Here is a 57671-nt window from a genome sequence, read left to right as displayed (position 1 = left end):
AAAGCCGTCACAAGTGGCGCAGGCTGAGACGCCACGTCCTTGATATGCTTTTTCTGACTCAAGTCCCAGATAGCGTGCAGAAGCACCTGTGGCAATAATCAGTGCATCGCAGGTATAGGTTTCACTATCGCCTTGCAATACAAAAGGGCGCGTTTGTAAATCAGCTTTGATGATATGATCAAAAATGATTTGCGTCTCGAAACGTTCCGCATGTTTTTGCATGCGTTCCATTAATGCAGGGCCTTGTAGCCCTTCAATATCACCTGGCCAATTATCCACCTCTGTGGTGGTGGTCAGCTGGCCTCCGGGTTGCATGCCGGTTATCAGAACGGGGCTTAAGTTTGCACGGGCAGCATAGACTGCGGCTGTATATCCTGCGGGGCCTGAACCAAGAATTATCAGGCGATGGTGATTGCTTTCGCTTATCATCTCTGCCTTCCTCATTTATTATGTTAAGATGGCAGATATTATGACATAATAATAGACATTGAAATAGTTATGGGAAAACAGCAATCATCTAGCCAAAGCAGCAATCGCAAGCAAGCCATGCCCCATTTTTTAACAAGACGTCTTAATGAGGGTAGTTGTATCTTTGTCTTAGCCCTTGCTTTATTTGTACTTCTTTCCCTAATCACTTATGACCCGGCTGATCCAGGTTGGCTGCAAGTGAGCAAGCGCAATGTAGATGTAGTTAATGCGGGTGGACAGGTAGGTGCCTATATAGCTGATGTGCTTTATTTTATCTTTGGCTATTTTTCCTTTCTGATCCCTTTATCGTTTACCTACATTGCCTGGTTTATTCTAAAAGATTATCGCATTTTTCAAAGTATTAATAAGCCAGCTACGTTATTGCGTGGCAGTGGCTTTATTTTCACCATGATTGGTGGCTGCTCTTTACTGAGTCTTCAATTACCTGACGGTCTTGATGCCAGGCATGGCGCAGGGGGGATTCTCGGGAGTTTCGTTGCGGATGGTTTCGACTATGCCCTTAATATGCAAGGGGCAATCTTGTTGTTGTTTGCTGTTTTGCTTGTTGGGATAACCTTGTTGACTGGACTTTCCTGGATTAGATTAATAGAGCTAATCGGTTACTATATTTCCTGGTCTGCAAGCAGGGTTTTTCCTGCCTTCCTTATCGGTTTGCGCATGGTGAGAGCAAAAATAAGACAATTTAAAGAAAAAAGAGAACGTGAGCCTGTCGTTAAGCCCCCTAAAAATAGATTACTTGCCAGAAAAAAAGAAGAGTCTGCACCAGTTCTAACGCCTTCTTTAGGAACTGTTAAAGTAACATCTGATTTAAATTCTGTAACTGTTATCCCGGCACTCAATACTGACCAACCGTCAATCCCTGCAGAAAAACCTGTACCTGTAAAAGAAGTGCCTCGAGTCCCCAAAGCCTCTGTTGGGGTTACTGGCAGTTTGCCTGCCCTTAGCCTGTTAGATAAAGCCCAGCAAGGTAAAACTATGGGCGGTCATACTCATCAGGCATTGGAAGCTTTATCGCGTGAAGTTGAGCAACATTTATTAGATTTTGGTATTCAGGCTGATGTAGTGGCAGTTCATCCTGGGCCTGTGATTACCCGTTTTGAATTGCAGCTGGCTGCCGGTATTAAAGTCAGTAAACTTTCATCTTTAGCTAAAGACTTAGCTCGCTCATTATCTGTAACCAGTGTGCGAGTGGTTGAGGTTATTCCTGGTAAAACGGTTGTCGGGCTTGAGTTACCTAATCAGTATCGTGATATGGTACGTTTGTCGGAAGTATTATCGGCTGATGTTTATCAACAAGCGCATTCTCCATTAACCCTGGCTCTGGGGGTGGATATCGCAGGTCATCCAATGGTGGTGGACTTGGCTAAAATGCCTCACTTACTGGTTGCTGGAACGACAGGCTCAGGAAAATCAGTGGGCATTAATGCCATGATTCTAAGCCTTCTTTTTAAATCAACTCCCGAACAGGTGCGTTTAATTATGGTTGATCCCAAGATGCTTGAGCTATCTGTTTACGATGGCATACCGCATCTGTTAACACCTGTGGTTACCGATATGAAGGAAGCTGCCAGCGCCTTGCGATGGTGTGTGGGAGAGATGGAAAGACGTTATCGTTTAATGGCTGCGCTGGGCGTTCGCAACCTTGCAGGTTTTAATGCGAAATTAATTGAGGCACAAGCCAAAGGCGAACCTTTAACTGACCCTTTATGGAAACCAGTCAATTCAATGGATGAGACTGCACCTATATTACAACCCTTACCTTATGTTGTGGTGATTATTGATGAGTTGGCGGATATGATGATGGTGGTGGGCAAGAAGGTTGAACAGTTAATTGCCCGTATTGCCCAAAAAGCCCGTGCAGCAGGAATACACTTGATTCTGGCGACTCAAAGGCCTTCTGTTGATGTTCTAACCGGATTAATAAAATCAAATATTCCCACAAGAATTTCCTTTCAGGTTTCTTCAAAAATTGATTCACGCACAATCCTTGATCAGCAAGGTGCCGATCAATTGCTGGGTCATGGGGATATGCTTTATTTGGCTCCGGGAAGTGGTGCCCCCTTGCGCGTTCATGGGGCTTTTGTTGATGATAAAGAGGTACACCGAATAGCGGATGATTGGCGTGCTCGAGGAGAACCGGAGTACATAGATGCTATCACCCAGACAGGCGACAGTCTGGAAGGTGGTTTTGGAGAAGAAGGACAAGAGACTGAGGAGGCTGATCCGTTGTATGATCAGGCCGTTGAGTTTGTTATCCAAACACGAAAAGCGAGTATATCCTCAGTACAACGACGCCTCAAAATCGGATATAACCGTGCTGCACGCTTAGTGGAAGAAATGGAACGCACAGGAATTGTTGGTCCTCTTGAGGGAGGATTCAGGGATGTGCTGGTCTCTACTGTAACTGAGGATTAAGATGAAAAAAATAGTGTTTCTGCTAATATTAATATTATTTGGTACAACTGCATTTTCCGAATCAGCTGGTGAGGTTTTACAGGCCAAGTTAAATGGCATCCGCAGTTTAACTGCCAATTTTACCCAAACGGTAAAGGCTAAGGCGAGAGAGTTGTCTCGTTCTTCGGGTACTATGGCACTTGAGCGTCCAGGCCGTTTTCGCTGGCAAACTAAAGATCCAATGGAGCAACTGGTTGTCGCTGATGGCGACCAATTATGGGTTTACGATGTGGATTTAGAACAGGTAACCGTGAAAAGGCAGGAAAAAGGGGTAGGTGGTACGGCAGCCTTATTTTTGAGTGGCTATGATGATACAGTGACCCGTGATTTTGATGTAACAGCAACAACAAAAGGAAAGATGCAAATTTATGATTTGCAATCGAAATCAAAAAAGGCAAATTTCCAGCGCGTTAAATTAATTTTTGCTGGCGCCACCCTCAACGGTATGGAGATGTTTGATCAACTGGGCCAACATACAATTGTCAGTTTAAAGAATGTAAAAACCAATCCCAGGTTATCTGCTGTATTATTTAAGTTCAAACCACCCAAAGGGGTAGATGTAGTCAAACAATGAGTTATTACGATGCAACCAAAAATCCCACTTGCTGAATTATTAAGACCAAAACATTGGGATGAGGTAATTGGTCAGGATCACTTGCTAGGGCCAGGTAAACCATTAAGGTTAGCTTTTGAGACCGGCGTGCCCCATTCAATGATTTTGTGGGGTCCCCCGGGTGTAGGAAAAACAACCCTGGCAAGGTTAAGTGCAAATGCTTTCGACTGCGAATGGATAGCACTTTCTGCGGTTTTTTCGGGCGTTAAGGACATTCGTGCGGCAGTTGATCAGGCCAGACACTATTTAGAGCAAGATCGACAGACCTTGTTATTTATTGATGAAATTCATCGATTTAATAAGTCGCAGCAAGATGCGTTGTTACCATTTACCGAGTCAGGACTTGTTACTATTATCGGAGCAACGACTGAAAATCCTTCTTTTGAGGTAAATTCAGCATTACTTTCAAGAGCACAAGTCTATGTTTTAAACCCCCTGGGTGAATCTGATCTTAAACAGTTGTTTCAACGTGTGCAGCAAAAAATATTCTCTGGTCTGCAATTTGATGGTCAGGTTGTAAGCCATTTGGTCGCTTATGCTGATGGGGATGCTCGACGTTTGCTTAACCTGTTAGAGCAGATCAAGACAGCAGTCGAAGCTCAAAACGTGACAGAAGTTACAGTAGATTTAATCCAAAATGCTTTAAGTCCCGCTAATCGACGCTTTGATAAAGGGGGTGAAAATTTTTATGATCAAATTTCTGCTTTGCATAAGTCAGTTCGAGGGTCGCATCCTGATGCGGCACTTTATTGGTTATGCCGTATGCTGGATGGTGGTGTGGAGCCTCTTTATTTAGCTCGTCGCATCATAAGGATGGCTTGGGAAGATATAGGTTTGGCTGATCCGCGGGCGATGCAGTTAGCTAATGATGCTGCTGCCAGCTATGAACGTTTGGGTTCTCCTGAGGGAGAGTTAGCATTGGCTCAAGCGGTAATATATATGGCAGCTGCCCCTAAGAGTAACGCCGGGTATAAGGCTTATAACCAGGCAATGGCTTTTGTTAAGCAGGATAAATCAAGAGAAGTCCCGCTACATCTTCGTAATGCGCCTACCCGGTTAATGAAGCAATTGGGTTACGGGCATGAGTACCGTTATGCACACAATGAGTCACATGCTTATGCGGCGGGTGAGCGTTATTTGCCCGAAGGGATGGGGGAGCCGGGGTGGTATAAACCGGTTTCAAGGGGATTGGAAATAAAAATTGCTGACAAGCTGGCTTTTCTAAAAAAACTTGATATGGAAGCAGGAAAAAAGCAGGGATGAAGATTTAACACACGCCTGGTTATTTTTTTTGAATCGGTTAATTTTTTTCATGAACCTGTGCGATTGCCTGTCTTGCGGTGAAGGAAAGCAAGGAAGGGAGGTAAAATGGAAAGAATAATGATCCCGTAAATAACAAAGGCAAAATTGTCTTTGATTATTGGAAGAGAGCCAAAGAAGTACCCCAGAAAGAGAAGGCTTCCTATCCAAAGAAAAGCACTGGCTACATTATAAAGAAAAAAATGAGAGCGGTTCATATAACCAACACCAGCAATAAACGGTGCAAAAGTACGGATTATGGGAATAAACCGAGCCAAAATAATAGTTTTCCCTCCGTGCTTCTCATAAAAAGCATGGGTCTCGTCCAAATATTTTCTATTTAGTAATCTGGAACTCTCATTAGAGAATACCTGGGGGCCTAACATTCTCCCAATAAAATAATTAAGTTGGTTGCCGACAATGGAGGCGATGAGGAGTAACAGAAACAAACTGATGATATTTAAAGGGGTGCCTGGCTGTGCAGCGATGCTGCCACTGGCAAAAAGCAGAGAATCACCCGGAAGAAAAGGGGTTATGACAAAGCCTGTTTCACAGAAAATCACTGCAAATAATGCTAAATAGGTCCAGGTGCCATAGCTGGAAACAAAGGAAAAGAGGTAGGTATCGATATGCAGAATGTAATGAATTAGATGCTGTAAATGTTCCATTCTTCTTGGCTCAAATGTTAATAGGGGCAGGGTACCGACTATTTAAATGTAAAACTCCAAATTTCGCGGTTTACTTTGAACTCTGTGGTTTCCTCACATCCGCTACCTGCGGGAAGCTTTGTTCAAATTAAATTATATGCTAACAGATTTTTCGATACCAGGCATTTCCGATTATGCTCACCATTAATAAAAAATCCATACAACTAGCCTATTCTCTTGGCAACAAAGCGTAATTGTATGATTTTTTTATGTTTTTATTTTTATTTAAATTTGTTAAAGTTTTACTAGGTCGATAATAATCAGTAGTCAACATGCAAGATAAAGAAGAGCAGTTATTATGTGAAACTCAGGCATGCCCTGCTTTGCCTGAGCAAGATATTCTGGCTTGCCTGCCCTGTGGTCTTCTAGTGCTTAATACTAAAGGGTATATTGTCTGGCTAAACAATGCTGCTGAAGATTTATTGGGAGCCAACATACAAGGATCTGCCTGGCGAGACGTGATCCAACAGGTTTTTGCACCGCGTGAGGATGATGGGCATGAGGTTTCTCTGGTCGATGGCCGCAGGGTACGTGTAGCAATTTCTTCCCTGGACAGTTTGCCTGGCCAGCTGGTTACTCTAATCGACCTCACTGCGACAAGGGATTATGAACAAGCAAAGGCAAACCAGCATCGTTTAATAGCGATTGGCAGGATGACTGCTCAATTGGCACATCAGATAAGAACACCTCTGTCGTCAGCCATTCTTTATACAGAGCATCTGGCAGCACAATCTTTTGATGATAATCGCTGTCTGCAGTGGATCACACGTTTGCAGGAGTGTCATGCCAGTATCGAACAGCAAATTCAGGATTTGCTGCTGTTTACCAGAGGTGAAAGCATTGAGCCTGGATTAATTAACATGGACGACTGGTGCAAACAATTGATAGAAAGGGCACAACCTTTAATTCAAGCGCAATCTGTAGAGTTCGTGGTCTCCAATTCTTTAGAGGACAGTGAAGTTTCGCTGCATGCTGAATCCTTAATGGGTGCAATATTAAATTTAATTATCAATGCATTACAAGCCAGAGCAAGCCATATTAACTTATCAATTCAGAGAATTGATAAGAACAACCTGCGATTTAAGGTTACTGATAATGGTACAGGCATGACAGAAGAGGTTAAATCACAGGCTTTCGCCCCTTTTTTTACTACAAAAGCACAAGGAACAGGATTAGGGCTTCCGGTTGTCAATGCGGTTGTCAAGGCGCATGGTGGGGAGGTGAAAATAGATTCTTTATTAGGACAGGGTAGTTGTGTAACGATTAATATTCCAAGATGATTTTTAGGAAAATGAGATACATCTTATAGCTTGCTGTTTTATTTTCCATGATAATGGTGCTTTAACAAGGATTTTACTTATGAGTGATGTTTTAATTGTTGAAGATGATCCCGTTTTACGTGAGGCGCTGACAGAAACAATGCATTTGGCTGGCCATTCTTATTTGGCAGCAAAAGATGGCCGGGAGGCACTGGCGATGCTTGATCGCCATAATCCGGCCATTGTTTTAAGTGATATTCGTATGGATAAATTAGATGGTCAGCAATTGCTCGCAGAAATTCAGCGCCGTAATCCTGGTGTCCCCGTTATCTTGATGACAGCCTATGGTTCTGTAGAAGATGCAGTCACTGCGATGCGAAACGGCGCTGTTGATTACTTGCAAAAGCCATTTAGCGCCCATGCCTTAACTGAGAAGATTAACCGCTATATCAAGCCTCTTTTTGAAGAGGATAGTCAGCCGGTGGCCCAAGACCCTAAAAGCCAGGCTTTATTGTCAATGGCGCTAAGGGTTGCCCAGTCAGACGTTGGGGTAATGATTAGCGGTGAGAGTGGCACGGGAAAGGAAGTACTGGCCCATTTTATTCATGATCATTCGCCCCGCAAGCAACACCCTTTTATAGCAATTAATTGTGCTGCTATTCCTGAACAAATGCTGGAAGCTACTTTATTTGGTTATGAAAAAGGGGCTTTTACCGGAGCTTATAAATCAACACCTGGAAAATTTGAGCAGGCTCAGGGAGGTACTTTGCTTCTTGATGAAGTCAGTGAAATGAGTCTGGCTCTTCAGGCTAAGTTACTACGTGTCTTACAAGAGAAAGAAGTAGAGCGGATTGGCGCAAATAAATTGATTCAACTTGATGTAAGGGTATTGGCGACAAGCAATAGAAAACTGTTGGATGAAGTAAGTGCCGGACGATTTCGTGAAGATTTGTACTACCGGCTTAATGTTTTTCCGCTTCACTGGTTGCCCTTGCGGGAAAGAATTTGCGATATTATTCCGTTAGCGAATTATTTAATTCGACGGCATTGCCAAAATAATCCTGTAATACCTGTATTAAGTGAAGAAGCCAAACAAGTGCTTTTGGAGTATAGTTGGCCTGGTAATGCGCGGGAATTGGATAATGTTGTTCAACGTGCTTTGGTGTTGCAGACTCAGGGAATGATAGAGTCCTCTCACCTGCAGTTAACAAACACAATGGATGAAAGGATTGCTGAAGGCAAGCCAGAAGGAAAAAGCTTGCAAAATCATGAATTTGAACTAATACAGCAAACCTTAAAAGAACATGATGGTAATCGTCAGCAGGTTGCCGCTGTTTTAGGGGTAAGTGAACGTACCTTGCGCTATAAATTAGCAAAAATGCGTGAAGAAGGGTATGCGGTTTAGTGGGGGTAAATTTCTGGAACCCGGCTATCAATGAAAGAGAAATTCGATAGTAAATTATTTTCGATAGTAAATTATTATGGAGAGAGAAGGATGAGTGAGATTAATACAGTCTCGTTACTAAATCAGCTACGGATACTTGCCTCTAAAGCTGAAGGAGGAAGTGGTGTTGAGGCAAGCATGACCCAGGCTCCCTTTGGTGATGTCTTACAGAAGGCATTAGGAGATGTCAATCAGCTCCAGCAAACATCAGATAACCTTAAGAGCCGTTATGAAATGGGGGATAGCAAGGTAGGTGTTGGTGAGGTAATGGTCGCTGCTCAAAAATCAAATTTGGCTTTTGAAGCAACATTACGCGTCAGGAATAAAGTAGTTCAAGCCTATCAAGACATTATGAATATGCCAATTTGATAGTCAGGTAAAGCAGATCCACCTTTTGTTAGAGAGGAGTACATCATGGCATTGGCCGACAATGCTTCAACTGCGGCTGCAAGGTTTGCAAGCTTGTCTATTCCCAGGCAGCTGGGGTTGCTGTTTGGATTGGCAGCTAGCGTTGCTATTGGTGTAGGTGTGGTTTTATGGTCACGTGAACCAAGTTATATGCCTGTATATAATGAAGTAAGCACACGGGATGCAGCAGATATTGTCGATTTATTACAGCGCAATGGGATACCGTTTAAAGTAGAACAGAATAAAGGCACCATATTAGTGGCCACAGATGAAGTGCAGAATGCCCGCTTGAAACTGGCTGCTGAGGGATTGCCTCGTGGGAGCGGTTCAGGCTATGAGTTATTTGCTGACAAAGGGGCATTGAATAGTAGCCAGTTTATGGAAAGCGCCCGCTATAAACAAGCTCTTGAAACAGAGTTAGCGCGTACTATCAGTCAATTTCATGATGTGAAATCAGCACGTGTCCATTTGGCTATCCCCAGGGAATCAGCTTTTGTAAGAGACAATCGCCAACCAAGCGCCTCAGTTTTTATTGATATTTATCCCGGTGTGGAAGTAAAGAAACAAACCATTGCTTCTATTATTAATCTGGTGGCTTCAAGTATCCCCAGTCTCTCCGCCAGCCGAGTTACGGTAGTTGATCAAAATGGTCAATTATTAAGTGAGGGCGCCGGACAAAACCTGTTTAGCGAGACAGAACGTTTTATGGAATATCGCCAGACGCTGGAACAGCAATATGTCCAGCGAATTCAGGATATATTGACGCCTTTTTTAGGGTTTGGGCGGGTAAAAGCCAAGGTTTCAGCTGATATGGATTTTACTTCCTTTGAACAAACACAGGAGTTATTTGATCCTAACTCTTCTGTATTGCGCAGTGAGCAAACGATGGAAGAAAAGCGCAAGCTGAATAATACTGCCAGTGGAGTGCCGGGTGCTCTGTCTAATGCGCCGCCTGCGAATGCAGGATTACAGCAAAACAGGAATAACAATGATAATTCAACAACCAATGAAGAGGATACCCAGGCAAGTGATTTTAAAGCCCAAAGCACCAAGAATTTTGAACTGGACAAGACTATCAGCCATACCAGGAATCAGCCAGGAGCGATTAAACGATTAACTGTTGCTGTATTAGTGGATGATAAACCTGTCCTGGATGAAAAAACTAATAAAATGGAAATGAAACCATTGACGGAGGCGGAAATAGACCAAATCAAAGTATTGGTTGCTGATGCGATAGGACTCAATGCCAAGCGTGGTGATAGTCTGAATGTAGTCAATAGCCATTTTGTCAAGCCAGATCCTATTCCTGAGCTACCTGAACCTCATTTTTGGCAAAAAGACGCATTTTGGTCAATAATAAAACAGGCGGGTGCTGCGTTGTTTATCCTGTCATTGGTTTTTGGTCTTTTCAGGCCTTTGTTCAAGGCGTTGGCGGGTGTAAATAAGGACGAGCTGGCAGAGGCTGAGCTGCCTGAGTTGGCTCCTCCTGAGCAACAAGAGTTATTGCCGCATGCAAATGATTATGAGTCGCAATTGGCTTTACTGCGTCAGGTAGTAGATAAAGAGCCAAAGCGTGTAGCACAAGTGGTAAAAACCTGGGTTGAGCGGGGATAAGAATGGATGGAATTGAGCGGGCAGCTATCTTACTATTAGGCATGGGTGAAGAAAATGCCGCTGAAGTGCTTAAACACCTTGAACCAAGACAGGTTCAGAAAGTTGGTATGGCTATTTCAACCATGAGTAGTGTGAGTAAGGCGAAGATGCAAGGTGTGTTGGGTGAGTTTTTAAACGCCATTGAAGATCAAACCAGTCTGACAGTCGATGCGGAAAACTATCTTCGCACAATACTGATAAATGCATTGGGGGAGGAAAACGCGATCCCGTTTATTGACCGGATACTGGTTTCAGACAAGGATAGCGGACTTAACCGACTTAAATGGCTGGATGCCCGTTTAATTGCTGATGTTATCCGAAATGAGCATCCCCAGATTATTGCGACTATATTAATTCATCTGGATAGTGAGCAGTCTGCGGAAGTGGTTGGTTATTTTCCTTCTGAAAAAAGAGCAGAGGTCTTGTTGCGGATGTGTACTATTGATACGGTTAAACCAGAAGCGATTTCTGAGCTTGGCCATGTGATAGAGAGGCAACTCAGCGGTCAGAAAGGGGGTAAGGCTGCTTCTGCAGGTGGTATTAAAAGTGTCGCTGATGTTATTAACTTTTTGGAAGGCTCAGTCGAGAATGATGTCCTTGAGAAAATAGAGCAGTGGGATACTGAGCTTTGTGAAAAAATTAAAGACAAGATGTTTGTGTTTGAAAATTTGGTGGATATGGATAATCGGAGTGTGCAGACCTTACTGAGGGATGTTACTACAGAACAGCTGATGCTGGCGTTAAAAGGGACTACAGAACCTGTGAAGGAAAAGATTTTTGGTAACATGTCTAAACGGGCTGCCGATCTGTTAAGGGATGATTTAGAGATGCAGGGACCTGTGAAAGTGAGTGAGGTAGAAAAAGCGCAGCGCGAAATTTTAGCAATTGCCAGAAGCCTTGCTGAAGAGGGTAAAATTGCCCTTGGTACCAAAGGTGGTGATGAAATGATCTAGGTTCTGTGCACTTATCTACTATCTTGGCCAAGAAGCCTTGATTTTCTGCGCTCCGATGCTCACATACTTCTATGTATGCTCCGCTTCGGTGCTCGCCAATCAAGGCTTTTTGACTAAAGCTAGCGATAAGTGCACAGAACCTAGCAGTAAATTTATTAAGGATGCAGTATGGATGATAGTTTTCAGCCCTGGTATGAAGAAAAAGATCAACAGGCTTTTAACCTATGGGAATTTAAAGTACCAGAGACGGAGTCCATTATTGAAGAAGTTGATCCCCAGGAAGAATTTGCCAGGGAATGCGACAGGCTAAGGGAAGAGGCAGAAAAGGCAGGTTATCAGGAAGGGATGAAGCAAGCTGCTGAAGAACTGCAATTGAAGCGGCAGGAATTAGCCAATTGGCTTAATTTAATAAGGCAACCGGTAGCGTTGTTGGATAAGAATTTAAGCCATGAATTAGTGCAGACCATTGCTTGGGTCTGTCAGGCTTGTATCGGCATAGAGCTTTCGATCCATCCTGACAAATTATCTTTATTTATCGAAGAAATCAAAAAAGAACTCCCTTCATTACAAGGCGATAAGCAACTTGTTATGAATCCAAGCGATATAGAGTGGTTAAACAATGAACTTGAAGAGCAGCAATTAACTGAGCTGCGTAGCCTTTTCGTGACGGATGAAACGTTAGAACGGGGTGATTTTTATCTAAGAAGCGAGCATAATGAATTAGATGGGCGATTGAAAACCCGCTTGCAGAAAATACTCCAGATCCATTTTTTTCAGGACGAAGAAATCGATAAACCAGATATGCTGAATCAAGATGATTTATGAATCGCGGTTAACTCAATTTTTGAAGCAGCTAAGAGCAAAACCTGAGTCAGGATTAGTTCATTGTGGCCGCATTAGCCGTGCAATAGGATTAACACTTCAGGCGCGTGGTTTTCAACAACCCGTTGGTGCGCGATGTTGGGTCACAATTAGTAAGACAGAGCGTGTTGAAGCTGAAGTAGTCGGTTTTGATAATAAAAATGCTTATCTTATGTCGATAGGCCATACGCATGGAATTGGGCCAGGTATGTTGATTGTGCCGAGTGGCCGAGTAGCTCAAGTGGGCGTTGGTCCTCATTTATTAGGCAGAATATTGAGTGGATCTGGCATGCCTATCGATGAGAAAGAATCGCTAGAAACAGTAGATCATTATCCTTTAATTAGCCAGCCTGTTAATCCATTAAAAAGAGCTTCTATTGATGTGCCTTTAGATGTGGGTGTTAGAGCGATTAATGGTTTACTAACTGTTGGCCGAGGACAACGGCTGGGTCTGTTTGCCGGAAGCGGCGTAGGAAAATCTGTGCTGCTTAGCATGATGACCCGATTTACCGCAGCGGATTTAGTTGTCGTGGGTTTGATTGGGGAGCGAGGACGGGAGGTTAAGGAGTTTATTGAATCCAATCTGGGTGAAGCAGGGCTTCATCGAGCCGTTGTTGTGGCCGCTCCTGCTGATGAGAGTCCTTTGATGCGTTTGCATGGGGCAATGGTTGCAACCAGTATTGCTGAGTATTTCCGTGATCAGGGCAAACATGTATTATTGCTGATGGACTCTTTAACACGTTTTGCACAGGCACAACGAGAAATAGCGCTATCAATTGGGGAACCTCCTGCGACAAAAGGTTATCCTCCCTCTGTATTTGCCAAAATCCCTCAACTGGTAGAACGAGCAGGAAATGGTAAGTCTGGCAGTGGCTCTATTACTGCATTTTATACGGTGCTGGCAGAAGGGGATGACCAACAAGATCCCATTGCTGACGCAGCCCGTGCTATACTTGATGGACACATTGTGCTGGATCGGGAACTGGCAGAATCAGGCCAATTCCCGGCAATCAATCTGGAGGCTTCCATTAGTCGTGTAATGCCTGCCATTGTGCCTGAATCGCAAATAAAACAAATGTTATTAGTGAAAAAATATCTTTCAATCTATGAAAAAAATAAGGATTTAGTCTTATTGGGTGCTTATTCAAAAGGAAGTGACAAGCAACTGGATAAGGCAATTCTTTGTCGGGAAAGGATTAGAGAGTATATAATTCAAGGTATGGATGAGAAAGTAGATTTTGAAGCAAGCTTGAAATTACTTGAGGAACTGGCTGAGTCATTGGAAGAGGCCAGTCCATGACTTCACGTACAAATCGCTTATTGCGATTGCTTGCGATAAAAAAGCAGGCAACAAGAGTAGCAAGTGACAATCTGGCCCGTGTCCGGGAGCAATTTTTCGCAGGAAAGGCGCAGCATCATCAATTATTAGGTTATCGCCATGACTATATGCAACAACTCAGCCAGATGGGGCATGCTGGATGTACAGTAGGCCGTGTCCGAAATCGCATTGATTTTATTACTCAACTTGATAGTGCCCTGTTACAAATCAATCAGCAATTGGCTCAACTTGCCAAACAGCGCACGCACTATGAGTCGCTATACATAAAGGCCAAATCTGAACAGGATGCGGTAGACCGCTTGCTTGAACGAGTAATGCAACAGCAAAAAATAAAGCAAGAACGTGCAGAGCAAAAAGAAAGTGATGAGTATGCACAGAAGCAATGGTATAGTAAAAGCTCTACCACTAATTCAGATTAAGCGCGGTGAATAAATTCTTCAAAAGACTGTGGATATGCCTGGCTGCCCTGATTATTGCTGCTGCAGTTATCTCCAGTCTTTTTCGTGCCTTGACTCCCTGGGCGAAACAATATAAATCACAGGTAGAGCATCATTTATCGGTATTACTTGGGGAACCTGTAACTATCAATACAATGGAAACAGGATGGTATTGGTTTGAACCTGTAATTAAATTAAATCAGGTTGCAATCCTGGATGGGGAAAAAGCGGCTGTCAAGTTAAATAAATTATTGGTTGGTATCAATTTGCTAAGCTCCCTGTGGCATTGGCAAATTCAGCCAGGCGTGCTCTTTGTTGATGATCTGCATCTAAATTTTCACCAGACTGACGAGGGTTGGCAAATTGATGGTATTGTCAAGCAAAAGATGACGGCCGATGTGTCCTCCTACAAGCCCATATTGGCCTGGATTTTGGCACAGCAAAAAATAATCATTAAAAATTTATCCACCCATATCCACTTGCGTGATGGTACGTTGATTCCTTTAAGTGATTTCAACCTTACAATCACTAATCACTCGGGGCGTTACCGGATTAAAGGCGCGGCTCATCTTGCACAAACTACAGCAACCAAATTTCAATTGCTTGCAGATTTAAATTTAGACTCCGGCAGTCTGGACAATGCTTCAGGTCAGCTATTTTTCTCTGCTAAACACCTGTTGCCTGCCCAGTGGCAGCAGTTTATTCCACAAACAAAATTGCAGATATCAGGAGGTAAGGGAGATCTGCAATTATGGGCAGATTTGAAGGAAGGGCAGCTTAAAAATGCTCAGACAAAATTGCATTTTCATCATCTGGCTTGGCGGGATAAAGAAACTAAAAAAGATCAATTGATTCAATCTTTAAGGGCTAATTTAGCCTGGCTGCCCACAACGACCGGATGGCAGTTATCAGGAGATCATGTGGGTTTGCGTTTGGGAGAGACACGATGGCCGGAAAATTCACTCCTGGTTCGCTACGAGCAAGGCAAGGGGTATTTTCTTTATATCAAGACTATTTTGCTTAAGTCCTTGTTTTCGACAGTCAGACCTGAGGCGGTTAGCAGGATATTGTCCATGGAGCCTTACGGGCAACTTCATGATACACAGCTCCATATTAGCTCAAATGAGGTTGATTATCTCCTGACTCGTTTTTCCCATTTGGGATGGCAGACAACAGGAAAATTGCCTGCGGTTAACAATCTTTCAGGTGTTTTGCATTGGCAGCCAGCCGAAGGGCATCTGGAAATTGACAGCAAGGATACAACGATTACTTTACAGGATAAGCCGCCAGTCAGGCTTGCAATGCTTAATGCTGCTTTTGATTGGAAGGAGTTAAGCCATGAGTTGCGTATCAGCATGGAGCGCTTTGTGTTGAGTCATCGCGATCTTTTGCTTAGTGCACAGGGAGCCGTTGACGGATTGTCAGGCCCATTGCGTTTAAAGGCGGAGTTCTCTGCTAATCATGCTGAGAGATGGTTGGCTTATTTACCTTCCGAACACCTGAAACCAAAGCTGGATGCCTGGCTAAAAAATGAGGTTAAAGCCATTGATAAGGCAAGCGGTGAACTGATTGTTAATGGCAATATCGCTGATTTCCCTTTTGATAATAAACCGGGTGAATTCTCTATTAAAAGCCATTTAAGTGGTGTGGACTTGGTCTTTGCCCCTCAATGGCCAATAACAACCGATATTGAAGCTTATCTTCGTGTAAATAAACGTCTTCTTGAGGCTGATATTGTTCATGCCAATTTTCAGGGAATTGAGGTTAATCAAAGCAATGTGCAGGTAACTGATTTAGGGCTTGATCGGGAGCGGTTATTGGTTCATACCAAAGCCAGGACTGACTCGGCCAAGGCATTATCTTATGTTCGCTCTACACCATTAAAAAAGAAATTGTCTGCTTTGGCTATGTTGCAGATGGAAGGTCCTGTAGAGCTGGATTTACAATTTGAAGTTCCGCTTTATCCTGAAAATGACGAGGTATTAGCCCTGGGAGATATTCGTTTTGAAGATGCCACTATTATGGTGCGTCATTCTTTGGATAATGTGGAATTAAAAAATTTAAATGGTGGATTACAATTTAATGAAAAAGGTATTTTAACAAGTAATTTCCAGGCCAATATCCTAAATAATCCGGTGACTGTATTAATTAAATCAGTCCATGAGCCAATTTCTGCTACTGAAGTGAAGATAAAAGGAAAAACGACAGCAGAGGTGTTGCAACAGAAGTTTAAATGGCCGTTTTTATCATTAATGCATGGTTCATTATGGCTGGAAAGCTTGCTGTTGCTTACTGATGATCCCGGTGATTTGGATCATTTAAACATTAAAACCTCTTTGTATGGTTTGAGTGTTGATTTACCTCCGCCGTTGGGGAAAAAAGCAGAAGCAAACGTACCATTGACTATAGATATTGACTTTAATCCACAGAAAGCGGTCCGATTACGCTTCAATTATACGGATGCTATGAGTGGCGATCTATGGTTTTCAGGCCCTAAGGGTACTGCGTTTGAACTGCAAAAAGGAGAAATTCGTTTAGGTAGCTCTAAGGCTTTATGGCAGCAGGATCAACATGGTCTGCAAATTATAGGCTCTTTACCCGAATTTGATTTGGCGCGATGGCTTCGTGTAAGGGAAAAAATTGCTACAGAACAGTCTCAAAAACAATTGCTGGATTTTGTAACGCTTATTGATGTGAGACTCCGTACTGCCGGGATCTTAGGAGAAACCTACAAGGATTTATTCATCAAGGCGGTAAAATTGGAAAAAGCATGGTCTATTGCTATAAAACAAGAGCAGGTTGCTGCTAATCTTCGCTATCAACCAGCAACGAACACCTTGACTGGAACATTTGAAAAATTACATCTGGATAAAAATAAAACAAATTTTTCAGCAACAACTACTATAAAATTAAAACCTGAGGACATGCCTAACCTTAATTTAAGTATCGGCTCGTTACAGCTGGGCAATTTGGATATTGGTGATGTGTCTTTAAAAACTACCCGCTTAAAAAATAATTGGCGATTAGATTACTGTAAGATTAGATCCCCTTTTTATGAGTTGACAGCCAAGGGTAACTGGGAACAAAAAGGGGAAATTGATACTACCCGAGTTCGCTCGGATCTCCATATCAGCGATCTGGCCAAAACGTTGGAGCAATGGAAAATCAGTCCGGTCATTGAAGCATCCAGGGGAGATATCCGCTTTCAGGGTGGATGGACTGGACGCTTTTATGATTTTTCACTAACACGGCTTAGCGGTTTGATGGCTATTAACTTCAGGAATGGCCGAATCACTCATTTAAGTTCTGAGACGGAAGAAAAGTTAGCCTTGGGGAAGTTGTTAAGTATTTTAAGTTTACAAACGATCCCCCGACGACTTAAGTTGGATTTTAGTGATTTATCGGAAGATGGTTACAGTTTTGATCAGTTTAATGGAAATTTTTCCATTGCTAACGGGATTATGGTTACGGAGGATAGCTATATTGACGGTCCTGTAGCCTATGCCAGCATGAAAGGTAATCTTGATATTGCAAAGCAGCATTATGATCTGGATTTGAAAGTTTCTCCTCATATCACAGCAAGTTTGCCTGTAGTAGCAACCATTGCAGGAGGACCTATTGCTGGGATTGCAACCTGGGTAGCCAGTAAGATAATAAATCACGGAATGCAAAAAATAAGTGGTTATACTTACAAGATTTCTGGTCCCTGGCATCAACCCGTGGTACAACAGGTCAAAATAATTAAAAAGCGCAGATAATCGCTGTTTATAAGACACTGGCTTAACTTTCTAAATGGCAGGACTGGTATGTGGGAGGCACTTTTTAAGCGGTATTGGCTGGTTTCTACTTTTAAAGAAAGTCCTGCCAATACACCTTATTCTCTACTGTTATTGGCAACGGTAGCGTTTTTATTTTTTATACTCATAATCTGGCAATGGTTTATGGCGGATATGAAGCGTCAATTTGATCTTTTGTACTCTATTGCAGCGGCGGCCAGCCTTTTGGCTGCTTATTGCCTTTATACCTTTTTATTGTTAAAGCTGAATAAAAAAAAACATAGAATAGTGCAAACATTGACCTCTTTATGGGCCAGTCACTTCATTATTCATTTGTTTGCTTTGCCTTTACTATTAATGGCCCCCATTCTTGCTAATGCCAATCTGGGCAGCGGGCTTATTCTTCTGGCAGGAATTATTTATTTGATTCTTACTTTGGTATTAACAGTATGGCAATTTTTAATTACCGCCTATATTTATCGATATGCACTTGATGTGGATTACTTAACTTCTATTCTAGTGAGTTTTGGCTTGTTAGCATGTAATATTTTAACGGTTTCATTTTGGCAGTGAGAACACCATGCATTTACATATTTTAGGGATTGGTGGAACGTTTATGAGTGCTCTTGCAATATTGGCAAGGGAAGCGGGTTATCAGGTAACAGGCTGTGATATGAATTGCTATCCTCCAGTGAGCAACCTGTTGGAAGCCAAAGGTATTCAATGGATTGAAGGCTATGAGGATAGTACTCAAGCCCTGAAGGCTGATTGGGTTATCGTAGGTAATGCGATTAAAAGGGGAATGCCTGTACTTGAGACGGTGCTTAATGCTGGAAAAAACTATACTTCAGGCCCTCAATGGCTGGCAGAAAATATTCTGCCGCGTTATCGTGTATTGGCTGTTGCAGGCACTCATGGAAAAACAACAACAACTTCCATGCTGGCTTTTATTTTAGAGAAGGCAGGTTTGGCACCGGGGTTTCTCATTGGCGGAGTAGCCCCTTATTTTAATACCAGCGCCCGTTTGGGACAGGGTGAATGGTTTGTTATTGAAGCAGACGAGTATGATAGTGCATTTTTTGATAAGCGGCCCAAGCTGATGCATTATCGTCCTGAGGTAACCATACTCAATAATCTGGAGTTTGATCATGCGGATATTTATCCTGATCTTGAAGCGATTCAGCAACAGTTTCACTATTATCTAAAGACCATCCCTGCCAAAGGGGTGATCATAAAACCCCGAGATGATGTTGCATTAAATGCGGTGTTTGCACGCGGGATCTATTCCAGGCAAGAAGAAATGGCTCTAGAGGGCGATGCTGCCTGGCGTGCAGAATTAATGGAAGAGAGCGGGCAGGCATTTCGTGTTTGGCATCATTCAGTCCCTGTTGCAGAAGTAAATTGGCCATTGATTGGACAGTTTAATGTCGAGAATGGGTTGGCGGCTATAGCGGCGAGTTACCATGCCGGAGTAGACGTTGAGACAGCAGCCGGTATATTGGCTGAGTTTACTCCCGTCAAGCGTCGTCTTGAGATTAAATCGAGTCGTCACGGGATTACCATTTATGATGATTTTGCCCATCATCCAACAGCCATTAGCAAAACAATTAGCGCCTTGAAACAAAGTGGCCGACATAAACGTTTATTGACGGTACTGGAGTTTGCTTCTTACACGATGAAAGCAGGTGTGCATGCTGATGCAATGCCACAGGCTCTGGCAGCAGCAGATCTCGCTTATGTTTTAAATCCTGAGCATTTTAATCTTATTGAAACGGTAAAAAACTGGAGTTGCCCCTATCATATATTGGAGACAACAGAGAATATCATTAATGAAATTGTAGAAGAGGTTTGTCCGGGTGATGCGATTGTTATTATGAGCAACCGAGGGTTTGAGAATATACACCAACGTTTAGCTTTGGCGATTGACTCAAAATTTGGTTAAGACCTGCTTTCATAACGTCAATCAATCGGTAAAGCGCGACTGTATTATCCAGGCTGACAATTAAAAATTTAGTTTGCTTCATTGCAAATTCTTTAGCAGATTGTTATAAAAAAAGAAGGTTCCCAAGGATGACGATTTTGGGCTCGTAGGCTGTGTTAAAAAATGCAGGTTAAAACTGCAGGGAGAAACCATGCCAGAGTTTGAAGAGATTCAACAGAATGCGAAAAATTTTTCAGAAAAACTGTCAAGAGCCTATGCAAGGCAACGTTCATTTGGGAGCTTTTTTTGCACTTGTTTTCCTTCTATACCGAATGCTGAATTAGCTCAGGCGGCCTATTTAATACAGCAGATAGCGAAATGCCTTGATTTCTATCCTAATGCAGACAGAGAAACTAAAAAACTGGTATTGATAGGAGTTTATAGTTACGTTTGGTATCAATATGATAATACCGTGCAATGGTTTTTAAACAGGCCGCTGCTGAAATTGCTTCAACAAGATATGAAGATTGATTCCCTGACTCGCCTTGATGCCCGAATATATAATAAGAGCCTGAGCGAATTAAGCCTCTTTTGCAGCTGGGTCTATGAGGAGAGTAATAAATTTCAAGAACTGAATGATTTGTATCATGCTTTCCCCGTTAATATGCAAGGTAACCTTTATCTACAGAAAGATGAAGAAGCTTCGTCTTATCCAGGTTGGGGAACGCCTTTTTCGCATCTGATGATAGGGATTAAAGGTCTATTTTAAGGAGGTTATATGGGTTATGAACCACCATCCTATAATGAATTACATGGTAGCACTGCCGATTTACTCAATTTGTTTAATCGTTTATCTTCGTGTTACCACCCACCGCATAGCAAAATACTTTGTGAAGGGATTAGAAACCTGGAAGGCAGGTACCTTGAGCTTGCCCAGAATAAGGAAAAAGGCTATTCGGATATTGGTTTACGCAAAGAACAATTAACTTGTATTACCCAGTTGCTGGATAAGCTTAGTATTAAAAACTGGAGTACCGAAATATCTGATTTGGAAGAATCGCTTAAAAAAGGAGGCAGGACGGAGGAAGAAATTAAGCAGATCAGGGAGCAAATTAATCAAAAAGAACAGCAGATTAAGCCAGAGCTGGTTATTTTGTTAGGAGCCATTTTTTTCCGCATACTTCGTATAGAGATCTCTTATACAGGATTTTGGGGGGCTGTTAGCTCTTGTGTGGCAAGAACTAGTGAAGACGATAGTGCTCTACAGCAAAGTTTAAAAGAATTGCTGAATATAGCTGGGCAAAATCAGCTTGATAGCTTTACTATCACTCTCTGTTGTAAGGCTTATCTAAATTATCTCAAGCAACCAAATGTTGCTGATATGTTTTCATATATAAAGAAGGATAAAAATAAGTTTTTAAGTAACCTGGAAAGTATCGTTTCAGAGCATGGAAAAAAGGCCAAACCGATGCTTCAACAAATTCAGGTGATCAAATTTGTACAATCCGTATCAACAGCCCTTCTTCAAACTGAGTATGATGCTTACACGACTGCAAATGCGTTGTCAGGATGGATGAAGGCTCGTAAGGAAGATTTTTTTACAACCGAAAAAATTATTAAAGCAATGGATTCTATAAAGCCAAAGCCGACTGAAACAGTAAGATTAATTTTGCGGCATGTGTTTTCTGATAAGTTTTTTTCTAAAGTAACGAAAGAGGATGTTGAGCGCTATGTAGACTCAGAAAATAAACTAACCTGCTTTACTAATGAGGTCGTTAATCAGTTAAAATTGAATAGTCAGTATGCTTTGTTGGGTGCATATTTGATTGCATACGATGAATGCAATCCTGATTATTCCCACTTAAAGTATGCTCTGAATCAAGTGGTTGATATGGACAAGCTAGGTCAAGAGCCAGAAAAGATACAGTCAGCGTTCACTGCTCTTCACAATTATATGACATTGCCAGGAAGACCGGAAATAGATTGCATAACCTGGGGTAGTGAAGATTCGTTAATAAACAGATTAGTGCAGCTAAAAGCTCAGACAGCGCCGACAGTAGCAGCGTTCTTTTAACAATAGTTAGGCCGCAGCAAAATCAAAATGCCTGAAATCAGGCATTTTTGGAGTATATTCGGTATAGAGAGTTACAGCAAAAGGGTTTCCCCTTTTGCTGATTAGGCAACCTTAAACTGCAGGTTCTCATCTTTCCAGCCTACCTCAATTGTATCACCTGATTTAAACTTCCCGGTTAGCAAGTCTTGAGCCAGTGGATTTTCCAGTTTTTGTTGAATGGTTCTTTTCAATGGCCTTGCGCCATAGACAGGATCAAATCCAGCAGCTGCCAGATGAGCAAGTGCTTCTGCGCTGACCTCTAGTGTTATGTTTTGCTCACGAAGCCTCTGCCGCAGATAATCAATTTGAATAGCCGCAATGGCAGCGATTTGCTCTTTCGCTAACGAGTGGAATACTACAGTATCATCGATTCTGTTGATGAATTCAGGACGGAAGTGTTGACTGACAACGCCCATTACAGAGGTTTTAATTTGCTCATAGGTTAATTTGCTTCCCATATCGTGAATGAGGGAAGAGCCCAGATTAGAAGTCATTACAATGACTGTATTACGAAAATCAACCGTTCTGCCATGACCATCAGTCAGTCTTCCATCATCCAGTACCTGCAGGAGAATGTTAAAAACATCACTATGTGCTTTTTCAATTTCATCCAGCAAGATAACCGAATAAGGACGGCGTCGTACAGCTTCAGTCAGATAGCCTCCCTCTTCAAAGCCAACATAACCTGGGGGGGCACCAATTAGCCTGGCAACGGAGTGTTTCTCCATAAATTCAGACATATCGATACGAATCATTGCTTCCTCTGTATCAAAAAGGAAAGCTGCCAGTGCTTTACAAAGTTCTGTCTTACCGACACCAGTAGGGCCAAGAAACAAAAAGGAACCTATCGGGCGTTTAGGATCTGACAAACCGGCACGAGAACGCCGAATGGCATTAGCGACTACATCGACTGCTTCGTTTTGGCCAATGACCCGTTGATGGAGAGCCTCTTCCATATGTAGTAACTTTTCTTTTTCACCTTCCAGCATTTTGGCAACAGGAATACCCGTCCATTTGGAAACCACCTCGGCAATTTCTTCTTCGGTTACCTTGTTGCGAACCAGCTTGGTTTCACTGGCTTCTGCGGTAGAGACTTGCGTCAGTTGTTTTTCAAGTTCTGGAATACGTCCATATTGCAGTTCTGACATTCTTGCAAGATCACCGGCTCTTCTGGCTGCCTCCAGTTCAATCTTTGCTTGTTCCAGCGATTCTTTAATGTGCGTAGCCCCTTGCAAGGTTGCTTTCTCTGCTTTCCATACTTCTTCAAGATCAGAATAATTTTTTTCCAGTTCGGTAATTAATTTCTCCAAGTCTTCCAGGCGCTTTCTGGATGCCTCATCAGTTTCTTTTTTTAATGCTTCACGCTCAATTTTTAGTTGAATCAACTTTCTTTCCAATTTATCGAGGCTTTCGGGCTTGGAATCAATTTCCATACGAATTTGGCTGGCTGCTTCATCGATGAGGTCAATTGCCTTATCGGGGAGTTGCCGGTCACTGATATAACGATGGGATAAGGTGGCTGCAGCAACGATGGCTGGATCGGTAATGTCTACTCCATGATGCACTTCATAACGCTCGCTTAATCCCCTTAGTATGGCAATCGTATCCTCTACACTGGGTTCTTCGACCAAAACCTTTTGAAAGCGGCGCTCAAGGGCGGCATCTTTTTCAATATACTGGCGGTATTCGTCCAATGTGGTGGCGCCGATGCAATGAAGTTCTCCACGGGCTAATGAGGGTTTAAGCATATTACCTGCATCCATTGCACCTTCCGCTTTACCTGCGCCAACCATCGTATGTAATTCATCAATAAATAAAATAATCTGGCCTTCTTGTTTAGCCAAATCATTCAGTACTGCCTTTAAGCGCTCCTCAAACTCCCCGCGAAACTTGGCGCCTGCAATCAATGCCCCCATATCCAGCGACAGTAACCGTTTATCTTTTAAGCCTTCAGGGACTTCTTTATTAATAATGCGTTGCGCCAGGCCTTCTACTATCGCCGTTTTACCCACTCCTGGCTCGCCAATGAGGACAGGATTGTTTTTGGTACGTCTTTGCAGAACCTGAATAGTACGGCGTATTTCATCGTCGCGTCCGATGACTGGATCAAGCTTTCCTTGTTCTGCCCGTTCTGTCAGGTCAATAGTATATTTTTCCAAGGCCTGACGCTGTTCCTCCGCATTGGGGTCGTTGACCGTTTCTCCACCTCGAATATCAGTAATGGCCTGTTCAATTAATTGCTTCTCTGCACCTGCCTGTTTCAGCAATTTGGAAAGGCTTCCTTCTTCACTGAGAGCTGCAAGGATGAACAATTCGCTGGAAATATAACTGTCTTTTCGTTGTTGCGCTAATTTATCTGTAAGATTTAACAGGCGTCCGAGCGCATTGGAGATATGGATATCACCCCCTGTTCCCGATACTTTAGGAAGCTTATCCAATGCCTGGTCAACCAAAGTGCGTAATTGGGATAAATTAACGCCTGCTTTAGTTAACAAGGGTCTACAGCTTCCTCCTTGCTGGTCAAGCAGTGCTTTCATCAGGTGTTCTGGTTCAATGAAACCATTATCCCGTCCCAAAGCCAATGATTGGGCATCAGCCAAAGCCATTTGAAATTTGGAGGTGAGTCTGTCCATTCGCATAACGTAACCCCTCTTTAAAGTGGATGTTTAAAATACTTGATACCTGCCGTAAAATGTGGGTTCATTTATAAAAATCAAGTGGTCAAATCAATGGAAAATAATATATCGTCAACAGAAAAAGCGGATTCACAAACACTATTGAATCAAATTGTTATTGAATATATGCGGGAACAAAAGCGCAAACGGCGTTGGCGCTGGGTGATGCGAGGCATTATTTTCCTGTTTATCATTTCCCTGGTTTATCAGCTTTTTTCTTATGGAGAAGAAAATAAGGCCCAGCGGATTAAACCGCATGCGGGGTTGATTGATGTTAATGGCACTATCTTTGATGCGGATAGCAGCGGGGCAGAGAATTTTGCAAAAGGATTGCAATCAGCGTATAAGAGTGCGGGGTTACGGGCGTTGATACTGCGTATAAACAGTCCGGGTGGAAGCCCTGTGCAGGCCGATTATATGTATAATACCCTGCAGTATTATCGTAGCAAATACCCCCATATTAAAACTTACGCTGTCTGTGTTGACATGTGTGCTTCAGCGGCTTATTACGTTGCTGCAGGAGCAGAGGAAGTCTATGCTAATCCATCGAGCATAGTGGGTTCAATCGGTGTTGTTTATAATGGTTTTGGCTTTGTCGATACCATACAGAAGTTAGGGATAACCCGCCGTTTGCAGACAGCAGGTAAAAATAAAGGGTTCCTGGATCCATTCTCACCTGAATCCCCTGAGCAAGTGCAATTATTACAAACCATGCTTAATATTATTCATCAGCAATTTATTAATAAAGTGAAAGAAGGGCGAGGCAATCGGCTTAAGATTGATGATGATACCTTTTCAGGACTGTTTTGGACCGGTGAACAAGCCAAAGAACGAGGGTTGATTGATGGCTTTGCAAGCGGCGGTCAAATTGCTCGCGAGATGGTACAGGTTGATAGGGTAATAGACTACACCTATAAACAAAGTGTACTGGAGCGTTTCTCTAAAGGCCTGGGGACTGCTATTGCTGACCAGCTACCGCTTGCATTAGGCTTGAAACCAGGGATTAAAGAATAGTCTGTTGTTCCCCTGGCTTCCCGTAGCATCGCGCCTGTGAGTGGTGATATTGCGGGAAATCAGGGGAAGTTAACCCTCATATCCATCAATCAGATTTAGGGTCATGCGCTGAAAATGCGATTTTAACCTTTAATCACCAGCATTAATGTTTGTAGCAGGGCTTTAAAAACCTTTGGGTTTCCTGCAACAACATCTCCTTTCTTCATATAGTCTTCACCGCCGTCCAGACTGCTAATCATGCCGCCTGCTTCCTTGATGATGAGTGAACCAGCTGCTATATCCCAGGGGCGTAGACCAAGTTCCCAAACGCCATCTAAACGTCCACTGGCAATGTATGCGAGATCAAGGGCTGCGGAGCCAGTTCTGCGGATGCCAGCACATTTGCCAATTAATGCTTCAAACGTCGGCAAATAACGTTGCGCCATCTCTACATTGCGGAATGGAAAGCCTGTTCCAAGTAATGCACCGGCTAATTGGGTTTTTTTCGATACGCGAATGCGACGTTCATTTAGCTGGGCTCCACGTCCCCGGCTGGCTGAAAAACATTCATGCCGTAAAGGGTCATAAACGACTGCGTGTTCAATACGGTTTTTTACCCGATGTGCTATGGAAACGGAGAAAAAAGGGAAGCCATGTAAATAGTTAGTAGTGCCATCAAGTGGGTCAATAATCCATACTGAATCTGCATCACCCTTAAAAACACCACTTTCCTCAGCGATAATACCATGCTCTGGGTAAGCTTTATGAATGGTGTTAATGATCGCTTGTTCTGCCTTGACATCCACTTCACTAAAATATTCTTCGTTATCTTTAGCTGTGATTTTTATACGGTCGAGTTGCTCTATATGGCGGATGATGATATCACCGGCAAGACGTGCGGCAGTAATGGCAATGTTTAGTAATGGTTGCATGAGTTTTGCCCTGTTTTCAACAAAGTCAGCGATTCTAGCACATTTTTTTTTGCACGGAGAGAAATCATTACTGTATAGTTGCGATTATTTCTGTCAAAAATTTTTACCTTCGCTGCTGCAAAGAAGCCTGGGTATTTTATTGTTAAGATTTTTTTATGAATTTTTCTTCAATCAGAATAGTGTTAATCTCCACTTCCCATCCAGGTAATATAGGTTCTGCAGCCCGGGCTATGAAGACTATGGGGCTGGATAGACTTTACCTTGTCTCTCCCAAAGCGTTCCCTCATCAAAAAGCGTATGAAATGGCTGCTGGTGCCGACGATATATTAGAGGGCGCTATAGTCACTGATTCTTTGGATGAAGCATTAAAAGGATGTCAACTGATATTAGCAACCAGTGCCAGGCCGCGTGGCATTGCCTTACCGGGATTAACGCCTCGAGAATGTGCTACATTAATTTCAGAAAGGCCTGATTCTACTGAGGTAGCCATTCTTTTTGGGCGTGAACATGCGGGACTTACAAATGAAGAATTATTACGCAGCCATTATCATATTAATATCCCCAGCAATCCGGAGTATAGTTCATTAAATCTTTCTCAAGCTGTGCAGATTATTGCTTATGAATTAAGGATGAAGCTACTGGCGCCGGTTGCTGAAGTGAGTTTGTCTCATGATCGACTGGCAACGGCAGAAGAAGTGGAACAGTTTTACGATCATTTAACTGCGGTGATGACAGCGATTAATTTTTTAAAACCTTCTCGCCCGACAAGACGTTTATTGCAACGGATTCGACGCTTATTTAACCGGGCAAGATTAGAGCATATGGAAGTCACTATTTTACGTGGCATTTTAAGTCATGTACAAAAAGCATTGAAATTTAATAACAGGAAGTGAGTCAGTCAGTATAGGGTATGATTAGACAGGAGTGCATGTATGAATAAATTACCAATTTACCTGGATTATATGGCAACAACACCTGCAGATCCGCGCGTTGTAGAAAAAATGATACAGTTTTTAGGCCCTGATGGGATTTTTGGCAATCCGGCATCTGTTACTCATATCTACGGAAAAAAAGCAGCGGAAGCAGTGGAAGGTGCACGCGAGCAGATTGCCCGGACAATCCATGCCTTGCCGCAAGAGATTGTCTTTACCTCTGGAGCAACGGAGGCCAATAATTTAGCCATTTTGGGTGCTGCCCGCTTTTATCAACGCAAAGGAAAGCATGCCATCACTATGGCAACTGAGCATAAAGCAGTACTTGATACTTTTCATCAGCTGGAAAGGGAAGGTTTCCGGGTAAGCTATTTAGCGCCTCAGCCTGACGGCTTGTTGGATTTGAATACCCTGGAGCAGGCATTGACCGATGAAACTGTTTTGGTTTCTATCATGCATGTCAACAATGAGATTGGTGTAATACAGGATATTGCTGCTATTGGAAAATTGTTACGGGATAAGGGTATTGTTTTTCATGTCGATGCAGCTCAAAGTGCCGGTAAGCTTGAAATAGATATGAATTGTTTACCGGTAGACCTGATGTCCTTTTCTGCCCATAAAAATTACGGCCCTAAGGGGGTTGGTGCTTTATTTGTACGTCATAAACCCCGCATAAGGTTACAGCCTCAATCTTATGGTGGTGGGCATGAAGGGGGGCTGCGCTCAGGAACCTTGGCAACCCATCAGATTGTGGGGATGGGAGAAGCGTTTGCCTTGTCTGAAATGTCTCGGGTAGAAGAGCAAGCGCGAATTTTGCACCTAAGACAGCAACTATGGGATGGCATCAGACATATTCCTGGTGTTCGCTTAAATGGCCATGAACAAAAGCGGGTTGCAGGTAACCTGAATTTAAGTTTCGCAGGGGTTGACGGTGACTCGCTTTTACTGGCATTGCGAGAACTTGCAATTTCGACCACTTCAGCCTGTTCTTCAGCAAGTATACAACCTTCTTATGTGTTAAGATCATTGGGATTGGATGATGAGTTAGCTTATAGTTCGATACGGCTATCTTGTGGTCGTTTTACTACCGAAGAGCAGATACAGAAAGCTATCGCTATAATTTGCCATCAGGTTGGCCGTCTGCATGAAATATCACCACTATGATGTATAATGAACTTGTAGAATCTTGCTTTTTTGCGCCAAAGCATGTTGGAACTATTGATAACTCAAACCCATTAACTGTTCACTGCAGAACTGGGACAATCGGGCGTGAGGATGTGTGTGATTTTTATTTGCTTTGTGATGTCGATGGCCTGGTGCGGAAGGCTCGCTTTAAAGCTTATGGTGATCCCTATTTAATAGCAGCCGCTGAATTAGTATGCAGGCAATTGGAAGGAAGCCAGATCAAGGATCATCCAAGGCTGGACTATGGTTGGTTAGTGCAGCAATTAGAAATACCCAACCCCCGGTATCCTGTTGCGCTTAAAATTGAGGATGGTTATCAGGCGATTGTGACAAAAATGCAAGCAAAATTACAAGAGGAGAAAAAATGTCTGAAGTAATGCAGCATGTGAGCAATTTTACCACGGGTATTACATTGAGTGAGGCTGCCAGGCAGCATGTATTAGCTTACCTGGATAAGCAGGAAGGGAGCAAAGGCTTTCGTTTGTCTGTAAAAAAGACGGGTTGTTCAGGATTATCTTATGTAGTGGATTATGTTTTGGTTCCTCAGGAAACGGATATTGTGCAGCCGCTAACGGAAAAATATCAACTTTGTATCGATAAGGCTAGTTATCCCTACCTTAAAGGAATGCATATTGACTATGTCAAACAGGGACTTAATCACAAATTTATTTTTAATAATCCCAATGAGAAGGGACAGTGCGGCTGTGGCGAAAGTTTCACTGTTGAAGAATAAGTTATAACCAAATGCTGGTTTTAGACGGGGGCAATTAAAATGGCCTGGATGGAGCGTCAGCGAAATCCGGGCAAATGTCAAGGAAAAACCACCACACACGTTCCTGTGTGCCAAATGAGGTATTTTGGCCGGTAAAGTTACGCCACTTTTTTACCGACCTATTGATGTCACCCTGTGCTTTTGCCTCCCTCAAAGGAGTATACGCATCTATTGGCTGGTGGCATCGAGTAATCACAAAGAAAATCATTATTGCCCACATACCCACGACTATAGCTCTACTTAGGCCGCAGGTTGTTACGCTTCGTGTGGATATGTGGACAAAATAAAAAGTCCATACATGTACAAATGTCTAAATATGTTCTATATTGAAGATGCATAGACTGTTTGGGGAATGGTGATGAAACTGGTAGCGAATACGATACCTCCTATTGATAATGAGGTTGTTTGGAAGTCTTTAGCTATGCTTGTTAAGCGATTTGACTTCAAAGAAAAAGAAGCACTTATCCTAATGGGGGACATGCCCCGTTCAACCTACACAACAGGAATAAAAAATAAATCTATAAATCTTGATAGAGACAAAAAAGAACGTGTTTCGTATTTATTAGGTATATATAAAGCACTCCGACTGCTATTTGACGATAGTTCTCAAGCACTATCCTGGATAAACAGAGAAAATTCACTGCCGCCTTTTAATGGTAAGACACCTAAAGAATATATGCTTGAGGGAAGTATAGTCAGGCTGGCAGAGGTTCGTAAATTTTTAGATTATTGGCGAGGGTATTAAGCGTGTATAGCTATAAAGAAATATCACAAAAAATACATCGGCTTATTCCTTCAAAATTTCCCTCTGTCCTGCTCTTCGATTGGGTTGGGACAAAAGAAGAACTGGAACAAATTGCTGCTTTGGAGGGATTAACAAATCCTCGCTTGGAAGACGAGCTCGGTAATATTATCCTTGTGTCAAAAGATGAATGGATTGGTGGCGAAGGCACTACCCCCATTATGGCCGCATTTACCCATATTGGCTACGAATCCAGGTTTAGCGATGGCACCTTTGGCGTATATTATGCTGCTGACTCAGTAGAAACCGCTATAAAAGAAACGCTTTTTCATCGGGAACGATTTTATCGTGCTTCAAATGAAGCGGCTTGCTCAATAACCATGAGAGAATACATTACACATGTGGTTCAACCTTTGATAGAGCTAACTCCAGAGCATCATCCAGAATGTTTTAATCCTGATCCAGAGTGCTATTCAGGAAGCCAAAAAGTGGCCGGTGAATTAAAAAATCAGAATGAATGGGGAATTTATTACCCAAGTATTCGTGATACACAAGGAAGTTGCGTTGCCGTATTAAGGCCAAAAGCGCTCAAATATCCTGTGATGCAAGGCGCTCATTATAAATATATGTGGGATGGCTCATCGATTTATGATGTTTATAAAGAGAGACGGTTGAGAAATATTGTTTAACCGACAATGTTTCTGAGAGGTAATTTGAGGGTCGTCCGGGATTCTGATGAAAGATCGTTTGATGTTCATATTTAATTCAATTTAAATTCCACCCTCAATTTATCCTATTTACCGTCATTGGAAATAACCCAAGACTCAGATTGTAAAATAAAGTTTATTTTCTTAAGTCGGTTGGCGATCTGTTACTCCCCAAGCCCCGTTTTGAAATGAAGCTCCTCTGTTGACTTGGGAATCTCAGATAATATATTTTCTTTTAATTCATTGAATACTTTATATGCAGATCTTACAGCGCTATTCATAGAAGCTGGATGTCCTATTGATGTGTATTCGCCAATAAAAAATATATTACCGACTTTACGCCCCATTTCTTCACTTCCTTTGTCCTGGCAATAAATTTGGATAGGTCCCTTGCTGATAAGGTTGCTTAGACCAAAAAAGAAATCGGTGGTTTGTTCGTTTGAGCCTTTTTAAATTGCTCACCATATATATACATTGGGTCGATTAATCCGAGATGAAATAGCTGACCTTACTTCGAATTAACCTTATTAAGTAATTTCTCGCATAGATTTCTTCTTATCGAGCCGATAAACGGCTAAAAAAAGATCGGTTGATTGTTAAATGTGTTATTAGTGCAAAAACTGCTTGAAAAATTCTGCTTTTTTACTTAAGCTTTCCTTAATAAATGAATATCATTAAAACAATATTTACATACTTTGTGATGTTTGATAATATATCGAGCATGATAATTTTGATATAGCATTTATCAGAATGCAGTAATTAAATTTTAATTTGGCGTTGGAGAGGAACAGATGAGTGCAGTTATGCAACAAGTTGAGAAAAATAGCGAAGCGTTAACCCAGCAGGTTGTTAATGCCGTAAAGGGCTATTTAAATAATGTGGGAAACAAAGAGGGTAATTTAAATCTTTATCAATTAATTGTTGAGGAAGTTGAGGCTCCGCTGTTTCGTACCGTAATGGAATTAACACGCTATAATCAATCTAAAGCAGCCAGAGTGCTTGGTGTAAGTCGGGGCACCTTGCGCACTAAGTTAAAGCGTTATTTTGATGATGAATTTATTGGCACTCGAGATTAATTCCCTGGTCTTTGGTTGTTCACTCTGCTAATATAATCTAAAGTCGGTCAGGCAATCGCTTTTTGCTGCTGCAAGAAGAGGAAAGTCCGGGCTCCTTAGGGTAGGATGCCAGGTAACTCCTGGGAAGTGTGAGCTTACGGAAAGTGCCACAGAAAATATACCGCCTGCTCCGTTAACCAGGTTAATAGAGCAGGTAAGGGTGAAATGGTGCGGTAAGAGCGCACCGCGCGATTGGTAACAGTCGTGGCAGGGAAAACCCCATCCGGAGCAAGACCAAATAGGAATCCATCCCGCTGCAAGGTGGGACGTATGACCCATACGGGATTCGGGTAGGTCGCTTGAGGTATGTGGTGACGCATATCCTAGATGAATGATTGTCCACGACAGAACCCGGCTTATCGACCGACTTTTTTCTTATTCTCTTGATTCTTAATCTAACTGGACTTACCATCGCCCATTTCTACTGTTGAGTATCGGCTATGATGCTATGTATTGATGTGGGTAATTCTCATATTTATGGGGGGGTATTTGCCGGAGAGGAAATACGTTTACGTTTTCGCCATACCTCACAAGTGAGTACTTCTGATGAGCTGGGCATTTTTCTTAAATCGGTATTAAGGGAAAATCAGTGCTCCCCTGAGGCGATTAATGAAATTGCAATCTGCTCAGTGGTGCCACAACTCGATTATTCTCTGCGTGCTGCCTGTGTAAAATATTTTTCAGTAGAGCCTTTTTTGCTTCAGGCTGGAGTAAAAACGGGATTAAATATCAAATACCGTAATCCGCTTGAGGTGGGTGCAGACAGAATAGCCAATGCCATTGCTGCAACGCATTCTTTCCCTGGGAAAAATGTTATTGTTATTGATTTTGGCACGGCAACGACATTTTGTGTCATTAATAAACAGAAAGCCTATTTAGGCGGGGCAATTTTACCTGGCGTGCGGTTATCTGTCGATGCCCTATCAACGAAAACGGCCAAGTTGCCATCGGTTGAAATTGTAAAAATAGAACAAGCCGTGGGACGCTCAACCATTGAAAGCATCCAGTCAGGTGTTTTTTATGGCGCATTAGGCGCATGCCGAGAGTTAATTGCCCGTATTAGAGAAGAAACATTTGTTGATGATGAAGTTTTAGTTTTAGCTACAGGCGGGTTTGCTTCATTATTTGATAAGCAAGGCATTTATGATTACCTGATTCCTGATTTGGTATTGCAGGGGATTCGGCTGGCTGCTGAATTAAACAATTAAATCGAACTCATTTAGGGTTTGTTGACAATTGGAACCAGGACCTACGTTCCGCGCTTTATGCGCGGAATCTAGTCTCAAACCTTATCAAGAGGATGGTTGGTTTCGTGTGGTTTGCGTGGATCTCGCGCATAAAGCGCGGGAAGTGGGCAGTTTAAGTTGAAATGTCAACAGACTCTAGAGGTTGGGACGATCCTAATCCAGGATTTTATTCTTGCTGATTGATGTCCCGCGACAAGGTTGCGGGGCTGTAGCTGAGAAACCGCAATTAGCTGACTCAATCACCGTTAATTTCAATAAAATTATTTCCGATTTATCTTTATTCATTGTGATTATTATCTAGACATTTTCGTTCAGAGAGAATAGTATTGCCTGATTTTTTATTTAAAAAACTCATTTTAGGGTTGACGCTTGGGAAATAGTGTTTCTATAGTGTATAAAAGTGGTATAAAATATTAAAAAAGTGGAGAATTGTGGGAGGTTTATTAGCCTGCCATAAAAATATAGCCATGTTTCGCGGAATTAATGCCATCACTATTGACGGAAAAGGTCGCCTTGCTGTACCGACGCGCTATCGAGATGCGTTAGGTGCCAGAGATAAGGCGGCATTGGTAGTGACCATTGATACAGAGGAAACCTGCTTGCTGTTATATCCGGTGGCCGAATGGCAGGTTATTGAAAGCAAGCTGCAGAGCTTGCCAAGTTTTAATGTTGCAGCCCGTCGAATCCAGCGTTTATTGATCGGGCATGCAACAGATGTAGAGCTGGATGGTAATGGCCGTGTTTTGCTGCCTCCTTTGTTAAGAGATTATGCCCGTCTTGATAAGCGGGTTGTAATGATTGGGCAAGGTAATAAATTTGAAGTTTGGGATGAAACACTGTGGCAATCACGACGTGAACAGTGGTTAGAGGAAGAGGCCTCAAAGGAAGATGGATTACCTGATGAAATGAAAACTTTTTCTTTGTAATTGGAAAATAACTATGACGGCGCATCGATCTGTATTGTTGCAGGAAGCAATAGATAGCTTGGCGATCAAGGCAGATGGCATTTATATTGATGGAACTTTCGGTCGTGGTGGTCATAGTCATGCCATTTTACAGAACTTATCCGCATCAGGGAGGCTGATTGCGATTGATAAGGATCCTGAAGCGATTGAGTATGCCAGGCAGAATTTCTCGGCAGACAAGCGTTTCCAGATTTATCATGGCTCCTTTGCCAGCCTTGCCGAGTTTGCCAGACAGGCCAATGTTTATGGTCATGTGGATGGTATTTTACTGGATCTGGGGGTATCTTCCCCACAGTTGGACAATCCAGCTCGCGGGTTTAGTTTTATGCAGCCAGGACCACTGGATATGCGTATGAATTCACAACAGCATTTCAATGCTGCCCAATTTATCAATGAAACCAGTGCCGAGGACATGGCGGTTGTCTTTAGAGAATATGGTGAGGAACGTTTTGCTAAACGTATTGCGCAAGCAATTGTAGCAGCAAGGGGTGAAGCACCCATTGAAACCACTGAATCGTTAGCTGAAATTGTGAAACAGGCCAATCCCAGATGGGAAAAGCACAAGCATCCTGCAACTCGTGTATTCCAGGCGATTCGTATTTATGTGAATCAGGAGTTGAATGACTTGACCGCTTGTCTTGAAGCAGCGATTGATGCATTAGCTGTAGGCGGCCGTTTGGTAGTGATCAGTTTTCACTCATTAGAAGATCGTATTGTCAAACAGTTTATGCGTAATAAAGAGCAGGGAATCCGTCCCCCTCCCGGAGTTCCGATCCGTGACGAAGAAATTAAAACAAACTTCAGAAGAGCAGGCAAGGCTATAAAAGCCAGTGAGGACGAGCTTAAACAAAACACCAGAGCTCGTAGTGCAGTCCTACGAACAGGGGAGAAGATAGCATGAATGCAGCAGCCAGGGCGATTCATCAAAGTAATCTTTTTAATGGCCATTTGTCAGATATGCGTCTCTCTAAGCAGCTTTGTTTTGTTTTAACTTTGTTATTAACGGTTCTCATTAGTGCCCTTGCTGTGGTTTATGTAACCAATGAGCATCGAATCAGCTTTAGCCAGCTGCAACGTATTGAGCAGCAGGCACATCAATTGCAGTTGCAGTGGGGACAGTTACTATTGGAGCAGGCGAGTTTATCAACGCCTGCAAGAGTAGAATTGCTTGCAATTGAAAAATTACAAATGAAACTGCCTGTCGATAAAGAAACCTTTGTATTACAGACGAAATGAAAAATAGAGGCCATCAGGCACGGTTGGCAACCGTGTTGTTTTTTTTCGCCTTTTTGCTAGGTGCTTTGTTGTGGCGGATAGTTGATTTAACTGTATTTCATCGCCAGTTTTTACAAGTACAAGGTGATGCGCGCAGTGTCAGGGTTGTGGATATTCCTGCTTATCGTGGAATGATCACAGACAGGCAGGGAACCCCGCTTGCGGTAAGCACTCCGGTACAGTCAGTATGGGTAAATCCGAAGTCATTTTCTCCTGATCCCAGGCAATTATCTGAATTATCCCGCTTAATTGGTATCAGAGAAAAAACATTATTAGCCCGTGTTAAACAGGCTGGCAATCGAGAGTTTCTTTATTTAAGCCGTCAGTTGCCACCTATGCAGGCAAGAAAGATTGACCAGCTTAAAATTCCAGGATTAAATTTTCAGCAGGAATTTAAACGATATTATCCGGCGGGTGACAGTGCTGCTCAATTACTTGGTTTTACAAATATTGATGATATCGGCATTGAAGGGTTAGAACTTGCCTATCAGGATTGGTTAATGGGTGTTAATGGTAAGAAGCGGATTTTAAAGGATCGCATAGGGCAAGTGATTGAAGAATTAGATGTCCTCAAGGAACCTCGTCCGGGACATGACCTTGTTTTAAGTATTGATAACCGAATTCAATACCTTGCTTATCATGAGCTACAAAATACTCTGGAAAAATTTGCGGCAAAATCAGGATCGGTTGTTGTCGTTGATACAACCAATGGCGAAATACTTGCTGCTGTCAATGCGCCTTCGTTTAACCCTAATGCACGTGGGCACTATACCCTTGACCGTTATCGTAACAAGGCAATCACTGATGTCTTTGAACCTGGTTCGGTGATAAAGCCTTTCAGTATAGCCAGTGCCTTGGAGAGTGGCCATATTAAACCAGATACAATTATTGATACTCGCCCCAGTTGGATGGTAGTGCATGGGCGCACCATTCGTGATGTCCACAATTATGGTGTTCTCGATGTCACTGGTGTTTTACAGCATTCAAGTAACGTAGGGGTTACTAAAATGATTTTACAAAGCCCACCTGAACAGTTGATTGGCTTGTTTCAGCGTTGTGGATTTGGGGAAAGGACAGAGAGTGGTTATCCTGGGGAAAGTGATGGCTCGATTGTGCATGTTAAAGATGCCAATCCCTTTGTATTGGCTACCTTGGGGTTTGGCTATGGTTTATCGGTTACAGCGGTTCAATTGGCCAAAGCTTATCTTGTTTTTGCCAATCAGGGGAAAGCACTGCCCGTGACGTTGCTTCATAATCAACCACCGATAGCTGCTGAGCAAGTAATTAATAAAAAAACTGCCAATCAGGTACTGGCTATGATGGAGGCGGTGCTTGGCAATGAGGGAACTGGGAAATTGGCAAGGGTTCCTGGTTACAGGGTGGCAGGTAAAACAGGCACAGCTCGAATCGCAGGGAAGAAAGGGTATGAAGTCAATCGCCATATTGCAAGCTTTGTTGGTATAGCACCAGTTTCCAAACCACGATTGGTTGTGGTTGTTGTTATTCATGAACCAACAAAAGTAAGTTATTATGGTTCCCAGGTTGCAGCCCCTCTTTTTGCACAGGTAATGTCCGGGGCGTTGCGAATGCTGGATGTTCCTCCTGATAAACAACACCATGAGGCTTTATGAAACTTGCTGAATTGATGCGTCCCTGGACTGACCGGGCAATCCCCGATTGCGAAATTTTGGGATTGCATAATGACAGTCGGCAAATCAAACCTGGCTTTTTATTTTTTGCTTACCCTGGTTTTCAAACCGATGGACGGTTATTTATTCCACAGGCAGTCAGCGCTGGTGCTTCAGCAATTGTTTATGAGCCTGATAATTGGCCGAAGAATTGCCAGCTACCCACAACTGCCATTTGTATCCCCCTGTCCGGACTTGCAAAAAAACTGGCAGGGATTGCGAGTCATTTTTATGAACACCCAACCAAAAAACTAACGGTTACCGGGGTAACCGGTACAAACGGGAAAACAACCATCGCTTATCAATTAGCGCAAGCGCATAACTTGCTTGGCGAGCATTCTGCCTATATAGGGACTTTGGGGCAGGGAAAGGTTACAGCGTTGGAAGCTTTGGTCAATACAACGCCGGATGCACTTTGCCTGCAGCATTTTTTATCCAACTATCAGAAAAACTCGATTAGGCAAGTCTGCATGGAGGTATCTTCCCATGCTCTGTGCCAACAGCGAGTCGATGGCATTGATTTTCAGCAGGCTATTTTTACCAATTTAAGCCATGAACATCTGGATTATCATCTCACGATGGAAGCTTATGCTGCTGCGAAAAGGCAGTTATTTGCAAAATCAACCTTGCAGTGGGCTATTGTCAATCACGATGATCATTATCACCAAATTATGAAAAAGGCAGTGGTTGCGACAGATTGTAAGATAATTGGCTATGGGATAAAAGAAAGGGCGGATGTGCGGGCGATTGATTGGAGCATTAGTCTGGAAGGGACTTATCTTAAGGTTATGTCTCCCTGGGGAGACATTCAACTTACCATCAATGCCTTAGGATTTTTCAATATATATAACTCATTAGCTATTTTTTCGAGCTTGATGACCTATGGTTATCCGATTGATAGTGTTGTATCAGTGATGACAAAGCTACAGGCTGCACCTGGACGCATGGAGGTTATAACTCAAAAGCCTTATATGATTGTCGATTATGCCCATACTCCCGATGCCTTAGAAAATGTATTGCTCACCCTGGTCAAGATAAAGAAAGGACGTATTTTGGTGGTATTTGGTTGTGGTGGTAATCGGGATAAGAACAAACGGCCATTGATGGGAAAAATTGCCAGTCAATACGCAGATGTTGTTATCATCACCAGTGATAATCCCAGGAATGAAGAGCCATTGATGATTATTGATGAAATTGATGCTGGCATTATCTCCAAGACTAATCTTTATAAAATTGCCGACAGAGAGCAGGCTATCGCTAAAGCCATCAATTTGGCAGATAAAGAAGACATTATCTTAATTGCCGGCAAAGGGCATGAAGATTACCAACAAATTGGCGATATTCGTTACCCATTCTCTGACCAAATGGTCATTCAACGTTTGGTATCCGGGCAATCAGCCTAATCCTGGTACCGTTTCCATTTAGTTTTGACATGTTGTTTGTCATTCCCGCGAAGGCGGGAATCCATTTTTAAGGCGCTCCGTGCTATATCCTGCATGGATCCCCGCCTTCGCGGGGATGACAAGAAACAGAACCTAAAATAGATTGCAAAAAATATATTATGATTGCAATTAATGCAATAAATTATTAAAATGCATAAAAAATAAACACAATGAACTAATCATCTCATGGATTGGCACTTGGAAATCGGTGTTCAGGGGAACACGATTGGATGCTGATTTAGTTTTGAACTTACTCAGGAAGTTCCTTCAATGAATCGCCTATTTTATTTGAATTAATTTTAAAGATTATTTATGCCAAAAGAAAAATCCTACTTGGAAAAAAATTTATTTTATACGACCAATGGCAAGCAGACGACTTATACAACCGAGCCTACTGGTATTTTATCGATTGACAGAGTTTTAAAAGGCGATAAGGCCTGTTGGGAGATGACTCAAACGGGGCATTCTGGAAATCAGGTTAGAAAAAAAATTATTGTCACCGATTTTTTGTTGGCTTCTGGAGAAGAAAAAAGAATCGGTGTATTGAGAGGACTATTGACTAATGGTTTTGAACTATATTTACTTAGCTACAGAGCGTTATTACTAGTCAAAACCCACTTCGGCATATATCGTAATTATCGGGAAATTAATCCAGTTCATCATGATGATGTTATTGAGCTTCTGGTAAAATATAAAATAAATCGCCATGAATGTTTCATTCTCGATGGCTTTAAAATGAATCAATTTATTAGTAATGACTTTGAAAAAAATGAGATTTCAGTTAAGCAATTGCAAGAATACCAATACGAGAGTTTTTTTCCAGATATTGTCAAAAGTATCCGCAATTTAAGCAATGTCGTTTTAAAGATTAGTTCTAAAGAAGTGGGGCTTCCTTTATTGGATGAGCTGTTGAACGCTACCTGTAACAATCGCATTGGTTATGATATCTCAGAGGATTTATCCGATAAAGAAATTATCTTGCCTGCAGATTCTAATCTTAAAGTGCTACGATATAAAGGCGATTTAAAAAGCTTGGTTTCTCGCCAAATGAGTGTGGATAATTTGGAAATACTGACAATTGATTTGGAAAATGGTGATACAAAGCAGGCCATGGATTTATTCCAATCCGCGAAAAATCTTAAAAAATTAACCTTAATTAACTATAAATTTAATTTTGAAATAGAGCAAATAATCAGTTTTTCTCATCTTGAAAAATTGGTGATTCATTCTGATAAACGTTATGTGGTGGATATTGATATTGCCGATCTTTACAAGATTAGTTCTCACTTCCCGTCGCTAAAATCTATTGAACTAAAGAACCTCAATATCGTTTGCAATAAAAACATCATACCGCCTGCTGATTCAGATCTTTGTAGACTGGAAACATTGTTTATTCACTCCGAGGCTTCATTTCCGGAGGATGAATTAATATTTAAAGAGTTGAAAGAATTCATAGTACGGCATCAGAGCATAAAGACTCTTAAAGTAGACTATGATGATGAGCTCTTTAACGACCCTGATTTTTTTAATCAAGGTGGATTGATTCCTGGTAATGATTTTAAACCAAGGGAGATTTATTTAGGGGGGTTTTGCCAGGCTAATCAGCTGTTAAATAAGGAAAGTTTAAGGAAAGTTACACTAAAGGTAAGTATGCTTGATGAGTTAAGAAAGGTAAGTATGCTTGATGAGTTAAGTATCTTAAACAAAAATGTTGAAGAAGTATCAATAACTTCATCGCTGAGGCCTTTAGATTCTCAACACAGTCAGGACTTTCAGTATTTGATAGATAGCTTTCCCGAATTTAAAATCCTTTCATGGGAAATGCCTGGCAAAGATCATGGATTTATTGATAAAAAATTACTGCCAATGAGACCAGCTGAGAAATGCCGCCAATTTAATATTGTAAATGCCAAGGATGTAGCATTTATAAATCAAATGCCAATAGCTGAGTATTTTCCAAACCTGAGAAGGTTACATTGTACTTGGGAGGACAACTTTCAGGAACAAATAACCTTTGATGATATCGCCAGCTTAGCGGAAGGACTAAGTCAATTATCGGTGCTTATAATAAGTAATATTACTATTGAATCAGTTGTTAATAAAAAATCGGTCAATTCATCTGTCAACGTCCTCATGTTCTCAAATTGCCGGATATCTTTCAGTAATCTACAGGCTTTTAATTTTCATTATTTTTTTCCAAAATTAGAGACTGTAATCTGGAAAGACTGCGAGGTTAATTTTCCAATTTATTTAAAAAATCCTAAGATAATGCATGTCAATTTTTCAAAGAAGCCCTCAGGATTTCCTCTAAAAGATTCTTATCCAAATTTTGTAGAGATAGTTCAGCATTCTATAATGTCTCCTGAAACTATTTCCAAGGCTCCTGATTTATCCACGCGAGAAAGGACTGCCCCTGATGCACCTCCTTTGAGGAGCGCTCATTCGCTTGATGCAGGATTTGATGGGCAAACATTGACTTACAATGTCAGGGAAGAGGTATTAGCACCAATCCATATTAAGGTCCATCCCAGCGATTATCGCTTGACAATACTTAACAGGCATAATTTTGAGGGAGGTGTTAACTTCTTTTTTGAAGGTGTTATCAAGGTTATTGGCAAAGTGCCATTGACAAGTGGCAACCTTATAAAAGAATACAATCAACATCACCGCCATCAAAAACCTGATGCTGATGGTAAAAGGATTTTCTATTGTTTCCCTTTATTAGAAGGTACGAATATCTCTTGGCAACCTATCATTACTTTCACCAGCCTTGATGAGATTTTTGAATGCCAATATTCGATACCTGACTCAGGTGAAATAATGGAAGGTGGAGTTCCCATAGAAGTTGAACTTGGAGAGTGCTCTGACACAAAACAGTTTTATCTGCGGTCTAACACAGATAAGCCAATTGTCCTGCATTACTTTCTTAAAAGCCACTGGAATAAGAACTTTGCAAAAGCAATTACTTCAACCTACCGCTTTGAGCAAGAGGATCTTTTGCTGGAAAAGCTGGAAAAGCTAAGATTCACAATATTGCCTGAGTTGCAGAACAATTCTGCATACAAACTGTTAATGTCATTTAGTAAAAAAGACAGATTAATTTTATTGGCAAAATACATTCAAAAATTTGATGGTACCAAAGACCTGATTAATCCTCCAGCCGATCCCCTGAAGTTACCTAATGCCTATTTGGATCAACGTGTAGGTGCCTGTCGACATTTTTCCGAGATTTATTGTCTCATTGCATTAGGAATAGAATGCGGCGCTAAGGTAATGCTCCAGGGAAACCGAATTCACATGGTTGTTATGGTCGAAATAGATGAAACTTGGCTTACTATTGACTTAGGGGGTAAGCCAGCTATCGTCAATGTAACAAAAGCAGAAATGGAAGAGGAAGAGGAGCTATCATTTGACAATCAGTGGCTTACTGGATTTGAAGAATGGCTGCAAAGTTCGGACAATGCAACAGGAGAAAGTCTATATCTTCCTGCAACGACCAGGCCTGCTCCTGAGCTGGAAAATAGCATGGTAGTTTCGTTTTTAAATGATGATCAAGAGGAAATCATTGAGCAGCAGAAGCAACCTGTTATTGTGAATGTCCCCACTTGTTTAAATGAGGAGCTTAATTCCAGGACGATTAAGCACGTTGCGAAAATACGGCCTAATAATCAATTCGCGGTATGGCTTAATAACGGGCCATCCGGTGTTAATGTGAATGATTTTATCCGAAAATTGTTTGAGAGTCTTTCATCACTAGCACCACATAAACGCAATGCGGTTGTTTATCTTGATAGCGAACGGGACATTTTATTGTTCCAGGCAGCGCTTTCCTGTTACGTTAAAATGGCTAATGGCAATTATCACTATGAGCCTTCGTTAAATAAAATTTCTTACAAAGACACTCGCGTAGACAATGGTCAAATCAATATCATTGATAGCCGATTAATTTACGCACTGAAGCATGGTGCCAGCAGCTCCACTTACGTTTGGAATTTTAACGAGTACTCCAAGAATCACGTTGGTTTAAATACCCTTATTGATAGTCATAAACGGCGCTTATGCACTGTTAAAAATAATGCACAGGGAGAGTTAATCATAGAAGAGGTTGGTATCCCTGATGGAGCCAATATGATTGTTTTACTGCCCCATGCGATGCGCCAGGAAATGGGGGAAGATTTTAATTCGCGAGCCAGGATCAGATGGCGGTTTACAGGACAATTGCCAGCGATCGAAAGTTATGAAGCGATGCAAGAGACTACAGGAACGCCAGAGAATTATCCGGTGGTTGAATACTATGAGGCGAATTCGTTCCGAGGTGCGCTTCAGGGTTATTTGCGTTTTCTCGGTACACACTACGCATTTGAAGGGAGTAAATTATTGAAGGCCATTCGAGAAGGAGGGAATGGCATCATTTTGGAGAATACTCCAGATTCTATTGAGTTTTACCAATTTTATCTGGATTTGCTGATTCAGCGAAAGATTTATATCAATGGGGAAATGGAGCAGATCCCCCACTATTTTAAGTTGGCTCGCCAGACAAAGGCTTATGATTTTAGTCAGGAAGCTTATGCGCATATAAAGGTAATGCTGCTGGCTGCTGACAATAAATACCAGTTAGAGTTAAACCAGTATTACTACCCTTGCTTTTTTAAAAACTACATTGATAGAGGCTCACTGCAAGAGAGTACAGGCTGGTTGGCGCTCTATGCTGGTAAAACAGTAACAATTCTGGTGACGGAGCAATTCTCCGATGGTCAATGGCAACGATTGTTTAAGCAGGCAAAAGAGCATGCCTGCAAATTGATTTTAACCACTAATGATATGAGCTTACTCCCCTCTGGCCTGAAAATATTGGATGACGATAAAACTGAGCGGGCGACCAAGCAGCAAAAAATAAATCATCAACAACACCGACTGGTATATACCAATGATATTGACTATGCATTGGCTCGTCAAAAGAAGGAGTTGGCCAAAGAGGGGCCGATTCATGTGGTGCCGGTTAGCAAGAGTATTAAATTTAATCAGCTTATTGCTGGCTTTGATTTGATCGGTCAAGATCTCAATAGCTTTTGTTTTGTGGAGCCTGATGTTTGGATAAAATTGACATCAGTTCCTGCGCAGACGGTCATACTAAGAGGCCAGATTGATGAATCGGTTGCCAAGCAATTATCATCATTGTTTAGTCAAAATGCCAATATTTTTGTTAATGGTCGATTTGTAAGCCTCACGGGCAGGTTAATATTAATTACTAACCAGAATGAACTTCTTCCGCATCAAGCTCGTGTAGTCGACAATTATGACCCAACGGTTGCAAAAATCCTTCTAAAGGAACAATTTCCAGGAAAAGGTCCTGACCTGATCTTTGAAATTGATAACGCGTATCGTTTAGGACTTAATTACCAGCAAATGGTGGGTATATTGACGGCGCTTTCCAAGGGAAAATCGGTTTACCATGCTTTTAAATCAATGCTTATTGATACCAATCAGGAAAAGTGGCTTTCTACTATTAAGCAAAAATATTATCCGGAGAAGGTAAGTCTTAAAATTGGCAAGCCGACCTCACTTGCCGGTGTTATGCAGAAACGCACGGCTAAACTACTTTCTCAGCTGAAAATAGCACCTTATGCTTTTCTGATGGGTTCAACGGGGATTGGCAAGTCAACCATGATGCAATACTTACGGGAAACTTACCCGGATATTCATTTTTATTTTGGTTTGGGAGAGCTGGCAAATTATGTTAATGATGAATCCAGTTATCGAAAAATTCTCGTGATTGATGAGGCTAATATCCAACCGTCAGAGCAAATTGAATTGTTATGGGCTTTATATTCCCATGAACTGCTTATTGGCCCTAAACTTTGTAAATTGAGTGCTGACCATCAGGCCATCTTTTTAGGTAACCCAAAATCTTATGGTGGTGAACGTCAATCGTATTCCCTGTTTGATAACAATGGCAATAAAATTTTCTTGAAAGACTTACCGCGTTCTTGCCTGGAAGAAATTGTGTCGAATCTATTAGGGGATCTTGTTTGCCAATTAGGGAAAGATACAATGCTGCAAATCGCAAAGCTGTTTGTACTCTACTATTTACAGCTGAAGGAAACGAAGGATTTGGCAATCCCTGTCACCATGCGTAATTTGCAAATGGCCTGTATGCGATTTGCTAACTTGTATGAGCGTTCTGTTTCAGATAAGAAAGAGATAAGCGATTGGGTTATGTTTTATGCTCATATTGCCTTCTATCAGGAAGTTCGTAGCTTATTTGGTCATGCCAATGAAAAAAAGGCAGCAAAGAAACATTTCAAGCTGGGTCTATTTTCTGAGCTACTACCGTCTTATCAAAAAATAAAACGCGATGATGAAAAGAGCATTGTGTTAGAAAATCCCCATTTTGTGGTGACAGAAAGCCGTAAGAAATACCTTTGTCGGTTAAAGCAACAAATTGAAATACTGGCCAGGCGAATTACGAAACATAAAGATAAAAGTATGCTTGGTACCCGCGCCATCTTATTTGAAGGGCCGTCAGGGATTGGCAAAAGCAGCATGGCAGTCAGTTTTCTTGAGGCCTGCGGTTTTAAATCAGCCAGTGAAGAAGACCCCACATTTGATACGACAAAAACCTACGTACAAATTACTCCTGCAGACCCGAAGATCATGGAAGTCATATTGGAAGAAGCGTTTCATAGCGGTCGCATCGTAATCATTGATGAACTGAATATTTTGCCCTTGGAAGACAAGCTCAATAGCTTGCTCTCAGGCGAAGATAAAGATAAGAAGAGAGCGCGTAAGGAGGGCTTTTTTGTCATTGCTACGCAAAACCCTGCAACATTTAATAACCGAAATATTCTGCCAGTTTCATTGCAGAGTCGTTTTGAAGTGGTGAACGTTGATAATTATACGGAAAAAGATCTTATGGAAATTTTGAATCACCGTTGTCCCAACCAGGAAGTTCAGGAATTAGTGGAAGAATATATGGAGGCGTTGGATTATGCCGAAAATGAACGGATACAACCAATCCCAACTCCCAGAGATTTAATTCACTAAAAAATAAATGCTTCTGATTAGCCGGACAGGTTGCAGCCAGCTAATTTACTTATTCCTCCTTAATGCCAAGGAGCTGCAGCAGTTGACTGGAAGAAGAGTTGAGATGGTTAGCGTAAACAGAAAAATTATGGCGGCTCTGGTGGGCTTTACGCAAGCGCAGGAATGTTGATTTAAGATCATCACTGTTTTTCAAAACCTGGGTTTCGTGTACAGGGTTGTAAAATGATAAAACGTCGTCTTGCCATTGCTTTTGCATCTTAATCACAGGCACCTGAACCTCGGGGACGGCGAACAACGGTGGAGGAAGCTGATAGCTGCGATGTAATTCTGCACTGATCATGGTAACCGCAGCATACTTCGCTTCAATGCTATGACCTGCAATATGTGGCGTACATAAAGTAGCCATATTAACAATCTCCCGATTGATGTAAGGCTCGCGAGAAAAGACATCCGTACAATAGAAGAGATCGGGCTTTTGGTTAAAAAGCGCTGTCTCATCTACAAGTCCTCCCCTTGAGGCATTGATGATGGCACATCCTGGATGCAATTGCTTCAGCAGGGCATCATTAATTAAATTAACACTGGGATAAGGAGGAGTGGAATGCAGGTCGGCATGTATGCAAATAAGATCGCATGTGGCTACCTCCTCCAAAGAACTACTGGAGAACTTCTCATCACGCAGACTTTTGGGGGGATCATAACCGATGACGGCCATATTAGTTGCTTGCAGGCGTTTGCCAACTTCAGTCCCTATTTCTCCGACACCAATAATAGCTGCCCGGGTTCCATGAAATTGATGGTATTTTTGCAAGAAAGCCAGGCTGGCAATAACATAATCAGCTACGGCAGCAGCATTGCTGCCCTTGGCATCAATTAATCTTATGCCGCGAGTGTTAAGGTAATTTTTATCAATATGATCGGTACCACTGCTGGCAGTGGCAACAAAAGTGAGGGAGGAATCGTTTAATAAATCGCGATTGACCTTAAGAGTAGAACGGCAGAGTAAAATGTCTTGATTGGGGAGGAGGGCTGCCAGTTCATCTACGTTATTGTATAAGGTTAAGTGAAATGGCGAAGGAAACGCTTCAAGCAAACCAGGCAATGTCGCATCCGCAAGAATCTTCATAAATTAAATAAAACGCGCAAAACTGCTAATGACCAGCTGAGAAGAGGGAAAATAAACCAGCCAAGCACACCTGTAATTAGCAGAATGACAAGGATAAAAAAACCAAACGGCTCTATTTTTTGGTATGACATAGCCAGCCTGGGCGGCAAAAAACTAGCCAGAATACGGCTGCCATCCAAGGGTGGAATCGGAATTAAATTAAGATAAGCCAACAATAAATTAATCAGTATACCTGCTCGGGCAGTAAGGAAAAGGAACAAGACAATGTTGGATGATTGAGGATCGAGCATCATCGCTAATTTTAATAAACTTGCCCAAAATAAAGCCATTAATAAATTAGAAAGAGGACCAGCTGCAGTTACAAGTGCTGTGTCTCGTCGCGGATTTCTAAGGTTTGACTCATTGATCGGTACAGGCTTTGCCCACCCAAAAACAAAATTAAACTGACTTAACACCAGGATGATAATAGGTACAATGATAGTACCTACAAGGTCAATGTGACGAATAGGATTAAAGCTAAGACGCCCTAATAGCTTTGCTGTATTGTCACCCAAGCGGTAAGCCGCCCAGGCATGGGCTGCTTCATGCAAGGTAATAGCAAACAAGATGGGCAGTAGCCATATTGCTATCTGTTGGGTGGCAGTTAATTCAAGCATGGGACTTGTGACCAGAGTTAATTAAGCTCAGCATTCTAGCGGATAGTCAGGCATGTACTCAAGTTTTATTCCTCTTGTGGGTGATTGCGGTTTTCCTTGAAAGTTGTAGCCCGGATGGAGCGCCAGCAAAATCCGGGGAGTATGATTTTTATTATCAAGCCCTTTTGAAAATAGCTCTGGTTTTGTCGTCTTTGCGAATGAAGTGAATCAACCTGGTACAGAGCCTTAACGAAGCATTGATCTGGATTGCTTCGTTTTAATCGCAAAGAGGGCAATGTGCTGTTAATTGAATCAAAATATGCGGTTTCCCCTACTCTCGTGGTGATGATTAAGAAAGTCACTTTCCTGGCTGTAGAACATTAAGATTTTCCATCCCATAAACAGATCCGTCATCCCCGCGAAAGCGGGGATCCATCCAGAAAGATGGCACTGTGCTTCGTTATAAATGGATCCCCGACTTCACGGGGATGGCATAAAACAGATATAGCCTCTTGTGGGGTATTGCGGATTAAAAATAATTCGTTTTGTAATGAGGTTGCTCATATTCGTATAGTTATCTATTAACTTAGGCCAAACATTTCTGTAGAATGCTTCGTCCCCAACTTGATTTAAAGCTTCTTGCTTTGGGATGAGCTATCAGAAGCGTGACAAATTTGGATTATTCATGGAAATGTTAACAGATTTAAAGGCCATCCTGCATTCAAAGCGTGCCAATATTTATTACCTGGAAAAATGCCGTATTCTGCAAAAAGACGGTCGTGTTTTATATCTCACTGAAGCAAAAAACGAAAACCAATACTGGAATATACCCATTGCCAACACCACTTGCCTTTTACTTGGAACGGGGACTTCTATCACTCAGGCAGCAATGCGTATGCTCGCTCAGGCAGGTGTATTGGTTGGTTTCTGTGGTGGGGGCGGTACACCTTTACTAATGGCCAATGAAGTAGAATGGCTTACCCCTCAAAGCGAATATCGGCCCACAGAGTATATGCAGGGGTGGATGAAATTCTGGTTTGATGAGCAAAGACGCTTATATGCGGCAAAACAATTTCAACTTTCACGCATCGAATACCTGAGAGTTAACTGGAAAAAAAGCCGTGACCTTACTGCCGAAGGTTTTAATTATAACGACTTGCAACAAGAATTATTAAGCTGCGAACTAAAAATCAGGAACGCAAAAGAAGCAAGCAACCTGATGCAAGCTGAAGCAGAATTAACAAAACATCTTTATCGGTACGCTGCAAACCGAACTCAGTATGGCAAATTTATTCGCGAACGAGAAGCTACGGATAAAGCCAACGTATTTTTAAACCATGGCAACTACCTTGCTTATGGATTGGCTGCAACAACACTGTGGGTGCTTGGAATTCCTCACGGCTTTGCTGTTATGCACGGTAAAACACGACGCGGTGCACTGGTATTTGATGTGGCTGATTTAATCAAAGATACCCTTATTCTTCCCTGGGCTTTTGTCTGCGCAAAGGAAAACAGTAGCGAACAAGAATTTCGCCAGCAATGTTTACAGGCGTTTATCGATCATAAAGCCTTGGATTTTATGTTTGAGCAGGTAAAAGCCATGGCCTTAAATACAGATTGGGAAAATGAGAGTAGCGAGGAAAGTTTGTCATGATGGTTGTCTTTGTTTCCCAGTGCGAGAAAAAAGCGCTGGCCAGAACCCGTCGTGTTCTGGATGCTTTTGCTGACCGCATCGGCGATAATACCTGGCAAACCGCAATCACCCAGGAAGGTTTATTCGCTGTTAAGAAGCTGCTGTGCAAGACAGCCAGTAAAAATACAGCAGTGAGTTGCCACTGGATTCGATCAAGATTGAGAACGGAGTTGGTTTGGGTTGTGGGGAATAAGAATAAGTTTAATCGCGAAGGTAGAGTAGCGGTAAACAGTACATCTAAAAATCAGGTTTACCGAGATGATCTGCTGGATTGGCAGTTACTCCCCGTCATTCGAGCGCTGACCTGTCTGGCAGCCTTACTGCATGACTGGGGTAAAGCCAATGCTCGTTTCCAGCAAAAATTAGGCAAAAATTATAAGGGTATCCAATCAGACAGATTACGGCACGAATGGGTATCCTGTCTATTGCTCAAAGCATTGATCCTAAATACTGATAATCCCAATTCAGACAGCGATTGGTTGAAAACACTAAAAGATGGAACAATTGATGAAAATGCTATTAAAGCAGTACTTCGCGACAACTGGGAAAAATCGTTGGCTGATTTACCGAATATCGCCAAATTAATTTCCTGGTTGATTGTTAGTCATCACAAATTACCTGTTAATCCCAATAACTTGCCTAAGGGAAGTCCATGTTCCAGCCTTGATGGATTACTGAAGCTCATCGACAAAAGCTGGGGATATGAAAATAAGACCATTGATGAACTGGAGCTTTGTTTGGAATTCCCATATGGAATGTTAAGCAACTGTACTAAATGGTTGTCGCAACTCAAGCGGTGGGCAAGCAAGTTATTAGATTTACAAGATGTTATTTCTCAAGCCATCAACAATGGCAGTTATCGGGTATTGTTGCACCACGCTCGTTTGTCTTTAATGTTAGGGGATCATTACTTTTCATCTTTGGATATTGGCGAAACCCGAAACTGGCCGCATGCCACTGAGATGATTGCCAATACCCAGAAAGACAAATCACCAAAGCAAGCTCTGGATCAGCACTTGGTGGGCGTTTACGAAAATGCCAAAAATGTCGTAGGAAAATTACCTGTTATCGAAAACGGTCTGGAGTCTAGCTTTAATACCGCTGAATTAAAACGTAAAAGTCCGAAGCCCTTCGCCTGGCAGGATACTGCTGCTAAAAAAGTGCGCGATTGGCGCAAAGCCTGTAATGACTCGCGAAAAGGCTTTTTTGCCGTGAATATAGCAAGTACTGGTTGCGGTAAAACATTTGCCAACGCCAAAGTTATGATGGCACTTTCAGACGATGGTGATAGTCTCCGCTATGTCCTAGCCCTTGGTTTACGCACACTGACATTGCAAACTGGAGATGAGTACCGCGAACGCATATTCAAAAAAAGCGATGGTACTGATCTTGCTGTATTGATAGGCTCTAAAGCCATTGCTGACTTACATTATCAGAACAAACAGGATCAGATAGAGGAGCAAGTAGGGCAAGGTTCTGAGTCAATTGAAACTCTGTTGGCAGATTCTGATGAAATCGTTTATCAGGGTGAACTGCCTGAGGAAGGTTTAACTACTATCTTAAAGAAATACAAAGACAGGCAGCTGCTTTATGCGCCTGTTCTGGTTTGCACCATTGATCACATAATTGCTGCAACGGAAACTACTCGTGGCGGACGATACATTCTGCCCGCCCTGCGTTTGCTATCGTCTGATTTGGTCATTGATGAAGTGGATGACTTCATCGGCAGTGACTTAATCGCCATCGGTCGTCTGATTCACCTGGCAGGTATGCTGGGGCGCAAGGTGATGATTTCTTCGGCCACTATTCCACCCGCAATGGCCGAGGGTTATTTCAATGCTTACCGCGAAGGATGGTTACTCTACTGTAAAACTCGTAATGCCAATCCTATGGTCGGATGTGCATGGATTGATGAGTTCTCAACACAGGTTGAAGAAATGGGCATGCAAGAGCATGCAACAAAGGAGTTTCGAAGAATTCATGACAAGTATATCGACAGACGAGTAAAACATTTAGTCAAGCAACCGGCAAAACGCAAAGCGATGGTCATTAATTGTGAAGAAGCTATGAACAGAAGCGATGAACCAGTGGTTAAGAGCAAAAAAGAGGCCTGGTTTCACCGAATAATTCAAACGGTTCTGGACATGCATAAGCTAAATAACACAGTAGATAAAAAAACAGGTTTAAAAGTTTCCTTTGGGGTTGTACGCATCGCCAATATACAACCCTGCGTTCAACTTACCAGGTATTTATTAAATTATGAATGGCCTGAGCATAGCGAAGCGAGAATCATGGCTTATCACAGCAGACAAGTACTGTTGTTACGTCATGAGCAGGAAAAGCATCTGGATAAGGTGTTAAAGCGGAAAGAAAAAAGGGGTGAGCAGCCACAGGCCTTTTATGATCAAACGATTCGCAGGCATCTCGATACAATTGCCGTTAACCAGCCCCAGGTTATGAATTTGCTGTTTATTTTGGTAGCTACACCCGTTGAAGAGGTTGGCCGTGACCATGATTTTGATTGGGCCGTTATTGAGCCTTCTTCGTATCGATCCATTATTCAATTGGCTGGACGGGTCATGCGGCATCGTGAGGATAAGGTTGAATATCCCAATATTGCTATTCTGCAATATAACTGGAGAACAATTAAATACGGAGATGCGGAAAGAAAGCCTCGCTTCTATTTTCCAGGCTATGAACCCGATCCACGAAAACGCCAAACAAACCGGTTAAGTAACGAAAAAGACGATTGCCTTAAAAGCCATGATCTTTTTAAAGTAGTTGATAATAGTTTGATAAAGGCCCGGCTTGATTCCATTCCACGAATTCAGGAACGGCCAGAAGGTAGCAAAACCCCTATGGCTTTACTGGAGCATGCAGTAATAGATAGTTTACTCACTTATTACAAAGGAAAAGGTCCGGAAACCTTACAAGGTTATGTTCAATGGTACTGGTATCTAACGGCATTACCACAATACCTCAATCGTTTTCGCCAAAGCACAAAAAGCACACAGCTATACCGGGTAGCCAATGAAAGTGGCGAATCATGGTTTACAGAACGTGATACCAGGGGAAATTTTAGTTACGTCAATACAGGTGAATTCGCCCGCCAGGACGATGCCTACCAAATCACAACTTTGACGCTAGCAGTAGAGCAGGCTGAGCGACTCTGGATGCAGCGTGATTATTTCCAGTTGTTGCTGGAGCAAAGTGAGATCTACGAAATGTCTTTGAGCAAAGCCTCTATCTATTTTGGTGAAATCAGTTTGGATGTTTATCCATATGGCATCAACACAGAATATGAATACAACGACCAATTAGGCTTATATAAAAAGGAGAGCAACCATGCTTGATCCAGCAATTGTAGCTTTTTTTTCCGAACGAAAAGATGAGTGGCTTAAAAAGAACCTAAAGCCCCATATGATTGAGGATGAAATCAGAAAGATTGAAAGAGAATGCGAAGAGATATTTTCACTTGAAAATTGGCTTCCCAAGGCAGCAAATAGAATATCGAGTAGAGCGGTCAGCACGCATCCAAGTAAATTTAGTCATCCCAGCACTGGCGTAAGTAAAAAAAATAAAAAGAATTTTACTTACGTGACTCCTATTGTTTACCAAGGAGTAAGGAGTATTGATGGCTATCTCAAATCAGGTAATGTAGATAACCTAAAAAGAGACTCGTTGGGTAATGCTGGGGAACTTGATGTAGAAGAGTTTCTTTATACTGAGCTTTCTGATGGATTAACTTTAATGGATCACCTATTAAGTAATTCAGAAGTGGCAAAGTCAACACTAGCTATTAAATCGAAAAGTTATAAAGAATTGAGAGAGGGCTTTTTGACTTTAATTAGCAGTTCAAGCAAAGCAGTTTCTAGTTCTAAAATTAAACAAATCTATTTTCCAGTGGGTAGCGATTACCACCAATTATCCATCTTAAGTAACTCGGGTATGGTTTTTGAATTGCGTGAGAGGATTGACGCATTGCGGTTTTCAGAGACAGTTCAAAGAGGACGGGAGTTACGCCGGGACAATATTTATTCTGACTCTGGTTATAGCGAAATTTATGATATAACCACGATCGGATATGGTGGAAAAAAACCATGGAATGTCAGTTGGCTAAACAATCAATACCATGGGAAGGCATATTTATTATTATCTGCTCCGCCGTTGCTTGAGCAACATGAAATTAAATTCCCCACCAAAGATTTTTTTGTCCAAAGCCTTCGTTATCGTGATTGCAAGGAAATTCTTGAGCGGCTCGACAATATTTTCAAAATCGAACGTGATGGGAAAATATCGTTAGATAAAATCCGCAAGGGGAGGGATCGTTGCCTTGGAGATATTCTGGATATGATTTTGCAGAAAATGATGGCCTTACGTGAGGTATCTATAGATCAATTTTGGTCAGAATCCAGCAGACTGCCAGACTGGCAAAAAATATGGCTGTGTGAGCAATATATAGAGGAAAGAGCCAAACGAGACGAATGGCTCGAAACACTGTGCACGCAAATTGCCTTTTGGATAAACAGCGCATATAAAAACAGCATCAAACATCCCATTATGTTAGGTGAAGCGGAGCGCCGCTATATCAAAGACTTTGTCAATGAATACAGGGAGATATTGAGATGAGTAATAACCTGATTTTATTGCCCCGTATTCAAGTTCAAAACGCCAATGCATTATCTAGCCCCTTTACCATTGGTTTTCCTGCCATGACAGCTTGGCTGGGTGCTGTACATGCTTTGCAACGCAAATTGCAAACATACAATATGACGGTGATATTTTCTGCAGTTGGTGTCGTCGTGCATCGCTTTGATTTGCAAACCTACAAAGGGCGTGGTGATTTTGTGCACTCCATTATTGGAACCGGAAACCCCTTGGAGCCAAACTCCGAAAAAGGCAAGCCCAAAGGTAACGCTGTTCGACCGTCATTTATTGAAGAAGCTCGCTGCCATCTGGAAGTCAGTCTTATTGTTGAGTACTCAGGCATTGAGGCACAGGATGAGCAGCTGATGTTGGAACGAGTATATCAATTAATGCTCGGTAATATGAAACTGGCTGGTGGAGATATTCTCAACTGTAAGGAACCGGAAATCCTTCGGGATTTTCAGAAGGCAAAGCGAAAATTAATGCCGGGTTATGCCTTAATTGAGCGAAGAGATTTAATGCGGGCAGCCATGGAGCAAGGCCAGGATGCCATGGAGGCAATGCTGGATTATGTGGCTGTGCATCACAGTTGCACCAAAGACATTGTTAACGGGCAGGAACGTGTGAGTTGGCAACGCAGGAGAAAACCAACGGGGCCTGATGGCCAAACAGGCTGGATTGTGCCTATTGCTACAGGATTTCATGGGATTAGTGAATTAGGAACAGCGATTAATCAGCGTGATCCAGGTACTCCTCATCGCTTTGCTGAAAGCCTTGTGACGCTTGGCGAGTTTAAAATGCCTTATCGTTTGGAATCACCCGAAGATTTACTTTGGCGCTACCGCATAGAGCTCGAAAACAATCTGTACCTTTGTATTCAACAAAAATTTATATCTGAAACAAGTAATGAAGACTATTAATTTAGGAGAACAATGATGACTAAAAAAGAACACATAGCCTCAGTGTTGGCGTTTGAAAAAAAATTGGTACCATCGGATGGTTATATGTATGGCTGCGAGTGGGAAAACAAGGATAAAGCCACCCCGCTTCGATTAAATGAAAAATCTGTGCGGGGGACGATTTCAAATCGACTCAAACCGGCGCTGCAAAAAGACCCTGCTGCACTCAATAATGAAATCGAGAAACCCAATCCTCAAACCGTTGATGCTTGTTCATTGGCTTCAGAAGAGGACACACTTAAACTGTATTTTACGCTTAAGGTATTAGGTGGATTAAAACACCCCTCTGCCTGTAACAATGCTGTTTTTAAACAAAGCTACCAGCAGGCTGTAAGTAACTATATTGAAACAAAGGGTATGAAGGAGCTGGCAAAACGCTATGCACTGAATATTGCCAATGCCCGATTCTTATGGCGCAATCGTTTTGGTGCTGAAAATATTCAAGTGGAGGTCAAAGCTTTAAATAAAGGTGCAGAGCAAAGTTGGAACTTTAATGCGCTCGACTTCAATCCCCGTGACTTGGAAACGACTACAGATGAAGTTGGCAGTCTGGCAGAACGTATTGCTTTTGCATTAGCAAGCGACAACGACTTTTTAATGCTTGAAATCACCTGTTACGCCAAAGTTGGTAAAGCCCAGGACGTTTATCCCAGTGAAGAAATGGTATTTAATAAAGGAAAAGAAGAAAAAAGTAAAATACTCTACGCAGCTGATGGTATTGCAGCTATGCACTCGCAAAAAATCGGTAATGCGCTTCGTACAATAGACACCTGGTACCCTGAATTCAGTGATCCGGTAGTTTCCGCTGGACCAATCGCAATTGAGCCATACGGTGCTGTCACTAACCTGGGAAAAGCTTTTAGAACCCCGGCAGACAAGCAGGATTTCTATACTTTTTTTGATACTTGGGCGCGTGGTGGTGAGTTATCTCGCATTGAAGATGAGCACTATATGATGGCTGTTTTAGTGCGTGGTGGTGTTTTTGGTGGAAGCGATAAGTAGAAGGTTATGGATTATTATTTAGATATATCTATTCTTCCCGATCCGGAATTTCCAACGCACGTGCTAATGAATGCTCTTTACAGCAAGCTACACAAGGCATTGTATGATCTTCGTTCAACGTCTATTGGGGTTAGTTTTCCAAAACAAAAGATTACGTTAGGAAATCTTCTGCGTCTTCATGGTAAAAAAGAAGCTTTGCAGGATTTGCAGAATTTGAACTGGATAGGCGGTATGAGTGGTTATTGTATGGTAAGTCCGTTTTTGCCAGTACCTGCCTACGCTAAATTTCGTATGGTTTCACGTAAACAACCAACAATGAGTCAATCAAAATTGAGGCGGTTAATTAAACGTAGCTCTATGACGGAAGGTGAAATCAGGCAATACAAGGCAAAGATGTTTTCCAAAGGTCTGGATAGCCCTTATATTGATTTGGTGAGCGGATCAAACGGGCAAAGGCACCGACGCTATATTGAGTTTGGCGAATTACTCGACGAGCCAACTCCTGGTAAGTTTGATCTGTTCGGCTTATCCAAAACCGCTACTGTTCCTTGGTTTGATTAAATAAGAGAGCATGACAAGTCTGTTGAATTCAATAGAGACTTTAAAAGAGGTTTCCGATCTAACTACCAATAATTTTAGCTCTTTAAAAATTTGTTATAAAATCAAATGGTTATAAGTTGGCTGTAAAACATTGGATAAATTGATGTTTTTCAGCTAACTTTTTGTTGTAACTATTTTTTTATGGTTTATATTACAGTTCACTGCCGAATAGGCAGCTTAGAAATATTTAAAATCAATGTCGCTGGATAAAGAGTAGTTCACTGCCGAATAGGCAGCTTAGAAATGACATGCTGGCTGAATACACCAAGAACATGAGTTCACTGCCGAATAGGCAGCTTAGAAATTGTTCAGCCATTGCTTTTGAGGCAGCATAATGTTCACTGCCGAATAGGCAGCTTAGAAAAAAGTTGACGGCATGTTTTGCGGGCTAAAAACGTTCACTGCCGAATAGGCAGCTTAGAAAATTCGCAAGAACTTCTTTAGCTACCTCACAATGTTCACTGCCGAATAGGCAGCTTAGAAATCCCTCCGGATTTAAATTAGGTGGGGTTGTTAGTTCACTGCCGAATAGGCAGCTTAGAAAGTGCGACTGATGAGCCATACTTGGATGAAATGGTTCACTGCCGAATAGGCAGCTTAGAAACCTGCGGTTCTTGCTCAAAATAACTGGCGCTTTGTTCACTGCCGAATAGGCAGCTTAGAAATTTTACCAGTGATGATGAACGCATAGCGGCAGCGTTCACTGCCGAATAGGCAGCTTAGAAATTCCAGGCAACTGCAAGCACAAGTTTCTTCATGTTCACTGCCGAATAGGCAGCTTAGAAATATTGGCCGCATGCAGAGGAGCATAGTAAAGGGTTCACTGCCGAATAGGCAGCTTAGAAATCGCTGCGTGATAACTTTATGAAAGAACCGGCGTTCACTGCCGAATAGGCAGCTTAGAAATCTTCAATAATTCGTTTAAGCCTGCCAGCTAAGTTCACTGCCGAATAGGCAGCTTAGAAAGCAACAGGAGCGCTTGGTAATGGAGCTGCAAAGTTCACTGCCGAATAGGCAGCTTAGAAACATGTAATAAAGTTTGTTGACAGAGAAGTCATGTTCACTGCCGAATAGGCAGCTTAGAAAATGTGTACCCGCTGCTTACCAAGTCCGTAACGGTTCACTGCCGAATAGGCAGCTTAGAAAATCTTCATCAAGTTAAAGGGCCTGCCGTGGGCGTTCACTGCCGAATAGGCAGCTTAGAAAAGATGATTCCCACTATTTACGATACCGAGCGCGTTCACTGCCGAATAGGCAGCTTAGAAATTCAAATCTTTTGGCTCTATACGCGTTTCAACGTTCACTGCCGAATAGGCAGCTTAGAAATACAAAAGTAGATGGCATGTTTTGCGGACTAAGTTCACTGCCGAATAGGCAGCTTAGAAAATACGAAAAGAAGAGCAGCTCGAAGAAACCGCGTTCACTGCCGAATAGGCAGCTTAGAAATTTGGCACTGGCGAAAGCGCAGCAAGATATTTGTTCACTGCCGAATAGGCAGCTTAGAAAATGTGTACCCGCTGCTTACCAAGTCCGTAACGGTTCACTGCCGAATAGGCAGCTTAGAAAATC

General features: G+C 42.1%; 44 protein-coding genes, 1 other RNA gene and 1 CRISPR repeat array (1 of these 46 running past the window's edge). Of the genes, 38 read left to right on the top strand and 7 right to left on the bottom strand.

Annotated features, from left to right (window positions below):
• Window positions 1–426, bottom strand: partial view of a thioredoxin-disulfide reductase gene (trxB, locus tag E1O65_RS00225; protein ID WP_133131727.1) — the 5' portion only. Its footprint begins 528 nt before the window's first position; the window shows 426 of its 954 coding nt (coding positions 1–426); it begins with the start codon at window positions 424–426; its stop codon lies beyond the left edge, outside the window.
• A 72-nt stretch (window positions 427–498) separates the two neighbouring features.
• On the opposite strand from trxB, the gene E1O65_RS00220 reads away from it, so the two are divergent.
• From E1O65_RS00220 to E1O65_RS00210, 3 genes are read left to right on the top strand one after another with little or no spacing between them, the layout of a single operon-like run.
• A complete protein-coding gene (locus tag E1O65_RS00220; protein WP_133131587.1) occupies window positions 499–2904 on the top strand; it encodes a DNA translocase FtsK in 2406 nt (801 codons plus the stop codon).
• A 1-nt stretch (window position 2905) separates the two neighbouring features.
• Window positions 2906–3517, top strand: a complete 612-nt coding sequence (gene lolA, locus E1O65_RS00215) for an outer membrane lipoprotein chaperone LolA (protein WP_133131586.1) — start codon at window positions 2906–2908, stop codon at window positions 3515–3517.
• 9 nt (window positions 3518–3526) lie between these two features.
• Entirely contained in the window at window positions 3527–4819 is a 1293-nt protein-coding gene (locus E1O65_RS00210; RefSeq protein ID WP_133131585.1) for a replication-associated recombination protein A, read from the top strand.
• Between the two features lie 47 nt (window positions 4820–4866).
• Here the strand turns inward: E1O65_RS00210 and E1O65_RS00205 are convergent, their stop codons facing one another.
• Complete coding sequence (locus E1O65_RS00205) at window positions 4867–5523, bottom strand: DedA family protein (RefSeq protein ID WP_133131584.1); 657 nt, start codon at window positions 5521–5523, stop codon at window positions 4867–4869.
• Between the two features lie 311 nt (window positions 5524–5834).
• Here E1O65_RS00205 and E1O65_RS00200 point away from each other — a divergent pair, with 311 nt between their 5' ends.
• The 13 genes from E1O65_RS00200 to E1O65_RS00140 all read left to right on the top strand — a co-directional run bounded on the left by E1O65_RS00200 (window position 5835) and on the right by E1O65_RS00140 (window position 21687).
• On the top strand, window positions 5835–6842 hold the full coding sequence (locus tag E1O65_RS00200; protein WP_133131583.1) for an ATP-binding protein: 1008 nt from the start codon (window positions 5835–5837) through the stop codon (window positions 6840–6842).
• A 79-nt stretch (window positions 6843–6921) separates the two neighbouring features.
• Entirely contained in the window at window positions 6922–8226 is a 1305-nt protein-coding gene (locus tag E1O65_RS00195) for a sigma-54 dependent transcriptional regulator (protein WP_133131582.1), read from the top strand.
• A gap of 90 nt (window positions 8227–8316) precedes the next feature.
• Window positions 8317–8634 carry a flagellar hook-basal body complex protein FliE gene (fliE, locus tag E1O65_RS00190; protein WP_133131581.1) on the top strand — a complete coding sequence of 106 codons (318 nt, stop codon included), beginning with the start codon at window positions 8317–8319 and terminating at the stop codon, window positions 8632–8634.
• 45 nt (window positions 8635–8679) lie between these two features.
• Window positions 8680–10287, top strand: coding sequence for a flagellar basal-body MS-ring/collar protein FliF (gene fliF, locus E1O65_RS00185; RefSeq protein WP_133131580.1), 1608 nt, complete (start codon window positions 8680–8682; stop codon window positions 10285–10287).
• Between the two features lie 2 nt (window positions 10288–10289).
• Complete coding sequence (gene fliG, locus E1O65_RS00180; protein ID WP_133131579.1) at window positions 10290–11279, top strand: flagellar motor switch protein FliG; 990 nt, start codon at window positions 10290–10292, stop codon at window positions 11277–11279.
• A gap of 168 nt (window positions 11280–11447) precedes the next feature.
• Window positions 11448–12104 carry a FliH/SctL family protein gene (locus tag E1O65_RS00175; protein ID WP_133131578.1) on the top strand — a complete coding sequence of 219 codons (657 nt, stop codon included), beginning with the start codon at window positions 11448–11450 and terminating at the stop codon, window positions 12102–12104.
• Window positions 12094–13440: a flagellar protein export ATPase FliI gene (gene fliI, locus E1O65_RS00170; RefSeq protein ID WP_133131577.1), complete on the top strand. Its 1347-nt coding sequence runs from the start codon at window positions 12094–12096 to the stop codon at window positions 13438–13440. Before E1O65_RS00175 ends, fliI begins: the two co-directional genes overlap by 11 nt.
• Window positions 13437–13898: a flagellar export protein FliJ gene (gene fliJ, locus E1O65_RS00165; RefSeq protein WP_133131576.1), complete on the top strand. Its 462-nt coding sequence runs from the start codon at window positions 13437–13439 to the stop codon at window positions 13896–13898. Before fliI ends, fliJ begins: the two co-directional genes overlap by 4 nt.
• Window positions 13899–13903: 5 nt before the next feature.
• Complete coding sequence (locus E1O65_RS00160) at window positions 13904–17674, top strand: YhdP family protein (RefSeq protein ID WP_133131575.1); 3771 nt, start codon at window positions 13904–13906, stop codon at window positions 17672–17674.
• Between the two features lie 48 nt (window positions 17675–17722).
• Window positions 17723–18265, top strand: a complete 543-nt coding sequence (locus E1O65_RS00155) for a hypothetical protein (protein WP_133131574.1) — start codon at window positions 17723–17725, stop codon at window positions 18263–18265.
• A 7-nt stretch (window positions 18266–18272) separates the two neighbouring features.
• A complete protein-coding gene (mpl, locus tag E1O65_RS00150) occupies window positions 18273–19634 on the top strand; it encodes a UDP-N-acetylmuramate:L-alanyl-gamma-D-glutamyl-meso-diaminopimelate ligase (protein ID WP_133131573.1) in 1362 nt (453 codons plus the stop codon).
• 190 nt (window positions 19635–19824) lie between these two features.
• Window positions 19825–20382, top strand: coding sequence for a hypothetical protein (locus E1O65_RS00145; protein ID WP_133131572.1), 558 nt, complete (start codon window positions 19825–19827; stop codon window positions 20380–20382).
• Between the two features lie 9 nt (window positions 20383–20391).
• Window positions 20392–21687, top strand: a complete 1296-nt coding sequence (locus E1O65_RS00140; RefSeq protein WP_133131571.1) for a hypothetical protein — start codon at window positions 20392–20394, stop codon at window positions 21685–21687.
• A 101-nt stretch (window positions 21688–21788) separates the two neighbouring features.
• Here the strand turns inward: E1O65_RS00140 and clpB are convergent, their stop codons facing one another.
• Entirely contained in the window at window positions 21789–24365 is a 2577-nt protein-coding gene (clpB, locus tag E1O65_RS00135; protein WP_133131570.1) for an ATP-dependent chaperone ClpB, read from the bottom strand.
• A 90-nt stretch (window positions 24366–24455) separates the two neighbouring features.
• Between clpB and E1O65_RS00130 the strand changes: the two genes are divergently transcribed.
• Window positions 24456–25415 carry a S49 family peptidase gene (locus E1O65_RS00130; RefSeq protein WP_133131569.1) on the top strand — a complete coding sequence of 320 codons (960 nt, stop codon included), beginning with the start codon at window positions 24456–24458 and terminating at the stop codon, window positions 25413–25415.
• A gap of 122 nt (window positions 25416–25537) precedes the next feature.
• Here the strand turns inward: E1O65_RS00130 and E1O65_RS00125 are convergent, their stop codons facing one another.
• Window positions 25538–26326, bottom strand: coding sequence for an inositol monophosphatase family protein (locus E1O65_RS00125; RefSeq protein ID WP_133131568.1), 789 nt, complete (start codon window positions 26324–26326; stop codon window positions 25538–25540).
• Window positions 26327–26481: 155 nt separating this feature from the next.
• On the opposite strand from E1O65_RS00125, the gene E1O65_RS00120 reads away from it, so the two are divergent.
• The 6 genes from E1O65_RS00120 to E1O65_RS00095 all read left to right on the top strand — a co-directional run bounded on the left by E1O65_RS00120 (window position 26482) and on the right by E1O65_RS00095 (window position 30646).
• A complete protein-coding gene (locus tag E1O65_RS00120; RefSeq protein ID WP_133131567.1) occupies window positions 26482–27219 on the top strand; it encodes an RNA methyltransferase in 738 nt (245 codons plus the stop codon).
• Window positions 27220–27258: 39 nt separating this feature from the next.
• Window positions 27259–28422: an IscS subfamily cysteine desulfurase gene (locus E1O65_RS00115; RefSeq protein ID WP_133131566.1), complete on the top strand. Its 1164-nt coding sequence runs from the start codon at window positions 27259–27261 to the stop codon at window positions 28420–28422.
• Window positions 28419–28820 (top strand): iron-sulfur cluster assembly scaffold protein, encoded by a 402-nt coding sequence (locus E1O65_RS00110; RefSeq protein WP_133131565.1) that lies wholly within the window; start codon window positions 28419–28421, stop codon window positions 28818–28820. Before E1O65_RS00115 ends, E1O65_RS00110 begins: the two co-directional genes overlap by 4 nt.
• Window positions 28808–29176 carry an iron-sulfur cluster assembly accessory protein gene (locus tag E1O65_RS00105; RefSeq protein ID WP_133131564.1) on the top strand — a complete coding sequence of 123 codons (369 nt, stop codon included), beginning with the start codon at window positions 28808–28810 and terminating at the stop codon, window positions 29174–29176. The genes E1O65_RS00110 and E1O65_RS00105 overlap by 13 nt, the downstream gene beginning before the upstream one ends.
• 397 nt (window positions 29177–29573) lie before the next feature.
• Window positions 29574–29960, top strand: a complete 387-nt coding sequence (locus E1O65_RS00100) for an MbcA/ParS/Xre antitoxin family protein (RefSeq protein ID WP_133131563.1) — start codon at window positions 29574–29576, stop codon at window positions 29958–29960.
• A 2-nt stretch (window positions 29961–29962) separates the two neighbouring features.
• The gene (locus tag E1O65_RS00095) at window positions 29963–30646 is read left to right on the top strand and encodes an RES family NAD+ phosphorylase (protein ID WP_133131562.1); all 684 of its coding nucleotides are present in this window, start codon (window positions 29963–29965) and stop codon (window positions 30644–30646) included.
• Window positions 30647–30828: 182 nt separating this feature from the next.
• On the opposite strand, the gene E1O65_RS00090 is transcribed toward E1O65_RS00095, so the two are convergent.
• A complete protein-coding gene (locus tag E1O65_RS00090) occupies window positions 30829–31011 on the bottom strand; it encodes a hypothetical protein (RefSeq protein ID WP_133131561.1) in 183 nt (60 codons plus the stop codon).
• 444 nt (window positions 31012–31455) lie between these two features.
• On the opposite strand from E1O65_RS00090, the gene E1O65_RS00085 reads away from it, so the two are divergent.
• The 9 genes from E1O65_RS00085 (at window position 31456) to E1O65_RS00045 (ending at window position 45440) form a co-directional block, all read left to right on the top strand.
• Window positions 31456–31740 carry a helix-turn-helix domain-containing protein gene (locus tag E1O65_RS00085; protein ID WP_133131560.1) on the top strand — a complete coding sequence of 95 codons (285 nt, stop codon included), beginning with the start codon at window positions 31456–31458 and terminating at the stop codon, window positions 31738–31740.
• A gap of 39 nt (window positions 31741–31779) precedes the next feature.
• An RNA gene (gene rnpB, locus E1O65_RS00080) (RNase P RNA component class A) lies at window positions 31780–32154 on the top strand.
• A gap of 65 nt (window positions 32155–32219) precedes the next feature.
• The gene (locus E1O65_RS00075) at window positions 32220–32987 is read left to right on the top strand and encodes a type III pantothenate kinase (protein WP_133131559.1); all 768 of its coding nucleotides are present in this window, start codon (window positions 32220–32222) and stop codon (window positions 32985–32987) included.
• 506 nt (window positions 32988–33493) lie between these two features.
• Window positions 33494–33952: a division/cell wall cluster transcriptional repressor MraZ gene (mraZ, locus tag E1O65_RS00070; protein WP_133131726.1), complete on the top strand. Its 459-nt coding sequence runs from the start codon at window positions 33494–33496 to the stop codon at window positions 33950–33952.
• Window positions 33953–33965: 13 nt separating this feature from the next.
• Window positions 33966–34892 (top strand): 16S rRNA (cytosine(1402)-N(4))-methyltransferase RsmH, encoded by a 927-nt coding sequence (gene rsmH / locus E1O65_RS00065; protein WP_133131558.1) that lies wholly within the window; start codon window positions 33966–33968, stop codon window positions 34890–34892.
• Complete coding sequence (ftsL, locus tag E1O65_RS00060) at window positions 34889–35227, top strand: cell division protein FtsL (RefSeq protein WP_133131557.1); 339 nt, start codon at window positions 34889–34891, stop codon at window positions 35225–35227. The genes rsmH and ftsL overlap by 4 nt, the downstream gene beginning before the upstream one ends.
• On the top strand, window positions 35224–36897 hold the full coding sequence (locus E1O65_RS00055) for a penicillin-binding protein 2 (protein WP_133131556.1): 1674 nt from the start codon (window positions 35224–35226) through the stop codon (window positions 36895–36897). The genes ftsL and E1O65_RS00055 overlap by 4 nt, the downstream gene beginning before the upstream one ends.
• The gene (locus E1O65_RS00050) at window positions 36894–38357 is read left to right on the top strand and encodes a UDP-N-acetylmuramoyl-L-alanyl-D-glutamate--2,6-diaminopimelate ligase (RefSeq protein WP_133131555.1); all 1464 of its coding nucleotides are present in this window, start codon (window positions 36894–36896) and stop codon (window positions 38355–38357) included. Before E1O65_RS00055 ends, E1O65_RS00050 begins: the two co-directional genes overlap by 4 nt.
• A gap of 351 nt (window positions 38358–38708) precedes the next feature.
• Entirely contained in the window at window positions 38709–45440 is a 6732-nt protein-coding gene (locus E1O65_RS00045) for a hypothetical protein (RefSeq protein ID WP_133131554.1), read from the top strand.
• A 49-nt stretch (window positions 45441–45489) separates the two neighbouring features.
• On the opposite strand, the gene E1O65_RS00040 is transcribed toward E1O65_RS00045, so the two are convergent.
• Entirely contained in the window at window positions 45490–46566 is a 1077-nt protein-coding gene (locus E1O65_RS00040; protein WP_133131553.1) for a 4-phosphoerythronate dehydrogenase, read from the bottom strand.
• The gene (locus tag E1O65_RS00035; protein WP_133131552.1) at window positions 46563–47222 is read right to left on the bottom strand and encodes a site-2 protease family protein; all 660 of its coding nucleotides are present in this window, start codon (window positions 47220–47222) and stop codon (window positions 46563–46565) included. The genes E1O65_RS00040 and E1O65_RS00035 overlap by 4 nt, the downstream gene beginning before the upstream one ends.
• 664 nt (window positions 47223–47886) lie before the next feature.
• Here E1O65_RS00035 and cas1f point away from each other — a divergent pair.
• The 6 genes from cas1f (at window position 47887) to cas6f (ending at window position 56063) form a co-directional block, all read left to right on the top strand.
• Entirely contained in the window at window positions 47887–48855 is a 969-nt protein-coding gene (gene cas1f / locus E1O65_RS00030) for a type I-F CRISPR-associated endonuclease Cas1f (RefSeq protein WP_133131551.1), read from the top strand.
• Window positions 48852–52247: a type I-F CRISPR-associated helicase Cas3f gene (cas3f, locus tag E1O65_RS00025; protein ID WP_133131550.1), complete on the top strand. Its 3396-nt coding sequence runs from the start codon at window positions 48852–48854 to the stop codon at window positions 52245–52247. Before cas1f ends, cas3f begins: the two co-directional genes overlap by 4 nt.
• A gap of 67 nt (window positions 52248–52314) precedes the next feature.
• Complete coding sequence (locus E1O65_RS00020; RefSeq protein WP_242601499.1) at window positions 52315–53523, top strand: type I-F CRISPR-associated protein Csy1; 1209 nt, start codon at window positions 52315–52317, stop codon at window positions 53521–53523.
• Window positions 53520–54461, top strand: a complete 942-nt coding sequence (gene csy2, locus E1O65_RS00015) for a type I-F CRISPR-associated protein Csy2 (RefSeq protein ID WP_133131548.1) — start codon at window positions 53520–53522, stop codon at window positions 54459–54461. The genes E1O65_RS00020 and csy2 overlap by 4 nt, the downstream gene beginning before the upstream one ends.
• Window positions 54462–54473: 12 nt before the next feature.
• Window positions 54474–55502, top strand: a complete 1029-nt coding sequence (gene csy3, locus E1O65_RS00010) for a type I-F CRISPR-associated protein Csy3 (protein ID WP_242601498.1) — start codon at window positions 54474–54476, stop codon at window positions 55500–55502.
• Between the two features lie 6 nt (window positions 55503–55508).
• Window positions 55509–56063, top strand: coding sequence for a type I-F CRISPR-associated endoribonuclease Cas6/Csy4 (gene cas6f, locus E1O65_RS00005; RefSeq protein WP_133131547.1), 555 nt, complete (start codon window positions 55509–55511; stop codon window positions 56061–56063).
• A gap of 195 nt (window positions 56064–56258) precedes the next feature.
• Window positions 56259–57668: a CRISPR direct-repeat array (repeat unit 28 nt; unit sequence GTTCACTGCCGAATAGGCAGCTTAGAAA).
• Window positions 57669–57671: the final 3 nt, after the last annotated feature.

It is taken from the genome of Legionella sp. W10-070 (assembly GCF_900640175.1).
In the GTDB taxonomy this organism is placed as follows: domain Bacteria; phylum Pseudomonadota; class Gammaproteobacteria; order Legionellales; family Legionellaceae; genus Tatlockia.
Note: the sequence above shows the minus strand (reverse complement) of the source record. Positions and strands in the feature narration are given on the sequence as shown.

Excerpts from the sequence above, each read along its gene's own strand:
- E1O65_RS00175 (WP_133131578.1), top strand. The coding sequence starts at position 11,448 with ATGGATGATAGTTTTCAGCCCTGGTATGAAGAAAAAGATCAACAGGCT.
- E1O65_RS00110 (WP_133131565.1), top strand. The coding sequence starts at position 28,419 with ATGATGTATAATGAACTTGTAGAATCTTGCTTTTTTGCGCCAAAGCAT.
- E1O65_RS00140 (WP_133131571.1), top strand. The coding sequence starts at position 20,392 with ATGGGTTATGAACCACCATCCTATAATGAATTACATGGTAGCACTGCC.
- E1O65_RS00115 (WP_133131566.1), top strand. The coding sequence starts at position 27,259 with ATGAATAAATTACCAATTTACCTGGATTATATGGCAACAACACCTGCA.
- fliG (WP_133131579.1), top strand. The coding sequence starts at position 10,290 with ATGGATGGAATTGAGCGGGCAGCTATCTTACTATTAGGCATGGGTGAA.
- E1O65_RS00055 (WP_133131556.1), top strand. The coding sequence starts at position 35,224 with ATGAAAAATAGAGGCCATCAGGCACGGTTGGCAACCGTGTTGTTTTTT.
- cas6f (WP_133131547.1), top strand. The coding sequence starts at position 55,509 with ATGGATTATTATTTAGATATATCTATTCTTCCCGATCCGGAATTTCCA.
- csy2 (WP_133131548.1), top strand. The coding sequence starts at position 53,520 with ATGAGTAATAACCTGATTTTATTGCCCCGTATTCAAGTTCAAAACGCC.
- clpB (WP_133131570.1), bottom strand. The coding sequence starts at position 24,365 with ATGCGAATGGACAGACTCACCTCCAAATTTCAAATGGCTTTGGCTGAT.
- E1O65_RS00035 (WP_133131552.1), bottom strand. The coding sequence starts at position 47,222 with ATGCTTGAATTAACTGCCACCCAACAGATAGCAATATGGCTACTGCCC.
- E1O65_RS00220 (WP_133131587.1), top strand. The coding sequence starts at position 499 with ATGGGAAAACAGCAATCATCTAGCCAAAGCAGCAATCGCAAGCAAGCC.
- E1O65_RS00210 (WP_133131585.1), top strand. The coding sequence starts at position 3,527 with ATGCAACCAAAAATCCCACTTGCTGAATTATTAAGACCAAAACATTGG.
- E1O65_RS00050 (WP_133131555.1), top strand. The coding sequence starts at position 36,894 with ATGAAACTTGCTGAATTGATGCGTCCCTGGACTGACCGGGCAATCCCC.
- lolA (WP_133131586.1), top strand. The coding sequence starts at position 2,906 with ATGAAAAAAATAGTGTTTCTGCTAATATTAATATTATTTGGTACAACT.
- E1O65_RS00085 (WP_133131560.1), top strand. The coding sequence starts at position 31,456 with ATGAGTGCAGTTATGCAACAAGTTGAGAAAAATAGCGAAGCGTTAACC.
- E1O65_RS00105 (WP_133131564.1), top strand. The coding sequence starts at position 28,808 with ATGTCTGAAGTAATGCAGCATGTGAGCAATTTTACCACGGGTATTACA.
- E1O65_RS00020 (WP_242601499.1), top strand. The coding sequence starts at position 52,315 with ATGATTGAGGATGAAATCAGAAAGATTGAAAGAGAATGCGAAGAGATA.
- fliF (WP_133131580.1), top strand. The coding sequence starts at position 8,680 with ATGGCATTGGCCGACAATGCTTCAACTGCGGCTGCAAGGTTTGCAAGC.
- E1O65_RS00075 (WP_133131559.1), top strand. The coding sequence starts at position 32,220 with ATGATGCTATGTATTGATGTGGGTAATTCTCATATTTATGGGGGGGTA.
- E1O65_RS00090 (WP_133131561.1), bottom strand. The coding sequence starts at position 31,011 with ATGGGGCGTAAAGTCGGTAATATATTTTTTATTGGCGAATACACATCA.
- mpl (WP_133131573.1), top strand. The coding sequence starts at position 18,273 with ATGCATTTACATATTTTAGGGATTGGTGGAACGTTTATGAGTGCTCTT.
- E1O65_RS00195 (WP_133131582.1), top strand. The coding sequence starts at position 6,922 with ATGAGTGATGTTTTAATTGTTGAAGATGATCCCGTTTTACGTGAGGCG.
- fliE (WP_133131581.1), top strand. The coding sequence starts at position 8,317 with ATGAGTGAGATTAATACAGTCTCGTTACTAAATCAGCTACGGATACTT.
- E1O65_RS00125 (WP_133131568.1), bottom strand. The coding sequence starts at position 26,326 with ATGCAACCATTACTAAACATTGCCATTACTGCCGCACGTCTTGCCGGT.
- E1O65_RS00155 (WP_133131574.1), top strand. The coding sequence starts at position 17,723 with ATGTGGGAGGCACTTTTTAAGCGGTATTGGCTGGTTTCTACTTTTAAA.
- cas3f (WP_133131550.1), top strand. The coding sequence starts at position 48,852 with ATGATGGTTGTCTTTGTTTCCCAGTGCGAGAAAAAAGCGCTGGCCAGA.
- fliI (WP_133131577.1), top strand. The coding sequence starts at position 12,094 with ATGATTTATGAATCGCGGTTAACTCAATTTTTGAAGCAGCTAAGAGCA.
- E1O65_RS00200 (WP_133131583.1), top strand. The coding sequence starts at position 5,835 with ATGCAAGATAAAGAAGAGCAGTTATTATGTGAAACTCAGGCATGCCCT.
- E1O65_RS00145 (WP_133131572.1), top strand. The coding sequence starts at position 19,825 with ATGCCAGAGTTTGAAGAGATTCAACAGAATGCGAAAAATTTTTCAGAA.
- E1O65_RS00120 (WP_133131567.1), top strand. The coding sequence starts at position 26,482 with ATGAATTTTTCTTCAATCAGAATAGTGTTAATCTCCACTTCCCATCCA.
- E1O65_RS00130 (WP_133131569.1), top strand. The coding sequence starts at position 24,456 with ATGGAAAATAATATATCGTCAACAGAAAAAGCGGATTCACAAACACTA.
- E1O65_RS00045 (WP_133131554.1), top strand. The coding sequence starts at position 38,709 with ATGCCAAAAGAAAAATCCTACTTGGAAAAAAATTTATTTTATACGACC.
- csy3 (WP_242601498.1), top strand. The coding sequence starts at position 54,474 with ATGATGACTAAAAAAGAACACATAGCCTCAGTGTTGGCGTTTGAAAAA.
- fliJ (WP_133131576.1), top strand. The coding sequence starts at position 13,437 with ATGACTTCACGTACAAATCGCTTATTGCGATTGCTTGCGATAAAAAAG.
- E1O65_RS00205 (WP_133131584.1), bottom strand. The coding sequence starts at position 5,523 with ATGGAACATTTACAGCATCTAATTCATTACATTCTGCATATCGATACC.
- E1O65_RS00100 (WP_133131563.1), top strand. The coding sequence starts at position 29,574 with ATGAAACTGGTAGCGAATACGATACCTCCTATTGATAATGAGGTTGTT.
- rsmH (WP_133131558.1), top strand. The coding sequence starts at position 33,966 with ATGACGGCGCATCGATCTGTATTGTTGCAGGAAGCAATAGATAGCTTG.
- mraZ (WP_133131726.1), top strand. The coding sequence starts at position 33,494 with ATGTTTCGCGGAATTAATGCCATCACTATTGACGGAAAAGGTCGCCTT.
- cas1f (WP_133131551.1), top strand. The coding sequence starts at position 47,887 with ATGGAAATGTTAACAGATTTAAAGGCCATCCTGCATTCAAAGCGTGCC.
- E1O65_RS00040 (WP_133131553.1), bottom strand. The coding sequence starts at position 46,566 with ATGAAGATTCTTGCGGATGCGACATTGCCTGGTTTGCTTGAAGCGTTT.
- ftsL (WP_133131557.1), top strand. The coding sequence starts at position 34,889 with ATGAATGCAGCAGCCAGGGCGATTCATCAAAGTAATCTTTTTAATGGC.